Source organism: Streptomyces sp. PA03-3a (genome assembly GCF_033792735.1).
Classification (GTDB): Bacteria; Actinomycetota; Actinomycetes; order Streptomycetales; family Streptomycetaceae; genus Actinacidiphila.
The window spans coordinates 111,952-169,622 of record NZ_JARAVM010000013.1 but is presented as its reverse complement, the minus strand read 5'-3'; the positions used below and the strand labels follow the sequence as shown (position 1 = coordinate 169,622).

General features: G+C 72.1%; 50 protein-coding genes (2 of these 50 only partly in view). 35 read left to right on the top strand and 15 right to left on the bottom strand.

Features of this window, described 5'->3' with window-relative positions; translation table 11 throughout:
• The 5 genes from rpsA to PV342_RS18200 form a co-directional block, all read left to right on the top strand.
• Positions 1-461, top strand: the 3' end of a protein-coding gene (gene rpsA / locus PV342_RS18220; RefSeq protein ID WP_354795880.1) for a 30S ribosomal protein S1. 1,036 nt of this gene lie to the left of the window's left edge; 461 of the gene's 1,497 nt are visible here — the last part of the coding sequence; its start codon lies off the left edge, out of view; it ends in the stop codon at positions 459-461.
• A gap of 147 nt (positions 462-608) precedes the next feature.
• The gene (locus PV342_RS18215) at positions 609-1,544 is read left to right on the top strand and encodes a PAC2 family protein (protein WP_361006153.1); all 936 of its coding nucleotides are present in this window, start codon (positions 609-611) and stop codon (positions 1,542-1,544) included.
• Positions 1,545-1,585: 41 nt separating this feature from the next.
• Positions 1,586-2,188 (top strand): dephospho-CoA kinase, encoded by a 603-nt coding sequence (gene coaE, locus PV342_RS18210; protein WP_400803226.1) that lies wholly within the window; start codon positions 1,586-1,588, stop codon positions 2,186-2,188.
• A 450-nt stretch (positions 2,189-2,638) separates the two neighbouring features.
• Positions 2,639-3,007, top strand: a complete 369-nt coding sequence (locus tag PV342_RS18205) for a tetratricopeptide repeat protein (protein ID WP_018557227.1) — start codon at positions 2,639-2,641, stop codon at positions 3,005-3,007.
• Positions 3,008-3,154: 147 nt separating this feature from the next.
• Positions 3,155-6,259: an alpha-N-acetylglucosaminidase gene (locus tag PV342_RS18200; protein WP_500317897.1), complete on the top strand. Its 3,105-nt coding sequence runs from the start codon at positions 3,155-3,157 to the stop codon at positions 6,257-6,259.
• Positions 6,260-6,278: 19 nt separating this feature from the next.
• Here the strand turns inward: PV342_RS18200 and PV342_RS18195 are convergent, their stop codons facing one another.
• Both PV342_RS18195 and PV342_RS18190 read right to left on the bottom strand, forming a co-directional pair.
• A complete protein-coding gene (locus PV342_RS18195) occupies positions 6,279-7,082 on the bottom strand; it encodes an N-formylglutamate amidohydrolase (protein WP_500317873.1) in 804 nt (267 codons plus the stop codon).
• A 107-nt stretch (positions 7,083-7,189) separates the two neighbouring features.
• Positions 7,190-7,768 carry a methylated-DNA--[protein]-cysteine S-methyltransferase gene (locus PV342_RS18190; RefSeq protein ID WP_400803231.1) on the bottom strand — a complete coding sequence of 193 codons (579 nt, stop codon included), beginning with the start codon at positions 7,766-7,768 and terminating at the stop codon, positions 7,190-7,192.
• A gap of 170 nt (positions 7,769-7,938) precedes the next feature.
• Between PV342_RS18190 and PV342_RS18185 the strand changes: the two genes are divergently transcribed.
• Positions 7,939-8,877: a hypothetical protein gene (locus PV342_RS18185; protein WP_500317870.1), complete on the top strand. Its 939-nt coding sequence runs from the start codon at positions 7,939-7,941 to the stop codon at positions 8,875-8,877.
• 304 nt (positions 8,878-9,181) lie between these two features.
• Positions 9,182-9,421, top strand: coding sequence for an MHYT domain-containing protein (locus tag PV342_RS18180; protein WP_386989490.1), 240 nt, complete (start codon positions 9,182-9,184; stop codon positions 9,419-9,421).
• Here PV342_RS18180 and PV342_RS18175 read toward each other — a convergent pair.
• Both PV342_RS18175 and PV342_RS18170 read right to left on the bottom strand, forming a co-directional pair.
• The gene (locus PV342_RS18175) at positions 9,386-10,423 is read right to left on the bottom strand and encodes a chitinase (protein WP_500317867.1); all 1,038 of its coding nucleotides are present in this window, start codon (positions 10,421-10,423) and stop codon (positions 9,386-9,388) included. The genes PV342_RS18180 and PV342_RS18175 overlap by 36 nt on opposite strands.
• 437 nt (positions 10,424-10,860) lie before the next feature.
• Positions 10,861-11,097: a hypothetical protein gene (locus tag PV342_RS18170; protein ID WP_400803241.1), complete on the bottom strand. Its 237-nt coding sequence runs from the start codon at positions 11,095-11,097 to the stop codon at positions 10,861-10,863.
• Between the two features lie 70 nt (positions 11,098-11,167).
• On the opposite strand from PV342_RS18170, the gene PV342_RS18165 reads away from it, so the two are divergent.
• From PV342_RS18165 to PV342_RS18140, 6 genes are all read left to right on the top strand, one after another.
• Positions 11,168-13,342, top strand: coding sequence for a bifunctional polysaccharide deacetylase/glycosyltransferase family 2 protein (locus PV342_RS18165; RefSeq protein ID WP_386989497.1), 2,175 nt, complete (start codon positions 11,168-11,170; stop codon positions 13,340-13,342).
• Complete coding sequence (locus tag PV342_RS18160) at positions 13,339-14,481, top strand: acyltransferase family protein (protein ID WP_433418738.1); 1,143 nt, start codon at positions 13,339-13,341, stop codon at positions 14,479-14,481. The genes PV342_RS18165 and PV342_RS18160 overlap by 4 nt, the downstream gene beginning before the upstream one ends.
• Before the next feature lie 49 nt (positions 14,482-14,530).
• Positions 14,531-16,627 (top strand): excinuclease ABC subunit UvrB, encoded by a 2,097-nt coding sequence (uvrB, locus tag PV342_RS18155; protein ID WP_361006182.1) that lies wholly within the window; start codon positions 14,531-14,533, stop codon positions 16,625-16,627.
• A 108-nt stretch (positions 16,628-16,735) separates the two neighbouring features.
• Positions 16,736-17,317, top strand: coding sequence for a TerD family protein (locus tag PV342_RS18150; protein ID WP_018557237.1), 582 nt, complete (start codon positions 16,736-16,738; stop codon positions 17,315-17,317).
• Positions 17,318-17,345: 28 nt separating this feature from the next.
• A complete protein-coding gene (locus PV342_RS18145) occupies positions 17,346-19,130 on the top strand; it encodes a TerD family protein (protein WP_500317865.1) in 1,785 nt (594 codons plus the stop codon).
• Between the two features lie 250 nt (positions 19,131-19,380).
• On the top strand, positions 19,381-20,361 hold the full coding sequence (locus tag PV342_RS18140; RefSeq protein ID WP_400803252.1) for a TerC/Alx family metal homeostasis membrane protein: 981 nt from the start codon (positions 19,381-19,383) through the stop codon (positions 20,359-20,361).
• 11 nt (positions 20,362-20,372) lie between these two features.
• On the opposite strand, the gene PV342_RS18135 is transcribed toward PV342_RS18140, so the two are convergent.
• The 3 genes from PV342_RS18135 to PV342_RS18125 all read right to left on the bottom strand — a co-directional run bounded on the left by PV342_RS18135 (position 20,373) and on the right by PV342_RS18125 (position 23,160).
• A complete protein-coding gene (locus PV342_RS18135) occupies positions 20,373-21,686 on the bottom strand; it encodes an MFS transporter (protein WP_500317895.1) in 1,314 nt (437 codons plus the stop codon).
• Between the two features lie 81 nt (positions 21,687-21,767).
• The gene (locus PV342_RS18130; RefSeq protein ID WP_018557241.1) at positions 21,768-22,424 is read right to left on the bottom strand and encodes an MBL fold metallo-hydrolase; all 657 of its coding nucleotides are present in this window, start codon (positions 22,422-22,424) and stop codon (positions 21,768-21,770) included.
• Between the two features lie 4 nt (positions 22,425-22,428).
• Positions 22,429-23,160 carry a maleylpyruvate isomerase family mycothiol-dependent enzyme gene (locus tag PV342_RS18125; protein ID WP_386989509.1) on the bottom strand — a complete coding sequence of 244 codons (732 nt, stop codon included), beginning with the start codon at positions 23,158-23,160 and terminating at the stop codon, positions 22,429-22,431.
• 210 nt (positions 23,161-23,370) lie between these two features.
• Here PV342_RS18125 and uvrA point away from each other — a divergent pair, with 210 nt between their 5' ends.
• The 15 genes from uvrA (at position 23,371) to pgi (ending at position 40,973) form a co-directional block, all read left to right on the top strand.
• Positions 23,371-26,286, top strand: coding sequence for an excinuclease ABC subunit UvrA (uvrA, locus tag PV342_RS18120; protein ID WP_329188516.1), 2,916 nt, complete (start codon positions 23,371-23,373; stop codon positions 26,284-26,286).
• A 76-nt stretch (positions 26,287-26,362) separates the two neighbouring features.
• Complete coding sequence (locus PV342_RS18115) at positions 26,363-26,782, top strand: Rieske (2Fe-2S) protein (protein ID WP_361005748.1); 420 nt, start codon at positions 26,363-26,365, stop codon at positions 26,780-26,782.
• Between the two features lie 39 nt (positions 26,783-26,821).
• Positions 26,822-28,882 (top strand): excinuclease ABC subunit UvrC, encoded by a 2,061-nt coding sequence (gene uvrC / locus PV342_RS18110; RefSeq protein WP_400803257.1) that lies wholly within the window; start codon positions 26,822-26,824, stop codon positions 28,880-28,882.
• A complete protein-coding gene (rapZ, locus tag PV342_RS18105) occupies positions 28,879-29,802 on the top strand; it encodes an RNase adapter RapZ (RefSeq protein ID WP_018557246.1) in 924 nt (307 codons plus the stop codon). The genes uvrC and rapZ overlap by 4 nt, the downstream gene beginning before the upstream one ends.
• Positions 29,799-30,806 carry a gluconeogenesis factor YvcK family protein gene (locus tag PV342_RS18100; protein ID WP_037730950.1) on the top strand — a complete coding sequence of 336 codons (1,008 nt, stop codon included), beginning with the start codon at positions 29,799-29,801 and terminating at the stop codon, positions 30,804-30,806. The genes rapZ and PV342_RS18100 overlap by 4 nt, the downstream gene beginning before the upstream one ends.
• A complete protein-coding gene (gene whiA, locus PV342_RS18095) occupies positions 30,797-31,774 on the top strand; it encodes a DNA-binding protein WhiA (RefSeq protein WP_018557248.1) in 978 nt (325 codons plus the stop codon). Before PV342_RS18100 ends, whiA begins: the two co-directional genes overlap by 10 nt.
• Before the next feature lie 173 nt (positions 31,775-31,947).
• The gene (gap, locus tag PV342_RS18090; RefSeq protein ID WP_018557249.1) at positions 31,948-32,952 is read left to right on the top strand and encodes a type I glyceraldehyde-3-phosphate dehydrogenase; all 1,005 of its coding nucleotides are present in this window, start codon (positions 31,948-31,950) and stop codon (positions 32,950-32,952) included.
• A gap of 130 nt (positions 32,953-33,082) precedes the next feature.
• A complete protein-coding gene (locus tag PV342_RS18085; protein WP_386989521.1) occupies positions 33,083-34,294 on the top strand; it encodes a phosphoglycerate kinase in 1,212 nt (403 codons plus the stop codon).
• 4 nt (positions 34,295-34,298) lie between these two features.
• Positions 34,299-35,075: a triose-phosphate isomerase gene (gene tpiA / locus PV342_RS18080; RefSeq protein ID WP_018557251.1), complete on the top strand. Its 777-nt coding sequence runs from the start codon at positions 34,299-34,301 to the stop codon at positions 35,073-35,075.
• A gap of 117 nt (positions 35,076-35,192) precedes the next feature.
• Positions 35,193-35,429: a preprotein translocase subunit SecG gene (gene secG / locus PV342_RS18075; RefSeq protein ID WP_018557252.1), complete on the top strand. Its 237-nt coding sequence runs from the start codon at positions 35,193-35,195 to the stop codon at positions 35,427-35,429.
• A 161-nt stretch (positions 35,430-35,590) separates the two neighbouring features.
• Positions 35,591-35,926, top strand: coding sequence for an RNA polymerase-binding protein RbpA (locus tag PV342_RS18070; protein WP_078619730.1), 336 nt, complete (start codon positions 35,591-35,593; stop codon positions 35,924-35,926).
• Positions 35,927-36,035: 109 nt separating this feature from the next.
• Positions 36,036-37,016, top strand: coding sequence for an N-acetylglucosamine kinase (locus PV342_RS18065; RefSeq protein ID WP_406263814.1), 981 nt, complete (start codon positions 36,036-36,038; stop codon positions 37,014-37,016).
• A gap of 149 nt (positions 37,017-37,165) precedes the next feature.
• Entirely contained in the window at positions 37,166-37,933 is a 768-nt protein-coding gene (locus PV342_RS18060) for a sugar isomerase domain-containing protein (RefSeq protein ID WP_018557255.1), read from the top strand.
• A 78-nt stretch (positions 37,934-38,011) separates the two neighbouring features.
• Positions 38,012-39,265 carry an MFS transporter gene (locus PV342_RS18055; protein ID WP_500317859.1) on the top strand — a complete coding sequence of 418 codons (1,254 nt, stop codon included), beginning with the start codon at positions 38,012-38,014 and terminating at the stop codon, positions 39,263-39,265.
• A 46-nt stretch (positions 39,266-39,311) separates the two neighbouring features.
• Positions 39,312-40,973, top strand: a complete 1,662-nt coding sequence (gene pgi / locus PV342_RS18050) for a glucose-6-phosphate isomerase (protein ID WP_400803269.1) — start codon at positions 39,312-39,314, stop codon at positions 40,971-40,973.
• A 102-nt stretch (positions 40,974-41,075) separates the two neighbouring features.
• Here the strand turns inward: pgi and pgl are convergent, their stop codons facing one another.
• Genes pgl through tkt form a run of 5 tightly spaced genes read right to left on the bottom strand, consistent with a single transcriptional unit; the run spans position 41,076 to position 47,625 of the window.
• Positions 41,076-41,858: a 6-phosphogluconolactonase gene (gene pgl, locus PV342_RS18045; RefSeq protein ID WP_400803272.1), complete on the bottom strand. Its 783-nt coding sequence runs from the start codon at positions 41,856-41,858 to the stop codon at positions 41,076-41,078.
• Positions 41,855-42,862 carry a glucose-6-phosphate dehydrogenase assembly protein OpcA gene (opcA, locus tag PV342_RS18040; protein ID WP_361005721.1) on the bottom strand — a complete coding sequence of 336 codons (1,008 nt, stop codon included), beginning with the start codon at positions 42,860-42,862 and terminating at the stop codon, positions 41,855-41,857. Before opcA ends, pgl begins: the two co-directional genes overlap by 4 nt.
• Positions 42,859-44,382 (bottom strand): glucose-6-phosphate dehydrogenase, encoded by a 1,524-nt coding sequence (zwf, locus tag PV342_RS18035; RefSeq protein WP_329188529.1) that lies wholly within the window; start codon positions 44,380-44,382, stop codon positions 42,859-42,861. Before zwf ends, opcA begins: the two co-directional genes overlap by 4 nt.
• Before the next feature lie 5 nt (positions 44,383-44,387).
• Complete coding sequence (gene tal / locus PV342_RS18030) at positions 44,388-45,506, bottom strand: transaldolase (RefSeq protein ID WP_400803275.1); 1,119 nt, start codon at positions 45,504-45,506, stop codon at positions 44,388-44,390.
• Between the two features lie 40 nt (positions 45,507-45,546).
• Entirely contained in the window at positions 45,547-47,625 is a 2,079-nt protein-coding gene (gene tkt, locus PV342_RS18025; protein WP_386989542.1) for a transketolase, read from the bottom strand.
• 347 nt (positions 47,626-47,972) lie between these two features.
• Here tkt and PV342_RS18020 point away from each other — a divergent pair, with 347 nt between their 5' ends.
• From PV342_RS18020 to PV342_RS18005, 4 genes are all read left to right on the top strand, one after another.
• The gene (locus PV342_RS18020; protein ID WP_037732195.1) at positions 47,973-48,917 is read left to right on the top strand and encodes a heme o synthase; all 945 of its coding nucleotides are present in this window, start codon (positions 47,973-47,975) and stop codon (positions 48,915-48,917) included.
• 24 nt (positions 48,918-48,941) lie between these two features.
• Entirely contained in the window at positions 48,942-49,304 is a 363-nt protein-coding gene (locus PV342_RS18015; protein WP_018560681.1) for a hypothetical protein, read from the top strand.
• A 65-nt stretch (positions 49,305-49,369) separates the two neighbouring features.
• Positions 49,370-50,722, top strand: a complete 1,353-nt coding sequence (locus PV342_RS18010; protein WP_500317854.1) for a glutamine synthetase family protein — start codon at positions 49,370-49,372, stop codon at positions 50,720-50,722.
• Positions 50,719-51,828: an amidohydrolase family protein gene (locus PV342_RS18005; RefSeq protein ID WP_500317893.1), complete on the top strand. Its 1,110-nt coding sequence runs from the start codon at positions 50,719-50,721 to the stop codon at positions 51,826-51,828. Before PV342_RS18010 ends, PV342_RS18005 begins: the two co-directional genes overlap by 4 nt.
• A gap of 60 nt (positions 51,829-51,888) precedes the next feature.
• On the opposite strand, the gene PV342_RS18000 is transcribed toward PV342_RS18005, so the two are convergent.
• Positions 51,889-52,905, bottom strand: coding sequence for a COX15/CtaA family protein (locus PV342_RS18000; protein WP_400803282.1), 1,017 nt, complete (start codon positions 52,903-52,905; stop codon positions 51,889-51,891).
• A gap of 61 nt (positions 52,906-52,966) precedes the next feature.
• On the opposite strand from PV342_RS18000, the gene PV342_RS17995 reads away from it, so the two are divergent.
• On the top strand, positions 52,967-54,247 hold the full coding sequence (locus tag PV342_RS17995) for a glycosyl hydrolase family 28-related protein (RefSeq protein WP_386989550.1): 1,281 nt from the start codon (positions 52,967-52,969) through the stop codon (positions 54,245-54,247).
• Here PV342_RS17995 and PV342_RS17990 read toward each other — a convergent pair.
• Positions 54,234-54,950 (bottom strand): ABC transporter permease, encoded by a 717-nt coding sequence (locus tag PV342_RS17990; RefSeq protein ID WP_199789231.1) that lies wholly within the window; start codon positions 54,948-54,950, stop codon positions 54,234-54,236. The genes PV342_RS17995 and PV342_RS17990 overlap by 14 nt on opposite strands.
• Before the next feature lie 50 nt (positions 54,951-55,000).
• Complete coding sequence (locus PV342_RS17985) at positions 55,001-55,927, bottom strand: ABC transporter ATP-binding protein (protein ID WP_386989553.1); 927 nt, start codon at positions 55,925-55,927, stop codon at positions 55,001-55,003.
• 215 nt (positions 55,928-56,142) lie between these two features.
• On the opposite strand from PV342_RS17985, the gene PV342_RS17980 reads away from it, so the two are divergent.
• Positions 56,143-56,892, top strand: coding sequence for a helix-turn-helix transcriptional regulator (locus PV342_RS17980; protein WP_386989556.1), 750 nt, complete (start codon positions 56,143-56,145; stop codon positions 56,890-56,892).
• A protein-coding gene (gene sufB, locus PV342_RS17975) for a Fe-S cluster assembly protein SufB (RefSeq protein WP_018560673.1) crosses the window boundary here: on the top strand, positions 56,889-57,671 show its 5' portion. It continues 639 nt past the right edge of the window; the window shows 783 of its 1,422 coding nt (coding positions 1-783); it begins with the start codon at positions 56,889-56,891; its stop codon lies off the right edge, out of view. The genes PV342_RS17980 and sufB overlap by 4 nt, the downstream gene beginning before the upstream one ends.

Here is a 57,671-nt window from a genome sequence, read left to right as displayed (position 1 = left end):
ACGACGAGATCTTCGTCAAGGTCATCGACATCGACCTCGAGCGCCGCCGCATCAGCCTCTCGCTGAAGCAGGCCAACGAGTCCTTCGGTGCCGACCCGGCCTCGGTCGAGTTCGACCCGACCCTGTACGGCATGGCCGCGTCCTACGACGACCAGGGCAACTACATCTACCCCGAGGGCTTCGACCCCGAGGCCAACGACTGGCTCGAGGGCTACGAGACCCAGCGCGAGGCTTGGGAGCACCAGTACGCCGAGGCGCAGACGCGCTTCGAGCAGCACCAGGCCCAGGTCATCAAGTCCCGCGAGGCGGACGCCGAGGCCGCGGCCGCGGCCGGCGAGGCGGCTCCGGCCGGCCCGACCGGCGGCTCGTACTCCTCGGAGTCCGGTGACCAGTCCGGCGCCCTCGCCTCGGACGAGGCGCTGGCGGCGCTCCGCGAGAAGCTGGCCGGCGGCCAGAGCTGATCGCAGGGCCCACGCCCACGCATCACGGAAGGACCCGCTCTCCTTTGGAGGGCGGGTCCTTCCGCGTTCGCCGGGTCCGGGCGGGAATGCGCGGGCTGTACGGCCCGTTGCACTCAGAGTTGACGAAGACCGAGGGAAGGGTGCGCAGTGCTGGATCCGCAGGGGCTGTACGCATACGAGCCGGGCGGGGCAGAGGCGGTCGACGAGGCGTTCGGTGAGACCGGGCCCGTGCTGCTGTACCACTTCGAGGGGTACATCGACGCAGGTGAGACCGGGTCGCAGGTCGTCGAGGAACTGCTGGAACGGCAGGAGCACCGGCTGGTGGCGCGTTTCGACGCGGACCGCCTGGTGGACTACCGGGCGCGCCGTCCGCTGATGACCTTCAAGCGGGACCGCTGGACGGGCTACGAGGCGCCGGAGATCGCGCTGCGGCTGGTCCGTGACAGCACGGGCTCGCCGTTCCTGCTGCTGTCGGGCCACGAGCCGGACATCGAGTGGGAGCGCTTCGCCGCGGCGGTGGTGCAGATCGTCGAGCGCCTGGGCGTGCGGCTGGCGTTGAACTTCCACGGCATCCCCATGGGCGTGCCGCACACGCGGCCGGTGGGGCTGACGCCGCACGGCAACCGGCTGGACCTGGTGCCGGGACACCGCACCTGGTTCGACGAGGCGCAGGTGCCCGGAAGCGCCGAGTCGCTGATCGAGTACCGGCTGGCCGAGGCGGGCCGTGACGTGCTGGGAGTCGCCGCGCACGTACCGCACTACCTGGCGCGTTCGGGGTACCCGGACTCGGCGCTGGCCGTGGTGGAGGCGCTGACGGCCGCCACCGGCCTGGTGCTGCCGCAGGTGGCGCACGCTTTGCGGATGGAGGCGCACACGGTGCGCGCCGAGATCGACCGCCAGGTCGCCGACGGCGATGTGGAACTGGTCGCTGTGGTGCAGGGCCTGGAGAACCAGTACGACGCGATGGCGGGCGGCAGCAGCCGGCAGAACCTGATCGCCGAGCCGGTCGAACTGCCGTCGGCGGACGACCTGGCGGCGGAGTTCGAGCGTTTCCTGGCCGACCGCGAGGACGACGGCGCCTGACCGGGCTCGTGGGTGCGCGGGGGCACCGGTAGTCTCGCGCCATGGTCAAAGTGGGGCTGACGGGCGGGATCGGGGCGGGCAAGAGCGCGGTGTCGCGGCTGCTGGTCTCGTACGGGGCGGTGCTGATCGACTCCGACCGGATCGCGCGCGAAGTGGTGGAGCCCGGCACACCCGGGCTGGCGTCGGTGGCCGCCGAGTTCGGCGCGGAGGTGCTGGCCGCCGACGGGTCCCTGGACCGCCCGAAGCTCGGCGCGATCGTCTTCTCCGACCCCGAGCGGCTGCGGGCGCTGAACGCGATCGTCCACCCGCTGGTCCGGGACCGCTCGGCCGAGCTGGAGCGGGCCGCGGGCCCGGACGCCGTCGTCGTGCACGACGTGCCGCTGCTGGCGGAGAACGGTCTGGCGCCGCTGTACGACGTGGTCGTGGTGGTGGACGCCGCCCCGCAGACCCAGTTGGACCGGCTGGTGCGGCTGCGCGGGATGGCCGAGGAGGACGCCCGGGCCCGGATGGCGGTGCAGGCCACCCGGGAGCAGCGGCTGGCGGTCGCCGACGTCGTGATCGACAACGACGGGCCGCTGGAGGCACTGGAGCCCCAGGTCCGGCAGGTGTGGGAGCAATTGCGTCACAAGATCGTCGAGAGCTGATCCGGAACCCTCTCCGCGGACGTCCACGGGGCAGTGGCGTCGCCGCGCCGTGGACAGGAGGGGGATGGGGGTGGAAGCCGTGTCGGCCGCGATCGGGATCGCCGTCGTGGTGCTGGGGCTGGGCCTGCGCTTCTTCGAGCGCGCGGCCGGGAGCGACCGCGGCCCTCTGCCGGACCGGCCGCCGAACCGCACCCCGCCCCGGCCCCGCCCCCGCCGTCGCGCCGGGCCCGGCCGCGGTCGCGGACCCCGCGCGGCCGGTCGCCGAGGCCGACGGCGCGGCACCGGTGGCCCTGGAGGCGCCGAAGGACCGGCCGGGGCCCGCGGTGCTGCGGAACGGCGTCCGGTGGACGGGGAGGGCCGAGGGCCCGCCGCTGTTCCCTGGGGAATGCATATGCGGATGGTGATGTTGGGTAGTTGTGAGCTGTTGAGTGCCCGGGGAAGGAGGCGGCTGTGCCCGAGCAGAGCCCCGAGAACCACGTCATCGACTTCCGCGCGGCCGAGCATCTGCTGGCGGCCCGCGACGCCCGCGGGGCGGTGAAGCTGCTGGACTCGGTCATCGCCGCCCACCCGGAGAACACGGCCGCGCGGCTGCTGCGCGCCCGGGCCTTCTTCCTGTCGGCGCAGCTGCGCCCGGCCGAGCTGGAGTTCCAGGTCGTCCTGGAGCGCGAGCCGGACAACGCGTACGCGCACTTCGCCCTGGGCCGCACCCTGGAGCGTTCCGGCCGGTCGGCCGAGGCGCTGCGGCACTTCCGGCTGGCGGCGGCGCTCGACCCCAAGCCCGATTACCTGCAGGCGGCCCGCTTCCCCGACCCGGCGTGAGCCAGGCCGGGGAGTTCGCCCGGTTTTACGGCGAACACCCCTCGCGTCACATTGATCCGCATCGTCACTCCCGTTACGGTTCCGGGGCACGCGTTCTGACGCAGCCCCAACTGTCGGGAGCCGGCCGTGACTCGAGTGACCAGGCGGATGCTGCTGGGTTCCGCCGCCGCGACCGCGGCGGGCGCGGTGTTCCCCGCGGGGGCGGCGGGCGCGACCATGGCCGCCTCCTTTGACACCGCGCCCGCGCACGCCGCGCTGGGCCGGCTGCTGCCGCGCCACGCGGGGCAGTTCAGGCTGGTCGCGCTGGGCCAGGGGAACGGCGGCAAGGACGGCGAAGGGGCCGACCGCTTCCGGATCGCGGGCGGGCGGGGCCGCGTCGAGGTGGCCGGGACGTCACCGGCCACACTGCTGTGCGGCGTGCGCTGGTACCTCAAGCATGTGTGCGGCGTGGGCGTCTCCTGGGTGGGCGACAGCCTGGACGCCCTGCCCGCGACGCTTCCCGCCCCGCCCCCGGACGGCATCGCCCGGCGCGCCACCGTGCCGCACCGCTTCGTCCTGAACGACACCAACGACGGCTACACCGCCCCCTACGCCGACTGGTCGCGCTGGGAGCGCTTCATCGACGTCCTGGCACTGCACGGCTGCAACGAGGTGCTGGTGGTGGCCGGCGCCGAGGCCGTGTACCGGCGTGTGCTGCGCGAGTTCGGCTACTCCGACCGCGAGGCCCTGGCGTGGTTGCCGGCCCCGTCCCACCAGCCGTGGTGGCTGCTGCAGAACCTGTCCGGGTACGGCGGCCCGCTGACCCCGGGCATCGTCGACGCCCGCGCCGCGCTGGGCCGCAGGATCACCGCGCGGCTGCGGGAACTGGGCATGGCCCCGGTGCTGCCGGGCTACTTCGGCACCGTCCCGGACGGCTTCGCCGGACGCAACGCGGGGGCGCGCGTCGTCCCGCAGGGCACCTGGCACGGTTTCGCCCGCCCGGGCTGGCTCGACCCGCGCAGCGGCGCCTTCGCCGCCGTGGCCGCATCCTTCTACCGCCACCAGAAGAAGCTGTTCGGCGAGGCCGGGTACTTCAAGATGGACCTGCTCCATGAGGGCGGGACCGCGGGCGACGTGCCCGTGCCCGCGGCCGCCCGGGGCGTCCAGGAGGCGCTGAGCGCGGCGCACCCCCGCGCGACCTGGGTGATCCTCGGCTGGGAGAAGAATCCGCGGGCCGATCTGCTGGGAGCCGTCGACAAGGAGCGGATGCTCGTCGTGGACGGCGTCTCCGACCGCTACGTCTCGGTCACCGACCGCGAGCGGGACTGGGCGGGCACCCCGTACGCCTTCGGCTCCATCCCCAACTTCGGCGGCCGGACGACGATCGGCGCCAAGACCCATGTGTGGGCCGACCGCTTCTTCAGTTGGCGGGACAAGCCCGGCAGCGCCCTGTCCGGCACCTGTTACCTGCCGGAGGCCGCCGAACGCGACCCGGCCGCCTTCGAGCTCTTCTGCGAACTGCCCTGGCACGAGCAGCGGGTGGACCTGCCGACCTGGTTCGACACCTACGCGCGCACCCGTTACGGCACCGAGGACGGCCAGGCCCGCGTCGCCTGGCAGGCACTGCGCCGCACCGCCTACCGGCACGACGCTCTGGAGCGCGCCGACGCCCACGACAGCCTGTTCACGGCCCGCCCCTCGCTGACCGCCGACTCCGCCAGCGTGTACGCGCCGAACACCCTCACCTACGATCCCACCGCCTTCGACACGGCGTTCGCCGCACTGCTGGCCGTGTCCGCCGGGGCACGCCGAAGCGACGCCTACCGCTACGACCTGATCGACGTCGCCCGGCAGGCCGTCGCCAACCGCAGCCGGCAGCTCCTGCCGCAACTGCGCGCCGCGTTCGAGCGCGGCGACGCGGCGGTCTTCCGCCAGCTGTCCGAGGTGTGGCTGCGGCTGATGCGGCTGGCCGACGAGGTGGCGGGCGGTCACCGGGCGTTCCTGCTCGGCCCCTGGCTCGCGGAGGCCCGGGCCTGGGGAGGGGCGGACGCGCAGCGCGCCGAACTCGAGCGCACCGCGCGGGTGCTGATCACCACCTGGGGCGGGCGCGCGACCTCGGTGTCACTGCACGAGTACGCCAACCGGGACTGGAACGGCCTGGTCGCGGACTTCTACCTGCCGCGCTGGCGGACCTTCCTGGACGACTGCGCGGCTTCCCTCGGCACCCGCCGTGCACCGAGGGAAGCCGACTGGTACCGCACCGAGGAGCGCTGGACGAAGCGCGCCGGGAGCTACCCCACCCGGCCCACCGGCGACGCGCACACGCTCGCCCGGCGGGCCTACGAGACCCTTGCCGCGACCCCCTACCAGGGCACGCTGGCCGTGACCGCGCAGCCTGCGACGCTGGTACCGGGCGGCCGCGCCCTGGTGACGGCCGAGTTCACCAACACCAACGGGCTCGCCCCCACGGGCACGGTCGGCTTCTCCCTGACCACCAACGGCGTGCGGGCCGCACCCCGAGGGGCGCTGTCGCTGCCGCGCGTGGCGGCCGGCGGCACCGGCCGTGCCAGCTGGCACGTCACCGCGCCCGAGGCGCGTCCCGAGCGGCCGCTGTCGCCGCTGCGGTACGAGGCGCGGGCCGCGTACGAGCCGGTGCCGGGCGGCGCGCGGGTGCCCGCGGTCGCCGCGGGGGACCTGTACGTCGCGGGCCCGCTGGACGGCGAGTACCACACCGTCAACGGCACCGGCGCCGTCTTCGGTCAGCTCGGCGACCGCTTCGCCATCGACGGCGCCGGGCGCGACCTGTGGAAGGGCACCGCCGAGTTCGCGGCGCTGCTGCGGCGCGGCGCGCTGAGCGACGGAGGGACGGTCACCACCCGGGTGGACAGCCAGGCGAACACCGCCGCATGGGCGCGGGCGGGCATCGTCGTCCGCGACGACCTCGACGATCCGGCCGCCCCGGGCTTCCTGAACCTGGCGGTGAGCCCCGGGCACGGGGTGACGCTGTCGTACGACTCCGACGGCGGCGGCCTGCTCAACCGCTACCGGCGGCTCGCCGGAGTGCGGGCCCCGGTGCTGCTGAGGCTGCGCCGCCGGGGTCGCGCGTACACGGGGGAGTGCAGCACCGACGACGGGACGACATGGCGGAAGGTCGCGACCGTGACGGTCCCGGCCGCGGCCCGGACGCAGGACGTGGGGCTCTTCATGACCGCGGGCAACGGCGGCACGGGCGACCGCGGCCTGGTGGAGTTCACCGGCTTCCGCATCGGCTGAACCCGGCGGCCCCTCGCCCTCAGCCGGTGCCGTCACCCGTGCCGACGGCGGCGACGAGGGCCGCCAGGGCGTCACCGAGCCGGTCCACTCCCTCGCCGGGGGCACCGCCGGGCTCCGTCATGTATCCGTCCCGGCGGATCTCGATCATCAGCGCCGACACCTCGCGCACCTCGCCATAGTGCTTCAACGGCACATAGGTGCCGGCGAACGGCGAGTCGAGGCCGATCTCGCCGCACGGCGCGAAGGCCTCGCGGGCCGCGTCCAGCAGCCAGGCCGGGGTGTGGAAGGCGTCGGTGCCCAGGCAGACCGCGGGGCGGGGCCCGCCGCCGTGCAGTTCGTAGGGGAGCGGCGCGGCGGGGTAGGAGTGCACGTCGATGACGACCGCCCGTCCGGTGGCCGCGAGTCGTTCCTGGACGGCGGCCGTCATGGCGGCCGCGTACGGCTCGAAGTACGCGTCCAGCAGATCCCGTTCGTGGCGGGGGTCGTCCTCGCGCAGGGGGGCGCCGTGCGAGGTGCGGGTGTAGACGGCGCCCATGCCGACGGCGCGCATCTCCTCCCGCTCGTCCGGGAACCGCTCGGGGTCGACCACCAGCCGCGACAGGAGGTTGGTGAACCGCCAGGCGCCGGTCCGCGCGGCGGCGCGCACGGCGATCAGGTCGGTGTAGGAGTCCGTCATGTGGTCGAGTTCGGCGCCCAGCGCGTCGTCGTCCAGGAGGATGCGCTCGCGGACGTGCCCGGGCACGGTGCGGGCACTGTGCGGGACATGGAGGAGCACCGGTGAGTCCGGTGCGCCCTCGGTGACACGGAACGTCGATTCATCCATTTCTCCACCCCTCTCCGCTCCTCCCCGCCTCCCATCGGCGCCGCCGGAGTCACCCGCGGGCACCCGCCCTTGTGACGGATGCCGTCCACGGCGGTGTGGGCGGCAGGTCAGAACAGCGGCTCCGGCAGCACACCTTCCAAGGCCAGCAGCGAGCGCTTGATGTCGAGCATGCGCAGGCCTCCGCCGAAGCCGCCGATGCCGCCGTCGCTCTCCAGGACCCGGTGGCACGGGACGACGACGGGCAGCGGGTTGGAGCCCATGGCCGTCCCCACGGCCCGGGCCGCGCCCGGCTCGCCGACCCGGTTCGCCAGATCCTGGTAGCCGACCACGCTGCCGAACGGGACACCGGCCGACAGCTCGCGCAGCACGCGGCGGTTGAAGCCGGTCGTCAGCGACCAGTCGAAGTCGAGGTCGAAGGTGTGCCGCGTCCCGGCGAAGTACGCCTCCACCTGCGGTATCGCCTCGTCCAGCCGGGCTCCCGCGGCGCTCGCGGACCCGGGCCTGCGCGCTGCCGCGGCGCCCAGCCGGGAGCAGATCCGCTCCAGCACGGCGGGGGCCTCCTCCTCCCCGGTCCGGAAGGCCACGTGGACAAGGCCCTGCCCGGTCGCGGCGAGCAGCAGCGGCCCGATCGGTGTATCCAGCACCGTCCAGGCGACCTCGGTGGCAGGGGTCTGGGGTTGCGTCACGGTTCCCACCCTAGGGCGGGGCACCGACAGCCGGTGCCGGCCCGGTGCCGGTCGCCGTCCCCGTACGGTGCCGGCAACCGGCCGCACGCCCTGCCACCCGGGAGAGTGGCCGTTCTCGACAGGTCTGTCACAAGCGGTAGTTGATCGGTCACGAGGGGGATGGGGCGCGCATGACGCAAAACGACTTCACCCATGCCGTCCGCCGGCTCGCCCGGGAACAGGACCGGGTCGCCACCGTCGCCCAACTCGCCGCGGTGGGCGTACCGCAGAGCAGGCTGCGCGAATGGTGCCGCCCCGGCGGCCGGTGGCAGCGGCCGCTGCCCAGGGTGGTCGTTCTCCACTCCGGTCCGCTCACCGCCGCACAGCGGTCCAGGGCGGCACTGGCCTTCGCCGGGCATCCGCAGGTCCCGGCCATGATCACCGGTGTGGCGGGGCTCGCCCTGCACGGCGTCGCCGTCGCCGCGCCGCCGTGCGGGCTCCCGGTGGTGGACGTTCTCGTGCCGAGCGAGCGCCGCATCCGCACCCACACCTGGGTGCGGGTCCACCACGGCCGCGGGCTCCCCGTGCCCGACACCGTGGACGGAGTGCCCGTGGCCCCGGTCGTCCGGGCGGCGGCCGACGGCGTACGGGAGTCCATCGACCCCGAGTGGGCCCTGGAGGTGGTCCGCGAACTCGTCGCGGCGCTCGGCGTGCCCGCGGCCGCGCTCGCCGCGGAACTGGGCGGTGCGGTGCTCGCCCGGCGCCCCGCCGTGGCCGCCCTGCTGGACGCCGTGGACTCCGGCCCGCGCGCGGCCCCCGCGGAGCCGATGGCCCGAGCCCTGGTGGCCCGGTCGGGGCTGCGGCAACCCCTGTGGCGTCCCACGCTCGAGTTCGACGGCGCCTTCCTGGGCTCGCCGGACGCCTACTGGGTGCGCGACGGCCTCGTCCTGGACCTCGGCCCGGGCACGGGGCGCGGCCGGCTGGAGTCGCTGGGACTGCGTGTGCTGCGGATCGCGCCCGCCGCGCTCACCCGCAGCCCCGCCGAGGTCGTCGCCGCCCTGCGCAACGCCCTGGCGGAAGGGCCGTACGGGCCGCTGGAGCGGATCACGGCACTGCCCGGAACGAGATGACGCACGGGTGTCCGCGCGATTGAAGCCGTCGTGAGGATGCCGCGCCGGGCGGCCCGCGACCCTGGCGTGCGGCAGCGCGGCGGACGAAAACGGCGGAGGGTGCCGTGAGCGGCACATAGGGAACGGTCAACGGACTCGGCCACCGATGGGGCGACCCCTCTCGCGGGGTTGATGGCGGCCTGCTCGGGCGCCGCCCTCGGGCCGCGCTGCACGACCAGGGCGCTTGGCAAGCGCCCTTCGCGACGGGCCGGCCGGCTCGCGCCGCGTTCCGCGGCAATCGGCTCCGGCATCCGGCATCCGGACGGTGCACTTCATCGCCGTGACGGGCTTCGCCACGGGTGGGTTGCGGATCCCCTACGACATGCCCGTCACCTTCGCGAGCCTGGTGGTCGCCATCGTGGTCGTCGAACTCGGGGTGTTCTCGTCGGCTTCACGGTTCGCACGCCGCCCGCCGTTCTGGCCGCGATCGTCGCCCTGTGGGCGTCGGTCTCCGTCCGCCGCCGGCGCCTCACGCTTCCGCGAGGGCCCGCGCGAACGCCAGTGACGGCTGGCCCACCCCGCTGCATTGGGTCGGTGCCGTGCTCCCGGGGTCGTCCTCACAGGCCCTGTCCCGGTCGGCGGACCACATCGACAGACCGCCCAGCCCCTTGTCGCGGGCGAAGGCGGCCAGTTGCGCAGCGTCCCCCAGGGTGAAGACCTCGCCCTTGATGTCGTTCACCCCGATCATCGGCGTCACCGTGAGGGTCCGCCAGGCCGCCGCGTCCGGCAGGCCCAGCAGCGCCTTGAGCTGCCGGTGCGTTGAGGTGGCCGCCTGGATCGCGTACCGGCCCATGTCCCCGGTGTACGACTCCCCGTAGTCCATCGCCATGATGTTGACGCTGTCGACGCGGACCCCTTGGCGCCGGGCGTCCGCGAGCAGCGCCGAGGCCTCGGCGGTCAGCCCCGAGGGCATCGCCGGCAGCGTGAAGGAGACCGACAGCGTCCGACCCTCGCGTTCCGCCTCCCTCTGGAGGCGGGCGACGGCGCGCGCCCGGCGGGTGCTGGCCGCCGTGTCCGCCAGGTCGTCGCCCTCGACGTCGAAGTCGACCCCGGTCAGCCGGTAACGGCCGATCACCTCGGCGTAGGCCGAGCCGAGTCCGTCCACGTCGGGGCAGGCCCCCGCCAGCTCCGTGCCGTCGGCGCCGCCGAACGAGACCCGCACGTCGCGGCCGGTGGCGCGCAACGCGGCGATGCGGTCCGCCAGGTCGCCGTGGGCGATGCCCTCGCGCCCGTCCCAGGTCGGGGCGCAGCCGCCGCGCGCGGTGACGAACCCGAGGGTGAAACCGTCGGCCCCGGTGCTGCGGGCCGCGCCCGCCATGTCGTACGCGGTGGAGCGCGAGGCGTCCACGTACGGGGTGAAGGGCACCTCGGCCACCGGTTCCCTCCCCTGGGGCGCGCGGGCCGCCGGGGCGCCGGCGGGCTCCCGGCCGGTGAGGAGGGAGGCGGTCGTGGCGCCGACGGCGACCGCCACGAGCCCGGTGATCAGCTGTGCCGCGCGGCTCTTCATGACGGAGAGACTATCCGCCCCGGGAATTCCGGATCCCACTTCCCGGAAATTACCGAAAAGGGGGTGCGGCCCATTCGTGGGATTAATTCCGGAGTGAATCCAGGGAATTCGCGGAGGGGAATTGCTGCTAGCATTCCGCCTATGCATTCCCTCTCCCGGCGGGCCTGTCCCCGTGGGCGGTCCACGGAGGAAGGGCCCGTGTTCGTCGACGCGTCGGGCCGCCGGGCGCGCGTTATCCGGCGCGCCGGACTGGCGGTCGGGGTCGCCTGCGCGGGATATGCCGTGCTGCTGGGGGTGGCTTTGGCGGGAGGAACCCCTTTCGCGCCCCAGACCCTGATTCCGGGTGCCGACGTCCCCGGGGGCGCTTCGGCGCAGGCCGGGGCGGGTGGACGGACCGGGGGCGGCCGCGAACGCGCCGCGGGCGCCCCGGACGCCATTCACGCCCCCGTGCCGGCGGCCCGCCCCGCCGCCGCACCCACCGCCGTCGCGGCCACCGAGGTGAGCCCCTCCGCCACCGGGGGCCGTGAGACGGCCTCCGCGACCGCCACCGCCGCTCCCGGCAGGACCGGTACCACCCCGGCGGCGAGCGTCACCCCGAGGCCCACCCCGCCGCGCACCCCGGCGGCCTCCGCCTCGCCGTCCGCCTCCGTCCCGGCGACACCCGGACCCGACACCCCCGCGTTCCCTCCGGTCGACGCAGGCGGCGATCCCGCGCCGGGCGACGGCTGGGACGACTGAGCGGCCATGGCACGGACGGCCCGGCACGCGGCACCCGGTGCGATCACCAAGGTGGCGTCGGCCGGCAGGCAGGCCGTGCCCAGACCACGCGTCGTCATGGCCGTGCTGGGACTGTTCGCGCTGGTGTGCGTGATGCTGCTGGACGGCTACCTGCACTCGGAGATCGGCAACGACAGCCGTGTCCACGAGTCCGGGAGTTCGGACCGGGTGCCCGCCTCCGTCCTCGAGGGCGGGCCGGTGCTCACCTTCGACGCCGACGGCGAGCCCGTCAGCCACACTCTGCCGCCCCGGACGATCGCGCTCACCTTCGACGACGGCCCCGATCCCCGGTGGACCGCGAAGGTGCTGGCCGTACTGCGCGAACACGACGTGCCGGGCACCTTCTTCGTCGTGGGCCAGATGGCCGCCCGGTACCCCGGGCTCATCCGCGACATCGTCGACTCCGGCGGCGAGATCGGGGTCCACACCTTCTCCCACGTCGACCTGGCGTACCAGAGCAGGGCCAGGATCGACCGCGAACTGGCTCAGACACAGCTGGCGCTCGCCGGCGCCGCGGGCATCACGACCTCGCTCTTCCGCGCCCCGTACTCCTCCGAGCCCGACGCCGTCGACGACACCATGTGGCCCGTCTACCGCTACCTCGGCACCAAGGGTTACATCAGCGCCTTCGTCGACACCGACAGCGAGGACTGGCGGCGCCCCGGCGTCGCACACATCGTCCGCGACGCCGCCCCGGGGCACGGGAAGGGCGCCTCCGTGCTCTTCCACGACGCCGGGGGCGACCGCTCCCAGACCGTGGAGGCGCTCGGCACGTACATCGACACCATGAAGGCGAAGGGCTACACCTTCACCACGCTGACCGCGAGCCTGGGCGCCACGACCGCCAACCACCGGGCGAGCGGAGCCGAGTTGTGGCAGGGGCGCGCCCTCATCGGCGTCGTGACCCTGGCCGAGTTCACCATGCCCGTCCTGTTCTGGCTGCTCGTCGTGGTCGGCGTCGCCGTCCTGGCCCGCTTCGCCCTGATGCTCGTCCTCGCCCGCCGGCACGCCAGGATCCGCGGCCGCCGCCGCTTCAACTGGGGGCCGGCGGTGACCGAACCCGTCAGCGTCATCGTGCCCGCCTACAACGAGAAGGAGTGCATCGCCAGCACGGTCGGTTCACTCGCGGCGAGCACCCACCCGGTGGAGATCATCGTCGTGGACGACGGCTCGACCGACGGCACCGCGGGCATCGTCGAGGCGATGCGCCTGCCGCGGGTGCGCGTCGTGCGCCAGGAGAACGCGGGCAAGGCCGCCGCGCTCAACCGCGGCCTGGAGCACGCCCGTCACGCACTCGTCGTGATGATGGACGGCGACACCGTCTTCGAGCCCGGCACCGTGCACCGGCTCGTCCAGCCCTTCGCCGACCCGAGGGTCGGCGCCGTCGCGGGCAACGCCAAGGTCGGCAACCGCGCCACGGTGATCGGCGCCTGGCAGCACATCGAGTACGTGATGGGCTTCAACCTCGACCGCCGCATGTACGACCTGCTCGGCTGCATGCCCACCGTGCCGGGTGCCGTCGGCGGCTTCCGCCGCGCCGCGCTCATCGACGCCGGGGGCATGAGCGGCGACACCCTCGCCGAGGACACCGACGTCACCATCGCGCTGCACCGTGCGGGCTGGCGTGTGGTGTACGCCGAGCACGCGCGCGCCTGGACCGAGGCACCGGGCACCATCGGCCAGCTGTGGCGGCAGCGGTACCGCTGGAGCTACGGCACCATGCAGGCGCTGTGGAAGCACCGGCGCTCCCTGGTGGACCGCGGCCCCTCGGGACGCTTCGGCCGCGTCGGCATGCCGCTGGTCGTGCTTTTCCAGATCGTCACACCCCTCTTCGCGCCGCTGATCGACCTCCTGACCGTCTACGGCGCCGTCTTCGTCGACCCCGCCCGGTCACTCCTCGCCTGGGCCGCGCTGATGTCCGTCCAACTCCTCTGCGCGGCGTACGCCTTCCGCCTGGACCGCGAGCGGTACCGCCATCTGCTGATGCTGCCGCTGCAGCAGATCGTCTACCGGCAGTTGATGTACCTCGTCCTGATCCACTCCTGCGTCACGGCCATGACCGGAGGCCGGCTGCGCTGGCAGAAGCTCGAACGCACCGGCGAGGTGGGCTCCCCGCAGGCGTCCGCGGGAGCCGCCCGATGACCGCGCCCGACACCTCCTCCCCGCCGCTGCCCCGACCCAGGACCTCCGGCCGGCACGCCGCCCGCCGGGCCGCGCCGGGCGCCCCCGCCGCCCCGGGCGGCGGCCGCGACCGCTACCTGGACCTCCTGCGCGCCCTGGCGCTCGTCCGCGTCGTGACGTACCACACGTTCGGCTGGGCCTGGCTGAGCCTGGCGTTCCCCTCTCTCGGGGTGATGTTCGCCCTCGCGGGATCGTTCATGGCGCGATCCCTGGAGGGGCCCGCGCCGTCGGTCGTGCGGCGGCGGCTGCGCAGGCTCCTGCCGCCGCTGTGGTGCCTCGGCGCCGTCCTGGTGCCGGCGATGCTGCTCCACGGCTGGGCGCCCGGCGAGCACCACGCGGGCCGCTGGTGGGCGCGGCTGCTCCTGTGGGCGGTGCCGGTGGCCGACCCGCCGGGCAGCGCCTGGGCCGAGCAGGTCACGGGGGTCCTGTGGTACGTGCGTGCCTACCTGTGGTTCGTCCTGCTCTCGCCGCTGCTGCTGCGGGTGTTCCGGCGGTCGCCCTCCGCCGCGCTCGTCGCCTCCCTCGCCCCCGTCGTGCTCCTGCAGACGGTCTGGATCCCGCCGGAGGGCGCGGCCGGGACCGCCGTCACCGACCTGGCGACCTTCCTGACCTGCTGGCTGCTCGGCTTCGCCCACCGCGACGGGCTGCTCGACCGGGCACCGGCCGGACGGGTGGCGGTCCTGGCGGCGGCCGCCATGGCGGCGGGCGGCTGGTGGACCTCGTCCCACCGCGTGGACGGCTCCTACGACCTCAACGAGATCCCCCTCGCCCAGGCGCTGTGGTCGGCCGGCTTCGTCCTGCTCCTGCTGCGCTTCCGGCCGTGCGCCGGCCCGGCCGGGCGGATCCCGCCGTTGGACCGGCTGGTGCGGATCGTCAGCGCGCGCGCCGTGACCGTCTACCTGTGGCACGAGGTCGCGCTCGTGCTCAGCGTCCCGCTGATCGACCTGATGTGGCGGGTCAGGGCCTTCGAACTGTCGCTGCCCCTGGACAGCACCTGGTTCCAGTTCGCGGTCGTCTGGGTGCTGATCGCGGTGGCGGTGCTGCTCCCGGGCCTGGTGGAGGACCTCGCGGCGGGGCGCCGGCCCCGCCTCCTGCCCTGATCCGGGCAGGTCGGAGCCGGTTGTCGGTGGGGGGTCGTACCGTTGACCCATGCGGCCCGTATCAGACATCGAACGCAGTGTGGCGCCCTTCGAGGTCGTCAGCCCCTACCAGCCCAGCGGCGACCAGCCGACCGCCATCGACGACCTCGAGCGGCGCATCCGCGCGGGCGAGAACGATGTCGTCCTGCTCGGCGCGACGGGTACCGGAAAGTCGGCGACCACCGCCTGGATGATCGAACGGCTGCAGCGCCCGACCCTGGTCATGGCGCCCAACAAGACCCTGGCCGCCCAGCTGGCGAACGAGTTCCGGGAGCTGCTGCCCAACAACGCGGTCGAGTACTTCGTGTCGTACTACGACTACTACCAGCCGGAGGCGTACGTCCCGCAGACGGACACCTACATCGAGAAGGACTCCTCGATCAACGAGGAGGTCGAGCGGCTGCGCCACTCCACCACCAACTCGCTGCTGACCCGCCGCGACGTGGTCGTGGTCGCCTCGGTGTCCTGCATCTACGGCCTCGGCACGCCCCAGGAGTACGTCGACCGCATGGTCCGGCTCAGGGTGGGCGAGGAGATCGACCGGGACGCCCTGCTGCGCAAGTTCGTCGACATCCAGTACGCGCGCAACGACGTGGCGTTCACCCGGGGCACCTTCCGGGTGCGCGGCGACACCATCGAGATCTTCCCGGTCTACGAGGAGCTCGCCGTCCGCATCGAGATGTTCGGCGACGAGATCGAGGCTCTGTACACCCTGCACCCGCTCACCGGCGAGATCATCACCGACGACCAGCAGCTCTACGTCTTCCCCGCCACCCACTACGTGGCCGGACCGGAGCGCATGGAGCGGGCCATCGCCGGCATCGAGAAGGAGCTCGCCGAGCAGCTCGCGGTCATGGAGAAGCAGGGCAAGCTGCTGGAGGCGCAGCGGCTGCGGATGCGCACCACGTACGACATCGAGATGATGCGGCAGATCGGCACCTGCTCCGGCATCGAGAACTACTCGCGGCACATCGACGGCCGCGAGGCGGGCTCCGCCCCGTCCACCCTCATCGACTACTTCCCCGAGGACTTCGTCCTCGTCATCGACGAGTCGCACGTCACCGTGCCCCAGATCGGCGCCATGTACGAGGGCGACGCCTCTCGCAAGCGCACCCTGGTCGACCACGGCTTCCGGCTGCCCTCCGCCCTCGACAACCGGCCGCTGAAGTGGGAGGAGTTCCTGGAACGGGTCGGTCAGACGGTCTACCTGTCGGCCACCCCCGGCAAGTACGAGCTCTCCCGGGGCGACGGTGTCGTCGAGCAGATCATCCGCCCCACCGGCCTGGTCGACCCCGAGGTGATCGTCAAGCCCACCAAGGGGCAGATCGACGACCTCGTCCACGAGATCCGGCTGCGCGCCGAGCGCGACGAGCGCGTCCTGGTCACCACGCTCACCAAGAAGATGTCCGAGGACCTCACCGACTACATGCTGGAACTCGGCATCCAGGTGCGGTACCTGCACAGCGACATCGACACCCTGCGCCGCGTGGAGCTGCTGCGCGAGCTGCGGGCCGGCGAGTTCGACGTGCTGGTCGGCATCAACCTGCTCCGCGAGGGCCTGGACCTGCCCGAGGTCTCGCTGGTGGCCATCCTCGACGCCGACAAGGAGGGCTTCCTGCGCTCCGGCACCTCCCTGATCCAGACCATCGGCCGCGCGGCGCGCAACGTCTCCGGCCAGGTCCACATGTACGCCGACAAGATCACCCCGGCGATGGAGAAGGCCATCGAGGAGACCAACCGGCGCCGGGCCAAGCAGATCGCCTACAACGAGGAGCGGGGCATCGACCCGCAGCCGCTGCGGAAGAAGATCGCCGGCATCCTGGACTCCTTCGCCCGCGAGGACGCCGACACCGAGGAGCTGCTGGGCTCGGGCCGCCAGCGCTCGCGCGGCAAGGCACCGGTGCCGGGCCTGTCGGCGAAGGCGGGGGAGAAGCGGGCCGCCAAGAGCCTGCCCGCCGCCGAACTGGCCGAGCTCATCGGCGAACTGACCGACCAGATGCACACCGCCGCCGCGGATCTGCAGTTCGAGGTCGCCGCCCGGCTGCGGGACGAGGTGGGCGAGTTGAAGAAGGAGCTGCGGCAGATGAGGGAGGCGGGCGTGGCCTGACCGTTGCCGCTGTCGAATCTCTTGCCGAACCACGGTGCCCTACCCGGGCGTCTACCCATAGGGTGCGAGCAACCGCACGTCGGCAAAACGGTTGAGAGGGGACAGCGCGTGACGGTCAACATGACCAAGGGTCAGAAGATCAGCCTGCAGAAGTCGGACGGGGGGACGCTTACGTCGGTCCGCATGGGGCTCGGCTGGCAGGCCGCCCCGCGTCGTGGGCTGTTCGGCAGCCGCACACGGGAGATCGACCTCGACGCCTCCGCGGTCCTCTTCGCCGACAAGCAGCCCGTGGACGTGGTGTTCTTCCGGCACCTCGTCAGCGATGACGGCTCGGTGCGGCACACCGGCGACAACCTGGTCGGCGGTGCCGGACAGGGCGGGGACGACGAGGCGATCCTGGTCGACCTGCAGCGCGTGCCGGTGCACATCGACCAGATCGTCTTCACGGTCAACTCCTTCACCGGGCAGTCCTTCCAGGAGGTGCAGAACGCGTTCTGCCGCCTGGTCGACGAGACCAACGGCCAGGAGCTGGCCCGCTACACCCTGACCGGCGGTGGCGCCTACACCGCGCAGATCATGGCGAAGGTGCAGCGCGGTGGCGATGCCGGCTGGTCGATGACCGCGATCGGCACCCCGGCCAACGGCCGCACCTTCCAGGACCTCATGCCGGCGATCCTGCCGGCGCTCTGATCGGGATCGGGCACAGGGGGGCGCGGGCATGACCACCGAGCTGGTCCACGGGCAGAACCATCCGCTACCCGGCACCTCGCTGGAGGTCCGGGTGTCGGCCGGCACGCTGGTGGTGGCCGCCGTCTCCCTGGGCGACGGGCAGGGGCGCGTGAGCGGCCCCGGGGCCGTCGCCCACCTGGCGGCGCCGCGGCTGCCCGGCATCGAGGTGCCCGTGCGTCTCGCCGCCGAGCAGCGCGTCACCGCCGACCTGGCGGCCGTCCCGGCGGACGTGGACCGCGTCCACGTCCTGCTGGCGCTGCCGCCGGTCGCCGGGGCGCCGAGCCGCTTCGGGGCCTGCCCCGCGCCCCACCTGACCGTCTCCGGATCCGACGGGGTGCCGGTCGCGAGCTTCACCGTGACGGGGCTGAGCAGCGAGGCGGCGATCGTCGCCCTGGAGCTCTACCGCCGCCAGGGCGCCTGGAAGGTACGCGCGCTCGGCCAGGGGTACGCGGGCGGGCTGGCCGAGCTGCTGCGCGACCAGGGGCTGGGCCGCCCCGAGGCGGACGCCGTGGCCGCCCGCGTGGCGGAGGCGGTGCGCCCCGCGCCCGCCGTGCCCTCCACCGCACCGCCTCCGGTCGCCGCGCCGCCACCGCCCTCCGTCCCTCCCGCCGGGTCCCCTCCCACCGCCTCCCCTCCCGCCGCGCCAGCCGCCGACACGGTGCCCCCGACCCCGGCGCCCGTCGCGGGCGACGCCTCCGGCTGGAGCATGGAGGAACGGCTCCACAACCAGGTCTGGGGCATGTTCGAGGACCTGGCCCGCACCATCGCGGCGTACCGCAGCGCCGTCGACTTCGCCGAGTCCCGGCTCGATCAGGAGCTGGACACGATCCTCGCCGACCCGCGCACCCGCGTCGGCCCCGCCGCCGAGGCCGCCCGCGACCAGGCCAGGGCGCGCCAGACGGAGCTGGTGGACCGGGCCCGTGCCGTGCTCGACCGCGACCTGGCCCAGCTGACCGCCGAGGCCGAGGTCGTCGAGCCCGCCCTGCCGCCGCCCTACGCGGGCTGGGAGAGCCCGGTCTGGCACGGCTACCGCGTCCCCGCCGAGCCTTCGATGGCGGTCCGGCTCGGCGACCTCCACCTGCCCGAACGTCCGGAGCTGCGCATCCCCCTGCTGGTACGGCTGCCGCTGGAACGCGGGCTGTGGGTGGACGGCGCCCAGGACCGCCGTCGCGCCGTGGACGTGGCCGTGGCGCTCGCCGCCCGTCTGCTCGCCTCCCACCCGGCGGGGGAGTGCGCCGTCCACGTCATCGACCCCGCGGGCTCCGCCGCGACGGCGCTGGCCCCGTTCACGGACTCCGGCGCGCTGCGCGAGCCGCCCGCCACGGGCGCCGCCGGGGTGGCGGCGCTGCTCGCCCGGCTCACCGAGCGGGTCGACCTGGTGCAGATGGCGCTGCGCGCGGACGTGCCCTTCGACGTGCCCCCGGGCGTCGACCCGGCCCGCCAGGTGCTGGTCGTCAACGACTTCCCGTACGGCTTCGACGACCGGACGATCAACCAGCTGCGCTACCTCGCGGACGAGGGCCCGCAGGTCGGCGTCCACCTCATCCTTGTCGCCGCCCGTGAGGACGCCCGCGAGTACGGTCCGCTCCTCGACCCGTTGTGGCGCTCGATGACGCGTCTGACCCCACAGCCCGACGACCACCTCGCCGACCCCTGGGTCGGCCACGCCTGGACGTACGAACCGCTGCTCGCCCCGCCCGGCAGCGCCGTCCTGTCCCAGGTGCTGCGCCAGGTGGCCGCCGCCCGACGCACCTACGACCCGGGCCGCCACTGACCTGTCCGGCCGGTCCGGCGGGGGCTCCGGCCGCCGTCCTGATTGACCATCACTTTACTCTCTTTACCTTTCCTTGGGATTTCATGTACTCTTCTTTACGCGGAGGGGAGTACTCCCTACTTGCGGTGCATCCCGTCATCACGGGCCTGAACGGCCCCGGGACACCGGCCCCGGCCCACGGGCCCGGGTGGAAGAGACCTCCGGCAGCGACAACGCTGACAATTGCCAGCCCATCTGCCGGAGGCATCGCGTGGATGTATCCCTGACCCTCTGGGTGCTGACCATCGCCGGTCTGTGCGCCCTGATCGCCGCCGACTTCTTCATCGGGCGAAAACCCCATGACGTGTCGGTCAAGGAAGCCGGCGCCTGGACGATCGTCTGGATCGTCCTGGCCGCCCTCTTCGGGCTCGGCCTGCTGTTCTTCGCCGGCGGGCAGCCCGCCGGCGAGTTCTTTGCGGGCTACATCACCGAGAAGTCGCTCAGCGTGGACAACCTCTTCGTCTTCGTGCTGATCATGGCGAAGTTCGCGGTGCCGTCCCAGTACCAGCAGCGCGTCCTGCTCTTCGGCGTGCTCATCGCACTGGTCCTGCGCGCGATCTTCATCGCCGCCGGCGCCGCCATCATCGCCAGCTTCTCGTGGGTCTTCTTCATCTTCGGCGCCTTCCTCATCTGGACCGCGTGGAAGCTGGTCCAGGAGGCCCGGGCCGAGGAGCACGACGAGGAGTTCGAGGAGAACCGGCTGCTGAAGGCCGCCGAGCGCCGCTTCGGCGTCGCCGACCGCTACCACGGCACCAAGCTCTTCATCCAGCAGAACGGCAAGCGGATCATGACCCCGATGCTGGTGGTCATGCTGGCGATCGGCACCACCGACGTCCTGTTCGCACTGGACTCCATCCCGGCGATCTTCGGCCTCACCCAGGACCCGTACATCGTCTTCACCGCCAACGCCTTCGCGCTGATGGGCCTGCGGCAGCTGTACTTCCTCATCGGCGGTCTGCTGAAGAAGCTGGTCCACCTCTCGTACGGGCTGTCGATCATCCTCGGCTTCATCGGGGTGAAGCTCGTGCTCCATGCCCTGCACGAGGCGGGGGTCCACGTCCCCGAGATCAGCATCCCGTTCTCCCTCGGCTTCATCGTCGTGGTCCTGGCCGTCACCACGGTCACCAGCCTGATGGCGTCGAAGAAGCAGACGGCCGCGGAGAAGCGCGACGAGGAGCACGTCGACGTCTGACCCGCGGCTCCTCAGCCCGGGCGGGGTGCGCGGCGGTCCGCCGCGCACCCCGCCGTCGCGTCCGTCGCCTCCGCCGCGGCCGCACCCCGCGTCTCCGGCAGCGCCGCGAAGCACCCGAGGCTGAGCAGCGCCACGGCCGCGACGTACACCGCCACCGGCCAGGGAGTGCCGGTGCCCGCCACCAGCCGGGTCGCCACGAGCGGGGTCAGGGCGCCGCCCAGGACGCCGCCGAGGTTGTAGCCCAGGGCGGCGCCGGTGCAGCGCACCCGGGGCGCGTACAGCTCCGGGAGGTACGCGCCCACCACGGCGAAGACCGTGATGAAGGCGATCAGCTCCGCGGCGGACCCCACGGCGATCGCCACCGGCTCGCCGCTCGCGAGCAGTCCGGCGTACGGGAAGACCACCACCCCCATCGCGGCGGTACCCGCCAGCGCCATCCGCCGCCGCCCGAAGCGGTCGCCCAGCAGGCCCGCCAGCGGTGTGAGCGCCCCCTTGAGCAGGACGGCCACCAGCACGCAGCCCAGTACGACCGTGCGGTCCATGCCGAGGTGCTCGGTGGTGTACGCCAGCGACCAGGTGGTCACCGTGTAGAAGACGGCGTAGCCGCACGCCATGGCGCCCGCCGTGAGCAGCACCAGGCGCCCGTGCTCACGCAGCAGCTCCGAGACGGGCACCCGGGCCAGGTCACCGCGCCCCGCGGCCGCCGAGAACGCGGGGGTCTCCGGCAGCGCGGCCCGCAGCGCCAGTCCGGCCAGCGCCAGCGCGCCCGCCACCCAGAACGGCACCCGCCAGCCCCAGGAGCGGAAGGCGGCGTCGCTCAGGCCCGCGGACAGGGCCAGCACGATCCCGTTCGCCAGCAGGAAGCCCACCGCGGGACCGGTCTGTGGCAGGCTCGTCCACAGCCCGCGGCGCCGCCCCGGCGCGTGCTCCGCGACGAGCAGCACCGCCCCGCCCCACTCGCCGCCCAGCCCCAGCCCCTGGAGGAAGCGCAGGGCCACCAGCAGCACGGGCGCTGCCGGGCCGATCGCGGCGTATCCGGGGACGCAGCCGACGGCGGTGGTCGCCAGCCCGGTCAGCAGCAGGGAGCCGACCAGTACGGGGCGGCGTCCGACGCGGTCGCCGATGTGGCCGAAGAGGACCGAGCCGAGCGGGCGGGCGACGAAGCCCACCGCGAAGGTTCCGAACGCGGCCAGGGTGCCGGCGAGCGCCGAGGCGTCGGGGAAGAACAGCGGTCCGAGGACGAGGGCGGCCGCGGTGCCGTAGGCGAAGAAGTCGTAGAACTCGATCGCGGTCCCGGCCGCCGACGCGGCGGCGATCCGGGCCATGGAGGGGGAGGTGCGCACGTGGGTCCAACGACCCACGTGCGCGGGGGTGGCGGTGCCGCGGTGGGCGCCGCCGCGGGGCCGCTACCAGCCCCGTTCGCGCCATTCGTCGAGGTGCGGGCGCTCGTCGCCGAGCGTGGTGTCGTTGCCGTGGCCGGGGTAGACCCAGGTCTCGTCCGGGAGGCGGTCGAAGAGCTTGGCCTTGACCCCCTCGAAGAGGCTCGTGAAGTGGTCCGGGTTGCTGTGGGTGTTGCCCACGCCGCCCGGGAAGAGGCAGTCCCCGGTGAAGATGTGCGGGTGTCCGTGGGGGTCGTCGTAGATCAGGACGATGCTGCCCGGTGTGTGACCGACCAGGTGCCGCGCGGTGAGCTCGACCCGGCCGACCTGGATCCGGTCGCCGTCCTCGACGGGCACGTCGGTGGGGACGGGGATCCCCTCGGCGTCGTGGCGGCCCGCGTAGGTGCGTGCGCCGGTCCCGTCGACCACGGCCTGCAGCGCCTGCCAGTGGTCGGCGTGCCGGTGCGTGGTGACGACGGACGCGAGACCGTCGTTGCCGGCGACCTCCAGGAGCGTGTGCGCGTCGTTGGCCGCGTCGACGAGCAACTGTTCGTCGGTGGCGCGGCAGCGCAGCACATACGCGTTGTTGTTCATGGGGCCGACCGCGACCTTGGTGATGATGAGGTCCTTGAGTTCGTGCACGTCGGGCGCGCCCCCGACCGTGACCTCGCCGCTGTACGTCATGACGTCAGCCTAGTGGCGGCAGCACCGGCAGCGGCACGTCCGGGTGGGCGGTCAGGTCCTCGCCGCCGGAGCGGCCGCTGACCCAGGCGAGCAGCGCGTGCCGGGGCCCGCCGACGGTGAGTTCGGGCTCGTCGGCCGCGCCGATCACCCACTTCTCGCCGCTGCCGGTGTCGTGGATGCGGACGGCGGCGACGCCCTCGTGGCCCGACAGGTCGTCGATGATGGCGCCGAGCTCCCGGGTCGCGAAGTCCTCGGGGAGGTGCGCGCAGGTGTACTCCAGGCCGAGGTCGACGTGGTGGAAGTAGATCTCCATGAGCCGCAGGTACGGGATCTCCGCCGCCGCGATCACCCGGCCGGAGCGCATGGCGACCTGCGCGGCCCAGTTCCGCGGCGGGAGCTCCTCGATGGCCAGGGCCAGCCGGTCCGCGGAGACGCGCAGGTCGTCGAGGTGCTCGGCGAGGGGGCGGCCCGCGCCCTCCTCGATGTCCTTGTCCCGGCGGTCGCCGCTCTCGTACTGCGGGGTCTCCTCGCCCGTGCGGGCCCAGACCATCAGGTTGACCAGGGAGTCGGCGTTGCGCGCCAGATGGGCCAGCACGTGGCCGCGGGACCAGCCCGGCAGCCGCGACGGCTCGGCGACGGACGAGGGGGACATGGCGGCGACGGTCTCGATCAGTCGTTCGGTGGCTTCGCGGAGTTCGGCCGCATCGTGGTCGGGGTCGGGTCGTTGGACAGACACGGGGCCTCCTGGGCGGACCTGATCGACGTCTCCGGAGAGACGCTAGCGCGGGACACTCGTTCGGGTGAAGCTGCCGCACCGATGCCGGAAATCGAATGTGCGTGCTATAGGCTCGCTCTCGTCATAACCGGAAGAAAACTCGTCGGCGCCCCGTTTAGGCTGTCTGGGGGTGCTGTCCCCTTGTCTGTCTTTTGAAAGGTGCGCACTGGCGTGGCCGATCGTCTCACCGTCCGTGGCGCTCGCGAGCACAATCTGAAGAACGTCTCGCTCGACCTGCCACGGGACTCGCTCATCGTGTTCACCGGCCTCTCGGGGTCGGGCAAGTCCTCCCTCGCGTTCGACACGATCTTCGCCGAGGGCCAGCGACGCTACGTGGAGTCGCTCTCCTCGTACGCACGGCAGTTCCTGGGCCAGATGGACAAGCCGGACGTCGACTTCATCGAGGGCCTGTCGCCCGCGGTCTCGATCGACCAGAAGTCCACTTCGCGCAACCCGCGCTCGACGGTCGGCACGATCACCGAGGTCTACGACTACCTCCGCCTGCTCTTCGCCCGCATCGGCAAGCCGCACTGCCCCGAGTGCGGCCGGCCCATCTCCCGGCAGTCGCCCCAGGCGATCGTGGACCGGGTGCTGGAGCTGGAGGAGGGCTCTCGCTTCCAGGTGCTCTCGCCGCTGGTGCGCGAGCGCAAGGGCGAGTTCGTCGACCTCTTCTCCGACCTGCAGACCAAGGGCTACAGCCGGGCCCGGGTGGACGGCGCGACCGTCCAGCTGACCGATCCGCCGAAGCTGAAGAAGCAGGAGAAGCACACCATCGAGGTGGTCGTCGACCGCCTCACCGTCAAGGGGAGCGCCAAGCGCCGGCTGACGGACTCGATCGAGACCGCCCTGGGCCTCTCCGGCGGCATGGTGATCCTGGACTTCGTCGACCTCCCCGAGGACGACCCGCAGCGCGAGCGGATGTTCTCCGAGCACCTCTACTGCCCGTACGACGATCTGTCCTTCGAGGAGCTGGAGCCCCGTTCCTTCTCCTTCAACTCGCCCTTCGGCGCCTGCCCGGAGTGCACCGGCATCGGCACCCGCATGGAGGTCGACCCGGAGCTGATCATCCCCGACGAGGACAAGTCCCTCGACGAGGGCGCCATCGCCCCGTGGTCGCTCGGTCACACCCGGGACTACTTCCAGCGCCTGATCGGCGCGCTCGCCGACGAACTGGGCTTCCGCACCGACATCCCCTGGGCGGGGCTGCCGCAGCGCGCGAAGAAGGCCCTGCTCAACGGCCACAAGACGCAGATCGCGGTGCGCTACCGCAACCGCTACGGGCGCGAGCGCTCGTACACCACCTCCTTCGAGGGCGCGATCCCCTTCGTCCGGCGCCGGCACGCGGAGTCCGAGAGCGACTCCAGCCGCGAGCGCTTCGAGGGGTACATGCGCGAGGTGCCCTGCCCCACCTGTGAGGGCACCCGCCTCAAGCCGATCGTGCTGGCGGTCACCGTCCAGGGGAAGTCCATCGCCGAGGTCGCCGCGATGTCCATCAGCGACTGCGCGGAGTTCCTGCGCGGCATGAAGCTGAGCGCACGCGAGAAGACCATCGCCGAGCGGGTGCTCAAGGAGGTCAACGAGCGGCTGCGCTTCCTGGTGGACGTCGGTCTGGACTATCTGTCGCTCAACCGCGCGGCCGGCACGCTCTCCGGCGGCGAGGCCCAGCGCATCCGGCTGGCCACGCAGATCGGCTCGGGCCTGGTGGGCGTGCTCTACGTGCTGGACGAGCCGTCGATCGGTCTCCACCAGCGGGACAACCACCGGCTCATCGAGACCCTGGTGCGGCTGCGCGACCTCGGCAACACCCTGATCGTGGTGGAGCACGACGAGGACACCATCAAGACCTCCGACTGGGTGGTGGACATCGGCCCGGGCGCGGGCGAGCACGGCGGCAAGGTGGTGCACAGCGGTTCGCTCAAGGAACTGCTGCGCAACAAGGAGTCGCTGACCGGCCAGTATCTCGCGGGCAAGCGGCAGATCCCGATCCCGGAGACGCGCCGCCCGGTCGACGGGGAGCGCCGGCTGACCGTGCACGGCGCCCGGGAGAACAACCTGCGGGACATCGACGTGTCCTTCCCGCTGGGCGTCTTCTCGGCGGTCACCGGGGTCTCCGGCTCCGGAAAGTCCACCCTGGTCAACGACATCCTCTACACGCACCTGGCCCGTGAGCTGAACGGCGCCCGGGGCGTCCCCGGCCGGCACACCCGGGTCGACGGGGACGATCAGGTCGACAAGGTGGTGCACGTCGACCAGTCGCCGATCGGCCGCACCCCGCGGTCCAACCCGGCCACGTACACGGGTGTCTTCGACCACGTCCGCAGGCTCTTCGCGGAGACCATGGAGGCGAAGGTGCGCGGCTATCTGCCGGGCCGCTTCTCCTTCAACGTCAAGGGCGGCCGCTGCGAGAACTGCTCCGGCGACGGCACCATCAAGATCGAGATGAACTTCCTGCCGGACGTCTATGTGCCGTGCGAGGTCTGCCACGGCGCCCGGTACAACCGGGAGACCCTGGAGGTCCACTACAAGGGCAAGTCCATCGCCGAGGTCCTGGACATGCCGATCTCCGAGGCACTGGACTTCTTCGAGGCCGTTCCGACGATCGCCCGGCACCTACGCACCCTCACCGAGGTCGGGCTGGGCTACGTGCGGCTGGGCCAGTCCGCCACGACCCTGTCCGGTGGTGAGGCGCAGCGTGTGAAGCTCGCCTCCGAGCTGCAGAAGCGGTCCACCGGCCGCACGGTGTACGTGCTGGACGAGCCCACCACGGGTCTGCACTTCGAGGACATCAGCAAGCTGATCAAGGTGCTCTCCGGGCTGGTCGAGAAGGGCAACACCGTGATCGTCATCGAGCACAACCTCGATGTGATCAAGACGGCCGACTGGGTCATCGACATGGGTCCCGAGGGCGGCAGCGGCGGCGGTCTGGTGATCGCCGAGGGCACCCCCGAGCAGGTCGCGGGGGTGGGCGCCAGCCACACCGGCAAGTTCCTCAGGGACATCCTGGGTGCCGAGAGGATCTCCGACGCCCCGCCGGCCCCGGCCAAGAAGCGGGCCGCCCCGCGGAAGCGGGCCGCGGCGAAGGCCTGACAGCAGGCTCAGAGTTTCGGCACGTAAGGTGCAGCTTTCAAGCTCTTTCTCCTTACGTGCCGAAGCGGAGTCCCCGATGGCTGACACCACCGCCCTGCCCCCCTGCCGCCGTACCGTCCTGAAGGGGGCGGCCCTCGCCGGAGTCGCCGGGGTCGGCCTCACCGCCTGCGGGGGTCCCGGCACGGCGGTCTCCGACGGCCCGATCGAGCTCGGTGCGGCCAGCGAGGTCCCGGTCGGCGGCGCCAAGCTCTACCGCGAGGCCCGGATCGTCGTCGCGCAGCCCACGCAGGGCACCTACCAGGCCTTCAGCGCCGTGTGCACCCACCAGGGCTGCACCTGCGACAAGGTGGAGGGCACCGCGCTGTCCTGCCCCTGCCACGGAAGTGTCTTCGACGCCGCCACCGGCGCCGTCCGCACCGGCCCCGCGACCAAGCCGCTGACCAAGGTCGACGTCCAGGTCCAGGGCGGAAAGCTCGTCGCCGTGACCGGTGCCTGAGACGACGGGAATGTCACCGTCAATCAGTAGGGTGGGGGCATGGCCGATCCCTCCAGCTACCGCCCCAAGCCGGGACAGATTCCGGACTCTCCCGGGGTGTACAAGTTCCGGGACCAGCACGGCCGGGTGATCTACGTCGGGAAGGCGAAGAGCCTGCGCCAGCGGCTCTCCTCGTACTTCCAGGACCTCGCGAACCTGCACCAGCGCACCCGCACGATGGTCACCACCGCCGCCTCCGTGGAATGGACGGTGGTGACCACCGAGGTCGAGGCGCTGCAGCTGGAGTACTCCTGGATCAAGGAGTTCGACCCGCGCTTCAACGTGAAGTACCGGGACGACAAGAGCTACCCCTCGCTCGCCGTCACCATGAACGAGGAGTTCCCCCGCGTCCAGGTGATGCGCGGCCCCAAGCGCAAGGGCGTGCGCTACTTCGGCCCCTACGCGCACGCCTGGGCGATCCGCGAGACCGTCGACCTGCTGCTGCGGGTCTTCCCCGTGCGCACCTGTTCCGCCGGGGTGTTCAAGCGCTCCGCGCAGATCGGCCGGCCCTGCCTGCTGGGCTACATCGGCAAGTGCTCGGCACCCTGCGTCGGCCGGGTCAGCGCCGAGGAGCACCGCGAACTGGCCGAGGAGTTCTGCGACTTCATGGCCGGCCGCACCGGTACCTACCTGCGCCGCCTGGAGCAGCAGATGAGGGACGCGGCCGCGGCGATGGAGTACGAGAAGGCCGCCCGGCTGCGCGACGACATCGAGGCGCTCAAGCGCGCCATGGAGAAGAACGCGGTCGTCCTCGCGGATGCCACCGATGCCGATCTGATCGCCGTCGCCGAGGACGAGTTGGAGGCCGCCGTCCAGATCTTCCACGTCCGCGACGGCCGGGTGCGCGGTCAGCGCGGCTGGGTCACCGACCGGGTCGAGGAGGTCGGCACCGCCGAGCTCGTCGAGCACGCCCTGCAGCAGCTCTACGGCGAGGAGCGCGGCGAGGGGGTGCCCAAGGAGGTGCTGGTGCCCGCGCTGCCCGACCCGTGCGAGCCGGTGCAGCAGTGGCTCACCGAGCGCCGCGGCTCCCAGGTGAGCCTGCGGATACCGCAGCGCGGCGACAAGAAGGACCTCATGGCCACCGTGCAGCGCAACGCCCAGCAGGCGCTGGTGCTGCACAAGACCCGGCGCGCCTCCGACCTCACCACGCGCTCCCGCGCGCTGGAGGAGATCGCCGAGGCGCTGGACCTGGACTCGGCACCGCTGCGCATCGAGTGCTTCGACATCTCCCACCTCCAGGGCGACGATGTCGTCGCCTCGATGGTGGTCTTCGAGGACGGGCTGGCGCGCAAGAGCGAGTACCGCCGCTTCCAGATCAAGAGCTTCGCCGGCCAGGACGACGTCCGGTCGATGCACGAGGTGGTCTCCCGGCGCTTCCGCCGCTATCTGCTGGAGAAGCAGAAGACCGGCGAATGGGTTGACGGCGAGGGCGACGGCGAGGGCGTGGGCGTCGGCCCGGGGAGCGGCGGCGAGGTCGCCGGCGGACCCATCGACCCGGACACGGGCAGGCCGCGCAGGTTCGCCTACCCGCCGCAGTTGGTCGTCGTCGACGGCGGGCAGCCGCAGGTCGCCGCCGCCCAGCGGGCCCTGCAGGAGCTCGGCGTGGAGGACGTGGCCGTGTGCGGCCTGGCCAAGCGCCTGGAGGAGGTCTGGCTTCCCGGCGAGGACGACCCGGTCATCCTGCCGCGCACCAGCGAGGGCCTGTACCTGCTGCAGCGGGTGCGTGACGAGGCCCACCGCTTCGCCATCGCCTACCAGCGCAACAAGCGTTCCAAGTCGATGCGGGCCGGCGCCCTGGACTCGGTGCCGGGCCTCGGCGAGAGCCGCCGCCAGGCGCTGCTGAAGCACTTCGGCTCGCTCAAGCGGCTGCGGGCGGCCACGGTCGAGCAGATCTGCGAGGTCCCCGGCGTCGGCCGGCGCACGGCCGAGTCCGTGCTCGCCGCGCTGGCCGGCGCCGCCCCTGCCGGACCGGCGGTGAACACCGCCACAGGAGAGATCATTGAGGACGAGGGGACGACCGGTCCGGTGACCGTCCCCACGGAACGGGGAAACAGCTCATGAACGCGAACGACGGAGGCGGAGCACAGGTGACGACCGGAGGAGCGGGCGAGGCTGCCGAGGCCATCCCCGAACTCGTGATCATCTCGGGCATGTCGGGTGCCGGCCGCAGCCATGCGGCCAAATGCCTGGAGGACCTCGGCTGGTTCGTCGTGGACAACCTGCCGCCGGCCCTCATCCCCACCATGGTCGACCTCGGCGCCCGCTCCCAGGGCAACGTGGCACGGATCGCGGTGGTCGTGGACGTCCGCGGCCGGCGCTTCTTCGACAACCTCCGCGAGTCCCTGGCGGACCTGGACTCCAAGGGGGTCAAGCGCCGGGTGCTCTTCCTCGAGGCGTCCGACGAGACGCTGGTGCGCCGCTTCGAGTCGGTGCGCCGCCCGCACCCGCTGCAGGGCGACGGCCGGATCGTCGACGGCATCGCCAAGGAGCGGGAGCTGCTGAGCGAGCTGCGCGGCGACGCCGACCTGGTGATCGACACCTCCAGCCTCAACGTCCACGAGCTGCGGGCCAAGATGGACGCCCAGTTCGCCGGCGAGGAGGAGCCGGAGCTGCGGGCCACCGTCATGTCCTTCGGCTTCAAGTACGGCCTCCCCGTCGACGCCGACCTGGTCGCGGACTGCCGCTTCCTGCCCAACCCGCACTGGGTGCCGGAGCTGCGGCCGTACACCGGTCTCAACGACGAGGTCGCCACCTATGTGTTCAACCAGCCCGGCGCCAAGGAGTTCCTCGACCGCTACGCCGAGCTGCTGCACATCGTCAACGCCGGCTACCGCCGCGAGGGCAAGCGCTACGTGACCATCGCGGTCGGCTGCACCGGTGGCAAGCACCGGAGCGTCGCCATGTCCGAACGCCTGGCCGCGCGGCTGTCCGCCGACGGAGTGGAGACGGTGGTCGTCCACCGGGACATGGGGCGCGAGTGATCAGGACGACTCGGCGCTTGCGCCGGTCGGCAGGGCGCAGTGGGGTCACCCCCAAAGTCGTGGCACTGGGAGGCGGGCACGGACTGTCCGCCTCCCTCTCCGCCCTGCGCCGCATCACCCAGGATCTGACGGCCGTGGTCACGGTCGCCGACGACGGCGGCTCCAGCGGCCGTCTGCGGCAGGAGATGGGGGTGCTGCCGCCCGGCGACCTGCGCAAGGCGCTGGCCGCGCTGTGCGGCGACGACGAGTGGGGCCGCACCTGGTCGCAGGTCGTCCAGCACCGCTTCGTCAGCGAGGGTGAACTGCACGGCCACGCCGTGGGGAACCTGCTGATCGTCGCGCTGTGGGAACAACTCGGCGACCCCGTGGCCGCCCTGGAGTGGGTGGGCCGGCTGCTCGGCGCCCACGGCAGGGTGCTGCCCATGTCGGCGGTGCCGCTTGAGCTCACCGCCACGGTCCGCGGCCACGACCCGGAGGTGCCGGACGAGGTCACGACCGTGCACGGCCAGGCCACCGTCGCCCTCACCCCCGGTGAGGTGCAGGAGGTGCAACTGGTGCCGCACGACCCGCCGGCCGTCCCCGAGGCGGTGCAGTCCGTGCTCGACGCGGACTGGGTGGTGCTCGGCCCCGGTTCCTGGTTCTCCTCCGTGATGCCCCACCTGCTGGTGCCCGATCTGGTGTCCGCGCTCATGGAGACCAGGGCCCGCAAGGTGCTCGCGCTCAACCTCGCGCCGCAACCGGGTGAGACCGAGGGCTTTTCTCCGCAGCGTCACTTGGAGGTTTTGGCCCGACACGCCCCTAAACTCACCATCGACGTAGTGCTGGCCGACGAGGCCGCCGTACTCGACCGCGACAGCCTCATACAGGCAGCCGAGCGTTTGTCGGGCACGGTGGAACTGGCCCGGGTCGCCGCCCCCGACGGGCCGCGGCACGATCCGGAACTGCTGGCCGCCGCGTTCGACCGGATTTTTCGTATGCATGGAAGGATCGGCCCATGGCGATGACGGCAGCGGTGAAGGACGAGATCTCCCGGCTCCCCGTCACCCGGACCTGCTGCCGCAAGGCGGAGGTCTCGGCGATCCTGAGGTTCGCGGGCGGACTGCACCTGGTCAGCGGACGCATCGTGATCGAGGCGGAGCTGGACACCGGAATCGCCGCGCGCAGACTGCGCAAGGACATCCTGGAGATCTTCGGGCACTCCTCCGACCTGGTGGTCATGGCGCCCGGCGGGCTGCGCCGCGGCAGCCGGTACGTCGTGCGGGTGGTCGCCGGCGGTGACCAGCTGGCCCGGCAGACGGGTCTGGTGGACGGCAGGGGCCGCCCCATCCGCGGCCTGCCCCCGCAGGTCGTGTCCGGGGCCACCTGCGACGCCGAGGCCGCCTGGCGCGGTGCGTTCCTGGCCCACGGCTCGCTGACCGAACCGGGCCGTTCCTCGTCCCTGGAGGTCACCTGCCCCGGCCCCGAGGCGGCCCTCGCCCTGGTCGGTGCCGCCCGCCGGCTGCAGATCGCGGCCAAGGCGCGCGAGGTGCGCAACGTCGACCGCGTGGTCGTCCGTGACGGTGATGCCATCGGCGCGCTGTTGACGCGGCTCGGCGCGCACGAGTCGGTGCTGGCGTGGGAGGAGCGGCGGATGCGGCGCGAGGTGCGCGCCACCGCCAACCGGCTCGCCAACTTCGACGACGCCAACCTGCGCCGCTCGGCCCGCGCCGCGGTCGCGGCGGGCGCGCGTGTGCAGCGGGCGCTGGAGATCCTCGGCGACGACGTGCCCGAGCACCTCGCGGCGGCCGGCCGGCTGCGCATGGACCACAAGCAGGCCTCGCTGGAGGAGCTGGGCTCGCTCGCCGAACCGCCGCTCACCAAGGACGCGGTGGCGGGCCGGATCCGCCGTCTGCTGGCGATGGCCGACAAGCGCGCCTCAGACCTCGGCGTCCCGGGCACCGAGTCCAACCTGACCGAGGAGATGGTGGGCTGAGTCCGGCGCGGCCCGCCCGCCCCGTCCGGTTACCGGTCCGTACGGCGGGCACCCGTGGCGCCGATGTCACCGCCAGGTGCCCGGGGAGGTAGGGTCGTCCTTGGTCGGGGACATCCCAATACGTCGCAGCCGGAGCGAAATGGCCTCCGGCACACCAGCGAGGAGATCGGTTCGTGACGATCCGCGTAGGCATCAACGGCTTTGGTCGCATCGGTCGAAACTTCTTCCGTGCCGCTCTGGAGCAGGGTGCGGACATCGAGATCGTGGCTGTCAACGACCTGGGTGACACGGCCACCACCGCGCACCTGCTCAAGTACGACACGATCCTCGGCCGCCTCAAGGCCGAGGTGTCCCACACGGCGGACTCCATCACCGTCGACGGCCACACCATCAAGGTGCTGTCCGAGCGCAACCCCGCCGACATCCCGTGGGGCGAGCTCGGCGTCGACATCGTGATCGAGTCCACCGGCATCTTCACCAAGGCCGCCGACGCCAAGAAGCACCTCGAGGGCGGCGCCAAGAAGGTCATCATCTCGGCGCCGGCCTCCGACGAGGACATCACCATCGTGATGGGCGTCAACAACGAGAAGTACGACCCGGCGAAGCACAACATCATCTCCAACGCGTCCTGCACGACCAACTGTGTGGCGCCGATGGCCAAGGTCCTCGACGAGAACTTCGGCATCGTCAAGGGTCTGATGACGACCGTGCACGCGTACACCAACGACCAGCGCATCCTTGACTTCCCGCACAAGGACCTGCGTCGCGCCCGCGCCGCCGCCGAGAACATCATCCCTACCTCGACGGGCGCCGCGAAGGCCACCGCCCTGGTCCTGCCGCAGCTCAAGGGCAAGCTCGACGGCATCGCGATGCGCGTCCCGGTCCCGACCGGCTCCGTGACCGACCTGGTCATCGAGCTGGAGCGCGAGGTCACCAAGGACGAGGTCAACGCCGCCTTCCAGAAGGCCGCCGAGGGCCAGCTCAAGGGCATCCTGGAGTACACCGAGGACCCGATCGTCTCCTCGGACATCGTCAACTGGCCGGCCTCCTGCACCTTCGACTCCTCGCTGACCATGGCGCAGGGCAAGCAGGTCAAGGTCATCGGCTGGTACGACAACGAGTGGGGCTACTCGAACCGTCTCGTCGACCTGACCGTGTTCGTCGGCGAGCAGCTCTGACACCCGCTCGACCTCCCGTCATGCGATGAGGACAGGGTCCGAACGACGTGCCGTCGTCCGGACCCTGTCCCATGAGGTGGCGGTCCGAGCGATTCGACCCAGTCAGGACCAAGGCAGGGGAGCCTTCACCATGAAGACGATCGACGAACTCGTCGACGAGGGGGTCGGCGGCAAACGCGTGTTCGTGCGCGCCGACCTCAACGTGCCGCTGTCCGGCACCACCATCACCGACGACGGCCGCATCCGCGCCGTCGTGCCGACCATCGCCAAGCTGGCCGAGGCCGGCGCCAAGGTGATCGTCGCCTCCCACCTGGGCCGTCCCAAGGGCGCGCCCGACCCGCAGTTCTCGCTCGCCCCCGTCGCGGCGCGCCTGGGCGAACTCCTCGGCACGCAGGTGGCCTTCGCGACCGACACGGTCGGCGAGAGCGCCCGCGCGACGGTGGACTCCCTCACCGACGGCTCGGTGGCGCTGCTGGAGAACCTGCGCTTCAACCCGGGCGAGACCAGCAAGGACGACGCCGAGCGCGGCGCCTTCGCCGGGCAGCTGGCCGGGCTGGCGGAGCTGTACGTCGGCGACGGCTTCGGCGCGGTGCACCGCAAGCACGCCTCCGTCTACGACCTCCCGGCCCGGCTGCCGCACGCCGCGGGCCTGTTGATCGCCACCGAGGTCGCGGTGCTGAGGAAGCTCACCGACGAGGTGTCCCGTCCGTACGCGGTGGTGCTGGGCGGCGCCAAGGTCTCCGACAAGCTGGGGGTCATCGACCACCTGCTGGAGCGCGCCGACCGGATCCTGATCGGCGGCGGCATGGTCTACACCTTCCTCAAGGCCCAGGGCCACGAGGTGGGCAACAGCCTGCTGCAGGAGGACCAGGTCCCCGCTGTCACCGAGTACCTGGAGCGCGCGAAGGCCAAGGGCGTGGAGTTCGTGCTGCCCGTGGACGTCGTCGCGGCCCCGTCCTTCCCGGACCTGAAGAACCCGGTCGACACCAACCCGGCGGTCGTCGGCGTCGACGCCATCCCCGCCGACCTGCAGGGCCTGGACATCGGTCCGGAGTCCCGCAAACTCTTCGCCTCGAAGCTCGCCGACGCGGCCACCGTCTTCTGGAACGGCCCGATGGGCGTCTTCGAGCACCCCGACTACGCCGAGGGCACCCGCGCCATCGCCCAGGCGCTGATCGACAGCCCGGCGTTCACCGTGGTCGGAGGCGGCGACTCTGCCGCGGCCGTCCGCATCCTGGGCTTCGACGAGAACGCATTCGGCCACATCTCGACCGGTGGCGGCGCCAGCCTCGAATACCTCGAGGGCAAGACGCTCCCCGGCCTCGCCGCACTGGAGGACTGACCCGATGACCACGCGCACGCCGATCATGGCGGGCAACTGGAAGATGAACCTCAACCACCTCGAGGCCATCGCCCACGTCCAGAAGCTCGCCTTCGCGCTCAACGACAAGGACTTCGACGCCGTCGAGGCCGTCGTGGTGCCGCCCTTCACCGACCTCCGGGGTGTGCAGACCCTGATCGAGGCCGACAAGCTGAAGATCAAGTACGGCGCCCAGGACCTGTCGGCGCACGACTCCGGTGCCTACACCGGCGAGATCTCCGGCTCGATGCTGGCCAAGCTGAAGTGCTCTTACGTGGTCATCGGCCACTCCGAGCGCCGCCAGTACCACCACGAGACCGACGAGCAGGTGAACGCCAAGGTCAAGGCGGCGTTCCGGCACGACCTGACGCCGATCGTCTGCGTCGGCGAGGGCCTGGACGTCCGCAAGGCCGGCGAGCAGGTGGCCTTCACCCTCGCCCAGGTCGACGGCGCCCTCAAGGACATTCCGGCCGAGCAGGCCGAGACGCTGGTCGTCGCCTATGAGCCGGTGTGGGCCATCGGCACCGGCGAGGTCGCCACCCCCGAGGACGCCCAGGAGGTCTGCGGGGCGATCCGCGGCCGGCTGGCCGAGCTGTACGGCCAGGAGGTGGCCGACGCGATCCGCATCCAGTACGGCGGCTCGGTCAAGGCCGGCAACATCGCGGCGATCATGGCGCAGCCCGATGTGGACGGCGCCCTGGTCGGCGGTGCCGCGCTGGACTCCGAGGAGTTCGTCAAGATCATCCGCTTCCGCGACCAGTAAGTCTGCGGCAGTAGGCTGTCGGGCCCTGCCCGAAGTACTCTGTCGGGGGTCGGAGCGCTGCGCGGCAGCGGCCCGGCCCCCGCGTCGTCCTAGGTCACCGAGAGAGTTGGTCCAGCTGTGGTCATCGGGTTCTCCATCGCCCTCATCATCTTCAGCCTGCTGCTGTTGCTGCTCGTGCTGATGCACAAGGGCAAGGGCGGCGGCCTGTCCGACATGTTCGGTGGCGGCATGCAGTCGTCCGTCGGCGGTTCCTCGGTGGCCGAGCGCAACCTCGACCGGATCACGGTTGTCATCGGTCTGCTGTGGTTTGCCTGCATTGTCGCTCTCGGGCTTCTGCTGAAGTTCCAGAAGTGACCGAGTCCCCGGCTTCCGGGGAGAACTGACGCCTCGTCGTTGGCGCGACTTATCATGGGAGGGCCCCATGGGATACGGTGCCCTTTCCCCGCAGGCGCGGGGTGAACCGGTCTCCGCAAACTGGGCGACCTCGCAGCACCATCACGCAGGGAGTTACGACCGTGGCAAGTGGCAACGCGATCCGTGGTAGTCGGGTCGGGGCGGGGCCGATGGGAGAGGCCGAGCGGGGCGAGTCCGCGCCGCGTCTCCGCATCTCCTTCTGGTGCTCCAACGGGCACGAGACCCGGCCGAGTTTCGCGAGCGACGCGCAGATCCCCGAACACTGGGACTGCCCGCGCTGCGGCTTCCCGGCGGGACAGGACGAGGAGAACCCGCCTGCGCCGCCGCGCACCGAGCCGTACAAGACGCACCTGGCGTACGTGCGGGAGCGGCGCAGCGCGGCCGACGGCGAGGCGATCCTCGCCGAGGCGCTGGCCAAGCTGCGCGGCGAGATCTGAGCCGTACCGGCTGATGCTCCACGGGCCCGACCCGCAAGGAAGACCCTTCTTTCGCGGACCGGGCCCGTCGCGTCCCTTCACTGCGTAACCGGAACGTATACTCCGTGTCGTGTCTCTGGTGATCGGCATCGATGCGGGCGGAACCCGGACGCGCGCCTACCTGGCCGAGGCGGCGCCCGACGGCGTGGTGCTCGGCGAGGGTGAGGGCGGTCCCGGCAACGCGATGACCGTCGAACGCGTGGCGCTGACGCAGCACCTCGCGGACGCCATCCGCGGCGCGGTCCCGGAGGACCGCAGGGGCGAGGTCGCGACCGTCGTGGGCGGCTTCGCCGGCGCGGCGCTCGGCACCGGCCCCGAGACGGGGCACGAACTGGCCACCTCCTGTCTGCGGGCGGCGCTCGACAGCCATGGCGTCGGCGCGCCCGAGGTGACGGTCTGCGGCGACATCGAGGTCGCCTTCGCCTCCGCGCCGGGCACGCCCGCGGACGGACTGGCGCTGGTCGCCGGTACCGGAGCCGTGGCAGCGCGGATCGAGAAGCGCAACCAGACCCTCGTCGCGGACGGCAACGGCTGGCTGGTCGGTGACGAGGGCAGCGGCTTCTGGCTGGGCCGCGAGGTCATGCGGGCCGCTCTGCGCGCGCTGGACGGGCGCGGACCGTGGACGATCCTGGTCGAGGCCGTGCTCTCCCACTACATGGGCTCCCCCGGGGGTCCGTACCTCGCGCAGGAACGGCCCGGCGGCCATGAGTGCCACGTGCTGCGCAACCGTCTGGTGCCGCTGGTGTACGCCGAACCCCCGGTCAGGCTGGCCAGGTTGAGTCCGCTCGCCGTCGCCGCCGACCGGGACGGCGACGAGGTCGCCGGAGCCCTCCTGGACGACGCCGCCGACGAACTGGCAGCCACTGTCGCCGCGTTGGACCCACGACCGGGTGAACCCCTGGTCGTCACGGGCGGGCTGCTGGGGCCGACGGGACCGCTGCTCGGCCGGATCGTGGCCCGTGCCGAGGAGATGGACCTGGACGTGCTGCCGGTGCGCGACGGCGGCGCGGGCGCGCTGGCGCTGGCCCGGCTGCGGGTGAACGGGGACTGAGCGGGAGCGAACCGGATGGTTCGGACGGTTCGGATGGTTCGGACGGTCCCGACAGGACACCCCCGCTTGGGGATTGACGTGGACTAGACCTCTCGTCCATCGTTTCGGAGGAGCACCCACCGGATCACTGGACTCAGGGGGAATCGGCCATGGCCGACGACGTGACGACCACCGCTGCACGGTTCGCCGACGAGGCGAGGACGGTCATCGACCGCGTGGTCGCCGCCAACAAGGACTCCGTGGCCGCCGCCGCCCGGCTGCTCGCCGACTGCGTCGCCGCGGACGGGATCGTCCAGGCCTTCGGGACGGGCCACTCGCAGGCCACGGCGCTGGAGATCGCCGGACGTGCCGGCGGGCTGATCCCCACCAACCGTATCGGGCTTTCGGACCTGGTGGCCCGTGGCGGCGAGGACCTCTCGGTGCTCTCCGACCCGCTGCTGGAGCGGTCGCCGGGGCTCGGCAAGCGGCTGTACGAGCTGGCCGCCCCGCACCCGCGGGACGTCTTCGTCGTGATCTCCAACTCCGGCGTCAACAACTCGATCGTCGACTTCGCCCTGCACGTGAAGGAGGCGGGGCACCCGCTGATCGCCCTCACCTCGCTGCAGCACACCCGTTCCGTCCCGGCGCTGCACGCCAGCGGCAAGCACCTGGCCGACGTCGCCGACGTCGTGCTGGACAACGGGGCGCCGACGGGTGACGCGCTGCTCCCGCTGCCCGACGGCGGGTCGCTGTGCGGGATCTCCACGATCACCTCGGCCATGCTCGTCCAGATGACCGTCGCCGAGGCCGTCGGCCTGATGACCGCCGAGGGCCACCAGGCACCGGTGTACGTCTCGGCCAACGTCCCCGGCGGCTTCGAGCGCAACCTCGTCCTGGAGCGCCACTACGGGGAGCGGCTGCACCGCGGAGGCTTCTGACCTGGGTGTACGCGGTGTTGTCAGTGGCCCCCGCTACGGTCTGTGACGAAAGTCGAGGACCGGTGAGCGGGGGTTTCCATGAGCGTGGGCATCGCGTACGGCACCGAGCACGCGCCCGCGTGGCGGGGCGGGTTCGGGCGGCTGTGGACGGCGGCCGCGGTCTCGCGGTTCGGTGACGGGCTGCGGGCGGCGGCGCTGCCGCTGCTGGCCGTGGGGCTGACCGACTCCCCGCTGCTCGTCTCGCTCGTCACCGCCGCCGGCTACGTGCCCTGGCTCCTCTTCGGGCTGCTCGGCGGCGCGGTGGCCGACCGGGTCGACCAGCGGCGCGCCATGTGGGCCGTGGACGCCGTACGGGGCGCGCTCACCGCCGCCTTCGCGCTCGCGGTGTGGCTGGACCGGGCGGGCATCGCGCTGCTGCTGGTGCTGGCGTTCGCCCTCACCACGCTGCAGACCCTCTTCGACAACGCCGCGACCTCCCTGCTGCCGGCCGTCGTGCCCTCCCGTGCCCTGGGCCGTGCCAACGCCCGGTTGATGACGGCTCAGACCACGGCCGCGACCTTCCTCGCCGCGCCGCTGGTGCCGGCGCTGTTCGGTCTCACGGCCGCGCTGCCGTTCGGGGTGGACGCCCTCAGCTACGCGGCCGCGGCCCTGCTGGTGGCCTCGCTGCGGCTGCCCGCGCCCGAGCGGGACGCACGGGCCGCCGGCCACACCCTGCGGCGGGACATCGCCGAGGGGATACGCGTGCTGTGGCGGGACCGGGTGCTGCGGGCGCTGTGCACGGCCAACACCGTGGTCAACATGGGGATCGGCGCCCTGGTGGCGACCCTCGTCCTCCAGGTCACCGGCTGGCTCCACGCCGGGCACACGGGATACGCCGTCGTCCTGGTCGCCTACGGAGCGGGCAGCGTGGCCGGGGGAGCGGCCGCCGGGCGGCTCTCGGCGCTGCTGGGCGGCCGCGTCAGGAGCCTCGCGCCGGGCCTCGCCCTCCAGGCCGGGTGCCTGGTCCTGGCCGGCACCGTGCGGTCCCTGGCGGTGACCGCGGCCGCCCTGGCCGTCTTCGGCGCCCTCGGCATGGTGTGGAACGTCAACGAGACCACCCTGATGCAGCAGCGCACGCCCGAGAAGTTGCTGGGCCGGGTGAGCGCGGCCATGCGCACCCTGGGAGTCGCGGGGGCGCCGCTGGGAGCCCTGCTGGGCGGCGCCACGGCGCAGATCCTCGGCCCGAACACCCCGCTGCTGCTCGCGGCCGGTCTGGTGGGCTGCGCGTTGCCGGCTCTTCGTCCGATCGTCACCACGCCCGACGGCGGACGTGAAAGAACGGCGTGCAGGTAATCAACTAGTTTGGACCTGCAGCAGGAGGACGAGGAGAAGTGGACTGATGTCCGATACCAACACGCAGGGCCGAACCCGTCTCGACCAGCGGCCCGAGTGGCACGCGCTCGCCGAGCACCGCGAGGAGCTGGGCGCGACCCACCTGCGGGAGCTGTTCGACACCGACCCGGACCGCGCCCGGCGCTACACCGTGCGGGTCGGCGATCTCCATCTGGACTACTCCAAGCACCTGGTGACCGACGAGACGCTGCGTCTGCTGCGCCACCTCGCGGCGGCCACCGGTGTCGCCGAGCTGCGGGACGCCATGTTCCGCGGCGAGAAGATCAACGTCACCGAGGACCGCGCCGTGCTGCACACGGCGCTCCGCGCCCCCTTGTCGACCGAGATCACGGTCGACGGCGTCAACGTGGTGCCCGGGGTCCACCATGTGCTCACCAGGATGGGGAGCTTCGCCAACTCCGTCCGCACGGGCAAGTGGGTCGGCTCGACCGGACGCCGCATCAAGAACGTGGTGAACATCGGGATCGGCGGTTCCGACCTGGGACCGGCGATGGCCTACGAGGTGCTGCGGCCGTACACCGACCGCGAGCTCACCTTCCGCTTCGTCTCCAACGTGGACGGCTCCGACCTCCACGAGGCGTTGCACGGCCTGGACCCCGCCGAGACGCTGTTCATCGTCGCGTCCAAGACGTTCACCACCATCGAGACCATCACCAACGCCACCTCGGCGCGCCAATGGCTGCTCGACGGGCTCGGCGGCGACGAGAACGCGGTGCGCTTCCACTTCGTGGCGGTGTCCACGAACGCGGCGGAGGTCTCCAAGTTCGGCATCGACACCGACAACATGTTCGAGTTCTGGGACTGGGTGGGCGGCCGCTACTCGTACCCGTCCGCGATCGGGCTCTCGCTGATGATCGCCCTGGGCGAGGAGCAGTTCCGGGAGATGCTGGCCGGTTTCCACCTGGTCGACGAGCACTTCCGCACCGCCCCCGCGGAGGCCAACGCGCCGCTGCTGATGGGTCTGCTGGGCGTCTGGTACGGCCAGTTCTTCGACGCCCAGGCGCACGCGGTCCTGCCGTACAGCCACTACCTGTCGAGGTTCACGGCCTACCTTCAGCAGCTCGACATGGAGTCCAACGGCAAGTACGTGGACCGCGAGGGACGGCCCGTCGACTGGCAGACCGGCCCGGTCGTGTGGGGCACGCCCGGCACCAACGGACAGCACGCCTACTACCAGCTGCTGCACCAGGGCACGAAGTTCATCCCCGCGGACTTCATCGGCTTCGCCAACCCGGTCGGCGAGCTCGAGCCGGCCTTCGCCGCCCAGCACGACCTGCTGATGGCCAACTTCTTCGCCCAGACGCAGGCACTGGCCTTCGGCAAGACCAGCGAGGAGGTCCGTGCGGAGGGCGTCCCGGAGGAGCAGGTCCCGCACCGCACCTTCCGCGGCAACCATCCGACCACGACCATCCTCGCCAAGGAGCTGACCCCGTCCGTGCTGGGCCAGCTGGTGGCGCTGTACGAGCACAAGGTCTTCGTCCAGGGCGCGGTCTGGAACATCGACTCCTTCGACCAGTGGGGCGTCGAGCTGGGCAAGGTCCTCGCCAAGCGCGTGGAGCCCGCGCTGACCGAGGGCGCCGAGGTGGCCGGCCTGGACGCCTCCTCGAAGGCCCTCGTGGCCACCTACCGCTCGCTGCGCGGCCGCTGAGGCGGACGGCGCACACGCGAGAAGCGCGAAAAGACGCCGGGCGGGCTCCGAGGAGCCCGCCCGGCGTCTTTTCGCGTGTGGCGTCCCGCGCCGGTCACCGCCTCACGGGGAGGACGGCGGGTACAGCTGCGGGGGCAGCTTCGCGGCGGCCGTACGGTCCAGCAGCCACAGTGTGCGGGCCCGCCCGTGGGCACCCGCCGCCGGGGCCTGGATCTCACCGGGCCCGGACAGGGCGATGGCCACGGCTCCCGCCTTGTCCTCGCCCGCCGCCAGCAGCCAGACCTCGCGGGCGGCACGGATGGCGGGCAGGGTGAGCGAGATGCGGGTCGGCGGCGGCTTGGGGGAGCCGTGCACGCCCACGACGGTGCGCTCGGTCTCGCGAACCCCCGGGTGCCCGGGGAACAGCGAGGCCACGTGGGTGTCAGGACCCACACCGAGCATCAGTACGTCGAAGGAGGGCACCGGCCCGTGGTCCTCGGGACCGGCCGCCTCCGCCAGTGCCTGCGCGTAGGCCTCCGCGGCGGCGTCCGCGTCGTTGCCGAGCGGCCCGTCCGAGGGCGGCATCGCGTGTACCCGCGCCGGGTCGACCGGAACCGCGTCGAGCAGCGCCTCACGGGCCTGGGTCTCGTTGCGCTCCGGGTCGCCCGAGGGCAGGAACCGCTCGTCTCCCCACCACAGATCCAGCCGCGCCCAGTCCACCGCGTCCCGGGCCGGCGAGGCGGCCAGGGCGGCGAGCAGGGCGTTGCCGTTGCGTCCGCCGGTCAGCACCACCGAGGCGGAGCCGCGGGCGGCCTGGGCGTCCACGATCTTCGTGATCAACCGGGCCGCCGCGGCCTGCGCCATCAGCTCCTTGTCCCGGTGGACCACCACCTGGGGTGCGGTCACTGGGCGGCCGCCTTCTTGCCGGAGCCGCCGTCCTGGCCCGTCCCCGCCGCGGCGGCGGCCGGCTCGGCCGTCTCCTCGGCGTGCGCGAGCCGGTCGACGCCGAACTTGACCGCGGCCGCGTACGCCTCGTCGGGGTCGAGCCGGCGCAGCTCCTCGGCGATCAGGTCCGAGGTCGCCCGCCGCTGCAGCGCCACGTGCCGGTCCGGCTGGCCCGGGATGGCGAGCTCGGCCAGCGAGCCGGTCGGCCGGTCCAGGCAGATCTCGCCGTCCGCGGTCGCCAGCCGTACGGCGGTGATGCCGGGGCCGTCGGAGACCTTCCGCCTGACGGGCACGCCGAGTCGCCGGGCGAGCCACAGCCCGAGCAGCTCCGTGCTCGGGTTGTACGCCTCGCCCTCGACGACGGCGCCCTTGACCGCGGCCTGCTTCTGGTCCAGGGCCGCGGCCAGCACGCTGCGCCACGGGGTGATCCGGGTCCAGGCGAGGTCGGTGTCGCCGGGGGCGTACGTCGCGGCGCGCAGACCCAGTGCGGCGACCGGGTCCTCGGTGGCCGCCGCGTCGGTGATCCGGCGCGCCGCGAGCTGGCCCAGCAGGTCCTCGGCGGGGTTCGCCGGGGCGTCCTCGGGCCACCAGACCACCACGGGGGCGTCGGGCAGCAGCAGCGGCAGCACGACGCTCTCGGCGTGGTCGGCGAGTTCACCGTGCAGGCGGAGCAGGACGATCTCGCCGGTGCCGGACTCGCCGCCGACGCGCACCTCGGCGTCGAGGCGGGCGCTGCGCCGGTCCCGGGGGGAGCGGCCGGGCCGCTTGATGACGACCAGGATGCGCGAGGGGTGCTCGCGCGAGGCGTCGGAGGCGGCCTTGAGGGCGTCGTAGTGGTTGCCCTCGTCGGTGACGATGACGAGGGTGAGCACCATGCCGACCGCCGGGCTGCCGATGGCCCTGCGGGCCTTGATCAGCGCCGAGTTGATCTTGCTTGAGGTGGTCTCGGTCAGATCGATGTTCATGGCCGGCGCCAGCTCCTGCCGTCTCGTGCGAGCATCTCGTCCGCCGCCTTCGGACCCCAGGTGCCCGCGGTGTACTGCTCGGGCTTGCCGTGCCGGTCCCAGTACTCCTCGATCGGGTCCAGGATCCGCCAGGACTCCTCGACCTCCTGGTGCCGGGGGAAGAGGTTGGCGTCGCCGAGCAGGACGTCCAGGATCAGCCGCTCGTAGGCCTCCGGGCTGGACTCGGTGAAGGACTCGCCATAGGCGAAGTCCATCGTCACGTCCCGGATCTCCATCGAGGTGCCCGGCACCTTGGAACCGAACCTGATGGTGATGCCCTCGTCCGGCTGGACCCGGATGACCAGGGCGTTCTGCCCCAGCTCCTCGGTCGCGGTGTTGTCGAACGGGGAGTGCGGGGCGCGCTGGAAGACGACCGCGATCTCGGTGACGCGACGGCCCAGGCGCTTGCCGGCGCGCAGGTAGAACGGGACGCCCGCCCAGCGGCGGTTGTCGATGCCCAGCTTGATCGCGGCGTAGGTGTCGGTCTTGGACTTGGGGTCGATGCCCTCCTCCTCCAGGTAGCCGAGCACCTCCTCCCCGCCCTGCCAGCCGTGCGCGTACTGGCCGCGCACGGTGTGCCGGCCGAGGTCGGCCGGCAGCTTGACCGCCTGCAGCACCTTCAGCTTCTCCTGCACCAGCGACTTGGCCTCGAAGGAGGCGGGCTCCTCCATGGCGGTCAGGGCGAGGAGCTGCAGCAGGTGGTTCTGGATGACGTCGCGTGCGGCGCCGATGCCGTCGTAGTAGCCCGCGCGGCCGCCGATGCCGATGTCCTCGGCCATCGTGATCTGCACGTGGTCCACGTAGGAGCGGTTCCACAGCGGCTCGAACATCGTGTTGGCGAAACGCAGCGCCAGGATGTTCTGGACCGTCTCCTTGCCCAGGTAGTGGTCGATCCGGAAGACGTCCTGGGAGCGGAAGACCTGGTGGACGACCTGGTTGAGCTCCTGGGCACTGGCCAGGTCGTGGCCGAAGGGCTTCTCGATGACGGCCCGGCGCCAGGAGCCCTCGGGCGGGTCGGACAGCCCGTGCTTCTTCAGCTGCTGGACCACGCTCGGGAAGAACTTGGGCGGCACGGAGAGGTAGAAGGCGAAGTTGCCGCCCGTACCGCGGGCCTTGTCCAGTTCGTCGACCGTGGCGCGCAGCTTCTCGAAGGCCTGGTCGTCGCCGAAGTCGCCGGGGACGAACCGCATCCCCTCGGAGAGCTGCTGCCAGACCTCCTCGCGGAAGGGGGTGCGCGCGTGCTCCTTGACGGAGTCGTGGACGACCTGCGCGAAGTCCTCGTCCGCCCAGTCGCGGCGGGCGAAGCCCACGAGGGAGAAGCCCGGCGGCAGCAGCCCGCGGTTGGCGAGGTCGTACACGGCGGGCATCAGCTTTTTACGTGACAAATCGCCCGTGACGCCGAAGATCACCAGGCCCGACGGCCCCGCGATGCGCGGGAGCCGTCGGTCCGATGCGTCACGCAGCGGGTTGGCGCTGCTCAACGTGCTTACGCCTCCTTCGGCGCCAGGCGCTTGAGCTCGGCCTCGGTCGAGCCCAGCAGCTCGTTCCAGGACACCGCGAACTTCTCGACGCCCTCGTCCTCCAGCAGCTGGACGACGTCGTCGTACGAGATGCCGAGCGCGCCGATCGCGTCGAGCTCGCCCTGGGACTGCTCGTAGGTGCCGCGGATGGTGTCCCCGGTGACCTCACCGTGGTCGGCGACCGCGTCCAGCGTGGCCTCGGGCATGGTGTTGACGATGCCCGGGGCGACCAGCTCGGTCACGTACAGGGTGTCCGGGTAGGCAGGGTCCTTCACACCGGTGGAGGCCCACAGCGGACGCTGCTTGTGCGCGCCCTCACGCTCCAGCGCCTGCCAGCGGTCGGAGGAGAAGACCTCCTCGTACGCCTGGTAGGCCAGCCGGGCGTTGGCGACGGCGGCCTTGCCCTTGAGGGCCTTGGCCTCGTCGCTGCCCAGCTTCTCCAGGCGCTTGTCGATCTCGGTGTCCACGCGCGACACGAAGAAGGAGGCCACCGAGCGGACCAGGGAGAGGTCCAGGCCCGCGGCCCGGGCCTTCTCCAGGCCCGCCAGGTAGGCGTCCATGACCTCGCGGTAGCGCTCCAGCGAGAAGATCAGCGTGACGTTGACGCTGATGCCCCGGCCGATCACCTCGGTGATGGCCGGCAGGCCCGCCTTGGTCGCCGGGATCTTGATCAGGGTGTTGGGCCGGTCCACCAGCCAGGCCAGCTGCTTGGCCTCGGCGATGGTGGCGGCGGTGTCGTGGGCCAGACGCGGGTCGACCTCGATCGACACGCGGCCGTCCTGGCCGCCGCTGGCGTCGTACAGCGGGCGCAGCACGTCGGCGGCGTCGCGTACGTCCGCGGTCGTGATCATCCGCAGTGCCTCGTCCACCGTCACCTTGCGCGCGGCGAGGTCGGTGAGCTGCTGCTCGTAGCCGTCACCGCCGGCGATCGCCTTCTGGAAGATCGACGGGTTGGTGGTGACGCCGACCACGTGGCTCTGGTCCATGAGCTCGGCCAGGTTGCCGGAGGTGATCCGCTTACGGGACAGGTCGTCGAGCCAGATCGCCACGCCCTCGTCGGAGAGGCGCTTGAGTGCGTCTGTCATGGGTTCTGCATCTCCTCGGTACGTCGTATGGGTCTGTGCGTCAGCGTGCGGCGGCGGCGACGGAATCGCGTGCGGCGGCGGCCACGGCCTCTGCGGTCAGACCGAACTCGCGGTAGAGGACCTTGTAGTCGGCGCTTGCCCCGAAGTGCTCCAGGGACACAATCCGGCCCGCGTCGCCGACGAAGCGGTGCCAGGTCAGCCCGATTCCGGCCTCGACGGCGACCCTCGCGCGCACGTTCGGCGGGATGACGCTGTCGCGGTACGCCTGGTCCTGCTCCTCGAACCACTCCACGGACGGCATGGAGACCACGCGCGTCGGGATGCCGTCGGCCTGAAGCTGCTCGCGGGCCTCGACGGCCAGCTGCACCTCGGAGCCGGTGCCGATCAGGACGACCTGCGGCTGACCGCCCTCGGCGTCGAACAGCACGTAGCCGCCCTTGGCCGTGTTCTCGTTCGCCGGGTAGGTCGGCACGTTCTGCCGGGTCAGCGCCACGCCGTGCGGGGCGGGCTTGGCGGTGTGGCGGCGCAGGATCTCCGCCCAGGCGATCGCCGTCTCGTTGGCGTCGGCCGGCCGGACGATGTTGAGGCCGGGGATGGCGCGCAGCGCGGCCAGGTGCTCGATCGGCTGGTGGGTCGGGCCGTCCTCGCCGAGGCCGATGGAGTCGTGCGTCCACACGTAGGACACGGGCAGCTTCATCAGCGCGGCGAGGCGCACGGCCGGGCGCATGTAGTCGGAGAACACCAGGAAGGTGCCGCCGTAGATGCGGGTGTTGCCGTGCAGCGCGATGCCGTTCATCGTCGAGCCCATGGCGTGCTCGCGGATGCCGAAGTGCACGGTGCGGCCGTACGGGCTCGCCTCCGGCAGCGGGTTGTCCGCCGGGAGGAACGAGGACGAGGCGTCGATGGTGGTGAGGTTCGAGCCCGCCAGGTCGGCGGAGCCGCCCCACAGCTCGGGGATCACGCCGCCCAGCGCCTTGAGCACCTCACCGGAGGCCTTGCGGGTGGCGACGTCCTTGCCCGCGGGGAACTCCGGGACGACGTCCTCCCAGCCGGCCGGGAGCTCGCCGGCGTGGATGCGGTCGAAGGTACGGGCCCGCTCCGGGTTGGCGGAGCGCCACTCCTCGAACCGCTTGGTCCACTCAGCGTGGGCCTCGCGGCCGCGGTCGGCGACCTTGCGCGCGTGCGCCAGCACCTCGGCGGCGACCTCGAAGCTCTGCTCGGGGTCGAAGCCCAGCACCTTCTTGGTGGCCGCGACCTCCGCGTCGCCCAGCGCCGAGCCGTGGGCGGCCTCGGTGTTCTGGGCGTTCGGCGCCGGCCAGGCGATGATCGTGCGGGCCGCGATGATCGAGGGGCGGTCGGTGACGGCCCGGGCCTTGTCGAAGGCGGCGTACAGGGCGTGCACGTCGAAGTCGCCCGAAGGGTCCTGCTCGATGCGCTGCACGTGCCAGCCGTAGGCCTCGTAGCGCTTCAGCACGTCCTCGGAGAAGGCGGTCGCGGTGTCGCCCTCGATCGAGATGTGGTTGTCGTCGTACAGGGCGATCAGGTTGCCCAGCTTCTGGTGCCCGGCCAGCGAGGACGCCTCGGCGGAGATGCCCTCCTCCAGGTCGCCGTCGGAGACGATCGCCCAGATGGTGTGGTCGAAGACCGACTCGCCCGGTGCCGCGTCCGGGTCGAACAGGCCGCGCTCGTAGCGGGCGGCCATCGCCATGCCCACCGCGTTGGCGACGCCCTGGCCCAGCGGGCCGGTGGTGGTCTCCACACCCGTCGTGTGACCGTGCTCCGGGTGGCCGGGGGTGCGCGAGCCCCAGGTGCGGAAGGCCTTGAGGTCCTCCAGCTCCAGCCCGTAACCCGAAAGGAAGAGCTGCGTGTACAGCGTCAGCGACGTGTGTCCCGGCGACAGGACGAAGCGGTCGCGACCGGTCCACGCGGCGTCGGAGGGGTCGTGCCGCATCAGCTTCTGGAACAGCAGGTAGGCCGCGGGGGCGAGGCTCATCGCCGTGCCCGGATGGCCGTTGCCGACCTTCTGTACGGCGTCCATCGCCAGAACCCGGGCGGTGTCAACCGCACGCCTGTCCAGCTCGCTCCACTCCAGCTCGGAGGTGGTCGGCTCGGTGCTCACCTGAGAGGGCTCCTCTCCACATGTATTACGCCGGTGACGATGTGCACACCGGGCGTTGCCGAGCCTACCCCTGCACGTGCGTGCACCTTTTCGAGTGTGGGCTCGACGGCTGCGGCAACCGATCCCCGGGCAGCGGCATTCCCTCCCCGGCACCGGTGGTGTCACCAGCGTGCCCCGGTCAGCGTTTCTTCGCCTGTTGAACGCAGAACACCTTCAGGTTGCACTTCTCTTGCGCTATGGAGGCCAACACGTGGCACCCCCGAGCGCGGGCGGAGTATCCGCTACGTCTAAAGTGGCGTGGTACGCGCAAGCGGAGCCGCTTGCTGGACTTTTCCTCAGGGGTGTTCGTGACGGCCGTCGAATCCCGGCCCGCCGGAGCCATCGGGTCGAGCCACGGCCACCGGCCGTTCGGTGCCCGTGTGATGGCGTTCGTGGCGCTGACCAAGCCGCGCATCATCGAGCTGTTGCTCATCACGACGGTTCCGGTGATGTTCCTTGCGGCAGGCGGTGTCCCCGACCTCTGGCTGGTCGCGGCGACCATGGTCGGCGGCTACATGTCGGCGGGCGGCGCCAACGCCCTCAACATGTACATCGACCGCGACATCGACGCGCTCATGCACCGTACGGAGCAGCGCCCGCTGGTCACCGGCATGGTCGCGCCGTGGGAGTGCCTGGTCTTCGGCATCACGCTTTCGGTGGTCTCCACCGCGTGGTTCTGGGTGCTCGTCAACCCCCTGTCGGCGGCGCTGTCCCTCGCGGCGATCCTCTACTACGTCTTCGTCTACACCCTCGGCCTCAAGCGCCGCACGGCCCAGAACATCGTCTGGGGCGGCATCGCCGGCTGCATGCAGGTGCTCATCGGCTGGTCGGCGGTGCGGAACGAGCTGGCCTGGGCGCCGTTCGTCCTCTTCCTCGTCCTCTTCTTCTGGACGCCCCCGCACTACTGGCCGCTGTCGATGAAGGTGAAGGACGACTACGAGCGCGTGGGCGTGCCCATGCTGCCGGTCGTGGCGGGCAACGTCGTGGTGGGGCGGCAGATCGTCATCTACAGCTGGGTGATGGTGCTGGTCTCGCTCACGCTGTGGTGGCCGCTCGGTGCGGCGAGCTGGTTCTACGCGGCCGCGGCCGTGCTGCTGGGCGCCTTCTGGCTGGTCGAGGCGCACGCCCTGTACGGGCGGGCGAAAGCCGGTGTGGTCGGCGCCAAGCTCAAGGAGATGCGGCTGTTCCACTGGTCCATCACCTACGCGACGCTGCTGTTCGTCGCCGTCGCCGTGGACCCCTTCCTGCGCTGATTACCGACGGGTAGCATTCCTTTCATGGCAGAGACCGAGGAAGCAGTCACCCAGGCCGCGGACCGCCGGGCCGCGGCCCGTGCCGAGCGCCGCGCCGCCCGCCTGGCGAAGCAGATCACCGCGTTCGCCAGGAGCCACGGCGGCGGTGCCGAGGGCCAGATCGCGTACATCGGCGAGGTCGGCACCCGCATCGTGCTCGTCGGGGAGAACGGCGAGTGGGGCGACCTGGTGGCCCCCACGTACGACATCGCCCGCAGCGCCGTGGAGCGCTCCGGGATCACCGTGCACGAGTCCTTCGACGGAGACCTCGCCGCCAAGGTGCGCACCGGCCGCTACGAGTGGTCGCGGATGGCCGGGATCCAGATCGGCGGCCCCGCCAACACCTGACGCCGGCCCCGCCCGTTAGGACCATGGGAGTGGTCCGGTCGACGGGTGGCAACGAGGAGGCGCCGGTGGATACCGAGGAACGCGACGAGCGGCGGCTGACGGCCCGCCGGGAAGCGGCGCGGCTGTCCGCGGAGGGCGTGCGCGCCGTCGCCGTCAGCTGGGTCGACAACGCGGGCATCAGCAGGGCCAAGACCGTGCCGACCGCCCGGCTCCCGCACGCCGCGCACCGCGGGGTGGGCATGTCGCCGGTCTTCGACGTCTTCACCTCCGACGACGCCGTCACCTCCTCCCCGCTCATCGGCGGCCCCGACGGCGACCTGCGGCTCTTCCCCGACCTGGACCGGCTGACCGTGCTGGCTGCCCGGCCCGGCTGGGCCTGGGCCCCGGCCGACCGCTACGACCAGGACGGCCGCCCGCACCCCGCCTGCCAGCGGCTGTTCGCCCGGCGTATGACGGAGCGCGCCGCCGAGCGCGGTCTGGAACTGCGGATGGGCTTCGAGACCGAATGGGTCGTGGCCAAGGACGACGGCAGCGGCGACTGGGCCTCCCGCGGCCCGGCCTACGGCCTGACGCGGGTGACCGAACTCTCGGACTACCTGCTCGACCTCCACGACGCCCTCGCCGCCCAGCGCATCGAGGTCCTGCAGGTGCACCCCGAGTACGCGCCCGGCCAGTTCGAGGTGTCCACCGCGCCCGCCGACCCGGTCCGCGCCGCCGACGAGGCCGTCCTCGTCCGCGAGACCGTGCGGGCGGTCAGCGCCGCCCACGGGCTGCGCGCATCCTTCGCCCCGGCCGTCGTCGCCGGGCAGGTCGGCAACGGTTGCCACCTGCACCTGAGCCTGCGCGAGCACGGGCACAACCTGCACCGCGACCCCACCGCCCCGTACGGCCTGGCACCCGCCGCGAACACCTTCCTGGCGGGCGTGCTCGACGCCCTGCCCGCCCTGTGCGCCATCGGCGCCCCGTCCCCGGCCAGCTACCTGCGGCTCGTCCCCTCCCACTGGGCCGGCGTGTACCGCTGCTGGGGCGTGGAGAACCGCGAGGCGGCGCTGCGCCTGGTGCCGGGCGAGGCCGACGACCCCGACGGCGGCCACGCCGAGCTCAAGCCCTTCGACGCCGCCGCCAACCCCTATCTGCTGGTCGGCTCCGTCATCGCGGCGGGCCTGGCCGGTCTGCGCGACGGAGGGCGGACGCTGCCGCCGCCGGTCAGCGGCGACCCGGTCGGGCACGGCGACCGGAAGCGGCTGCCCACCTCGCTCGGCGAGGCCGTCTCGCACCTGGTGCGCAACGAGGTACTGAAGGAGGCTCTGGGCGAGGCGCTGTTCGGCGCGGTGGTCGCGGTGCGGCGCGCCGAGTCCGAGGCGCTGGCCGAGTACGGTCCCGACGAGCTCGCGGAGGCCACCCGGTGGCGGTGGTGATCGAGCTGCCGTCTCTGGTCGACCACCACTGCCACGGCGTCGTCCGCGGCGAGCTCGGCATCACGGCCTTCGAGACGTATCTCACCGAGTCCGACGCGCCCGCGGCGCCCGGCACCACCTTCTTCGACACCCAGACCGGCTTCGCCGTCCGCCGCTGGTGCCCGCCGCTGCTCGGACTGGAGCCGCACTGCCCGCCGGCGGGCTACCTCGCGCGGCGCCGCGAACTCGGGGTGTACGAGACCACGCGCCGGCTGATGCGGGGCAGCGGCATCGGCACGTACCTCGTCGACACCGGGCTGCCCGGGGACCTGACGACGCCCGCGGAGCTCGCCGCCGCCGGCGGGGGAGCGGAGCGGGAGATCGTCCGGCTGGAGCGGCTCGCCGAGGACGTCGCCGGGACCTGCGACTCGGCGGGGCCCCTGGTCGAGGGCATCGCCGCCGCCGTCCACGCCTCCGCGCGCACCGCCGCCGGCTTCAAGTCGATCGCCGCCTACCGCCATGGCCTGGGCCTCGCCCCGCAGCCGCCTGCGCCCGGCGAGGTCCGGCACGCCGCCGGGGCGTGGCTGGAGGCGCGCAGCGCCGGACGTCCCCGGCTCGATGACCCCGTACTGCTGCGGCACCTGCTGTGGACGGCCGTCGCGACCGGGCTGCCGCTGCAGCTGCACACCGGCTTCGGTGACCCGGACCTGCGGCTCGACCGGGCGGACCCGGCGCTGCTGACGGACTTCGCCCGGGCGACCGCCGGGACGGGGACCGACCTGGTGCTGCTGCACTGCTACCCGTACCACCGTCAGGCGGCGTACCTGGCGAACGTCTTCCCGCACGTGCACGCGGACGTCGGCCTCGCCCTCACCCATGTGGGGGCGCGGGCGGGCGCGGTCCTCGCGGAGTTCCTTGAGCTGGCGCCGTTCGGGAAGCTGCTGTTCTCGACGGACGCCTACGGGCTGCCCGAGCTGTACGTGACCGGCGCGGAGGCCTTCCGCGGCGCGGTGCGCGAGGTGCTGGGCGGCTGGGTCGCGGACGGCGCCTGGTCGGCGGCCGACGCCCGGCGCGTCGCGGCCCTGGTGGCCGCGGACAACGCGCGGCGGCTGTACCGGCTCCCCTGAGCGGGGGCGGTCGGATCTCTCGCCGTCTCGCGCCCGCAGGGCGTGCCGCGGCCGCGGTCCCTACGCGGCGGGAGCGGGCTCCGGGGCGGACGTGACGGCCGTGGGCACCGGCTCCTCGCCGCGCTCGTTCTCCGGACGCTCGCGCATCGAGAGCAACACGCGCAGCACCCCGATCCACACCAGCGTCGAGCCGAGCATGTGGAGGGCCACCAGGACCTCGGGCAGCTTCGTGAAGTACTGGACGTAGCCGATGACGCCCTGCGAGAGCAGCACGATCAGCAGATCCCGCACCCGGGCCCGCGGCCCCGCCGGGGCGTCGACGGCGCGCAGCACGAACCACAGCGCGATCGTCAGCCCGCACACCACCCACGCCAGGTCGGCGTGGAGTTGCGAGATGGTCTCCCACTTCACCGGGACGCGCGGAACGTCGCTGCTGTCGCCCGCGTGCGGTCCGGCCCCCGTGACGAGCGTGCCGACCGCGATCAGCGCGCCCGAGGCGGCGATCAGCACCCAGGTCAGCTGCCTGACCGGCTTGCCGACCAGGGGACGCGCTTCGGCGTCGCCCTCTCCGGCCCGCTGCCACATCACCAGCGCGACCGCGATCAGCGCGCTGGAGAGCAGGAAGTGCGCGGCGACCGTGTACGGGTTGAGACCGGTCAGCACGGTGAAGCCGCCGAGCACGGCGTTGCCCATGACGACCCAGAACTGGGCCCAGCCGAGCCGGGTCAGCCCGCGCCGCCACGGCTTCACGGCCCGCGCGGCGATGATCGCCCAGCCGACGGCGGCGCACAGCACGTACGTCAGCATGCGGTTGCCGAACTCGATCACCCCGTGCACGCCCATCGCCCGGGTCGCGGTGAGGCTGTCGCCGGTGCACTTGGGCCAGGTCGGGCAGCCGAGGCCCGAGCCGGTCAGCCGGACGGCGCCGCCGGTCACCACGATGACCACACTCATGACGAGCGCGGCCAGCGCGGCCCGCCGGACCGTCTCGGGGGACGGGGTCCAGCGCTGGGCGATGAAGGCCAGGGGGTTTCGCGCGGCTTGGCCTGCTTGGCTGAGATTGGGCACGGCCACCATCGTAGGCGCCTCCTTGTGCAATCCTTCACGAGGGGGACGCCCAGGGGAGGGGATGGGGGACATGAGCGACGTGGACCGGCGGAAACTGCTCTACGGAGGCGCCGCGGCGGCGCTCACGGGGATAGGCGCGGCCGCGTACACCGCCGCGGACACCCCTGCCGCCGAGGCCGTGCGGCAGCCCAGGAGCACCACGCACCCCGGTGTGGTCGACGTCGTCGCCGACTTCGGCGCCAAGGGCGACGGCACCACCGACGACAGCAAGGCCTTCGCGGACGCCTACCGCTACGCCGAGTCCCGCCTGGACGACCACACCGGCCGCACCGTGATCGACGTCCCGCCCGGCAAGTACCTGATCACCGAGCCCGGCGCGCTGCTGGACGGCGACGACCCGTCCAACGCCGCCAACGGCCTGCGCTTCCGGGGCGCGGGCCTGCGCATCAGTGAGATCGTCTTCGCGCCGCGGGACCCGGCCGGCGCCTTCCTGTGCCGCAACGACGACATGTGGCAGAACATCGCCTTCGAGGGCCTGCGCTTCACCTCCGGCACCCCGGGCGCCTCCTTCTTCTCCTCGTACTCCACCGGCGGCGCGGCGAACTACCGTTTCACCGACTGCGAGTGGATGGGCGAGTGGGAGTACGGCATCGCCCTCGACGGCACCAACACCAACTCCGAGATGCGCTGGGAGGCCTGCCGGGTGGGCGGCGCCTACCGCAGGGCGTTCCTCTACTCGGGCCTGTCCAAGCGCTCGGAGAACCCGGAGCAGCAGGACCAGTTCCTCAACTACTGGTTCACCGACATGAACGTCACCTACGAGTGGGGCAACTTCCTGGAGTTCCCCTACGGCGGCTCGGTCACCTGCCGCGCCGGGAGCTACATCGTCACCGGGCGGCGCCCCGCGCCCCACCCCGACTACGGCTACGAGAGCGCGTTCTTCCGGTTCCCCCGCAAGCAGCACTTCAGTTCGGTGCAGCGCTTCCACGCCGAGGACATCCGCTTCGAGCTGCGCAACGCCGACACGGTCGTGATCGACTGCGAGTGGGGCGGCGGCACCGTCCACTTCAACGACTGCGACGACACCGCCAACGCCTTCAAGTCCTTCGCCCCGCAACTGCGGGCCCACCGCTACACACTGGGCCCGCGCGGCCCGCTGGTGCGCTACGACTCCTGCCAGCTCACCGGAGCCCACCGCTACCGCGCCGACGGCTCCGCGGAACTGCCCACGACCGTGCGCTACGACATGTGCCTGCTGGCCAGCCACGCCCCGGAGAGCGGCTTCCTCGCCCTCGACGAGGGCCAGGGCACCGGCTTCGCCCGCTTCGTGGACTGCGTCACTCCCACCTGAACCAGCGCGCCGCCGCGCCGAGGCCCAGCACCGCCCAGACGGCGAGGATCCCGAGGTCGCCCCACGGCATGCCCGCGCCGTGCTGGAGGACGTCGCGCAGGCCGTCCGACAGGGCCGAGATCGGCAGCAGTTCCAGGACGGAACGGGCCGCGCCGGGGAACCTGTCCAGCGGAACGATCACCCCGCCGCCGACGAGCAGCAGCAGGAAGACCAGGTTCGCGGCGGCGAGCGTGGCCTCGGCGCGCAGCGTTCCGGCCATCAGCAGACCGAGGCCGGAGAAGGCCGCCGTGCCCAGGGCGAGCAGCAGGAGCACCGCGAGCGGGTTTCCGCTCGGCGACCAGCCCAGCGCGAACGCGATCACGGTGAGCAGGGCGATCTGCAGGACCTCGGTGACCAGCACGGAGCCGGTCTTGGCGGTCATCAGCGCCCAGCGCGGCAGCGGGGACGCGCCGAGCCGCTTCAGCACGCCGTAGCGCCGCTCGAAGCCGGTGGCGATGGCCTGGCCGGTGAATGCGGTCGACATCACGGCCAGCGCGAGGACGCCCGGGGTGAGGAAGTCGACGGCCTTGCCGGCGCCGGTGTCGACGATGTCGACGGCGCTGAAGAGGACCAGCAGCAACGTGGGGATGACGACGGTCAGCAGCAGCTGCTCGCCGTTGCGCAGCAGCATCCGGGTCTCCAGCGCGGTCTGCGCGCCGATCATCCGGGGCAGCGAGGCCGCTCCGGGGGCCGGGGTGAAGGTGCCGGTGGCGGTCACGAACGCAGCTCCTTGCCGGTGAGCTCCAGAAAGACGTCCTCCAGGGTGCGCCGCTCGACCGCGAGGCGGTCGGGCATCACGCCGTGCTGGGCGCACCAGGAGGTGACGGTGGCCAGCATCTGCGGATCGACCTTGCCCTCGATCCGGTAGCTGCCCGGGGTGAGCTCCACCGCCGCGGAGTCGGCGGGCAGCGCCTTGAGCAGGGAGGCCAGGTCCAGGCCCGGGCGGCCGGAGAAGCGCAGGGTGTTCTCGGCGCCGCCGCGGCACAGCTCCTCGGGGGTGCCGCTCGCTATCACGCGCCCCTTGTCGATGATCGCGACGTCGTCGGCGAGCTGCTCGGCCTCGTCCATGAAGTGCGTGGTCAGGACGACGGTTACGCCGTCGGCGCGCAGTTCGCGGATCAGCTCCCAGGTGCTGCGGCGGGCCTGCGGGTCCAGTCCGGCCGTCGGCTCGTCCAGGAAGACCAGCTCCGGGCGGCCCACGACGGCCATCGCGAGCGCAAGGCGCTGCTGCTGGCCGCCGGAGAGCCGGCGGTACGGGGTGCGGCCGCAGGACTCCAGGCCGAGCCGTTCGATCAGCAGGGCGGGGTCGACGGGGTCGGCGTGCAGCTTCGCGGTGTGCCGCAGCATCTCCTCGGCGCGGGCACCGGGGTACACGCCGCCGGACTGCAGCATCACGCCGATCCGGGGCCGCAGCGCGGCGGCCTCCCGTACGGGGTCGAGCCCCAGCACCCGTACCCGGCCGCCGTCGGGACGGCGGTAGCCCTCGCAGGTCTCGACGGTCGTGGTCTTCCCTGCTCCGTTGGGTCCGAGCACGGCGGTCACGGTGCCCCGGGCGACGCTCAGGTCGAGCCCGTCCACCGCGGTCTTGGCGCCGTATCGCTTGACCAGTCCCGTCATCTCGACCGCGGGGTCCATTCGCATGAACGGAAGTCTACGAACCCGCGAGGGGCGCTCCGCCGCGAGGGCGGTGCCGCGCGCCGTCACCGCCGGTCGCGCGGGGTGCGCGGCGGCCGGATCCCGGCGGCGGGGAAGATCGTTTCCCCAGGTCAGGTTAGGTTTCCCTAAGTGACGCAGCAGACATCCACCCCGGGAGCCGCCGCTTGCCTCTGCGAGATGAATTACGCAACACTGGGCTTGTGAAAAACGTGTCCGAGGCTCAGGAGGAGCAGACGACCGGGGAGCGGAGCACCCGCAACCGCGTCGCCAGGTCCGTCCTGGTCCACGGGCCGTCGACCGCCGCCGACCTGGCGGAACGGCTCGGGCTCACGCAGGCGGCCGTACGCCGCCACCTGGACGCGCTCGTCGCCGAGGACATCGTCGAGCCCCGCGAGAAGCGGGTCTACGGGAACCGCGGCCGCGGCCGCCCCGCCAAGGTGTTCGCGCTGACCGACTGCGGCCGCGACGCCTTCGACCAGGCCTACGACCAGCTCGCCGCCGACGCGCTGCGCTGGATCGCCGAGTCCGCCGGCGGCGGGGAGCAGGGGGACGCCGCGGTGTCCGCCTTCGCCCGCGCCCGGGTCGCCGCGCAGGCCGAACGCTACCGGGCGGTCGTCGAGGCGGCCGGCCCCGAGGAGCGCACGCAGGCGCTGGCCGAGGCGCTCAGCCAGGACGGGTACGCTGCCACGACGCGCAACGCGCCCGCCTCCGCCGGCGAGCAGCTCTGCCAGCACCACTGCCCGGTGGCCCACATCGCCGAGCAGTTCCCGCAGCTGTGCGAGGCGGAGGCCGAGGTCTTCTCCCGCCTGCTCGGCACCCATGTACAACGGCTGGCGACCATCGCCCACGGAGACGGTGTCTGCACCACCTTCGTGCCGAAGGCCGCGTCGCCGTCCGGAACCACCGCACCGACAAACACCGCAAGCAACGCCGGGAGGAACCCCGCATGACTGCCCCCCTGGAGACGGCTCACCCTGAACTCGAGGGTCTGGGCAACTACGAGTACGGCTGGGCCGACTCGGACGTGGCCGGTGCCGCCGCCCGTCGTGGCCTGAACGAGGACGTCGTCCGCGACATCTCCTCGAAGAAGAACGAGCCCGAGTGGATGCTCAAGCTGCGCCTCAAGGGCCTCAAGCTCTTCGGGAAGAAGCCCATGCCCACCTGGGGCTCGGACCTGTCCGGCATCGACTTCGACAACATCAAGTACTTCGTGCGGTCCACGGAGAAGCAGGCGGAGTCCTGGGAGGACCTGCCCGAGGACATCAAGAACACCTACGACAAGCTGGGCATCCCCGAGGCGGAGAAGCAGCGGCTGGTCGCGGGCGTGGCCGCGCAGTACGAGTCGGAGGTCGTCTACCACCAGATCCGCGAGGACCTGGAGGAGCAGGGCGTCATCTTCCTGGACACCGACACGGCGCTGAAGGAGCACCCGGAGCTGTTCCAGGAGTACTTCGGCACGGTCATCCCCGCGGGTGACAACAAGTTCGCCTCCCTGAACACCGCGGTGTGGTCCGGCGGCTCCTTCATCTACGTGCCGAAGGGCGTGCACGTCGAGATCCCGCTGCAGGCCTACTTCCGGATCAACACCGAGAACATGGGTCAGTTCGAGCGGACGCTGATCATCGTCGACGAGGACGCCTACGTCCACTACGTCGAGGGCTGCACCGCGCCGATCTACAAGTCGGACTCGCTGCACAGCGCCGTGGTCGAGATCATCGTGAAGAAGGGC

What these genes read in the sequence shown, in the direction of transcription:
- coaE (WP_400803226.1), top strand. Translation starts at nt 1,586, where the DNA reads ATGGTCAAAGTGGGGCTGACGGGCGGGATCGGGGCGGGCAAGAGCGCG.
- PV342_RS18200 (WP_500317897.1), top strand. Translation starts at nt 3,155, where the DNA reads ATGCTGCTGGGTTCCGCCGCCGCGACCGCGGCGGGCGCGGTGTTCCCC.
- PV342_RS18195 (WP_500317873.1), bottom strand. Translation starts at nt 7,082, where the DNA reads ATGGATGAATCGACGTTCCGTGTCACCGAGGGCGCACCGGACTCACCG.
- PV342_RS18185 (WP_500317870.1), top strand. Translation starts at nt 7,939, where the DNA reads ATGACGCAAAACGACTTCACCCATGCCGTCCGCCGGCTCGCCCGGGAA.
- PV342_RS18175 (WP_500317867.1), bottom strand. Translation starts at nt 10,423, where the DNA reads ATGAAGAGCCGCGCGGCACAGCTGATCACCGGGCTCGTGGCGGTCGCC.
- PV342_RS18165 (WP_386989497.1), top strand. Translation starts at nt 11,168, where the DNA reads ATGGCACGGACGGCCCGGCACGCGGCACCCGGTGCGATCACCAAGGTG.
- PV342_RS18160 (WP_433418738.1), top strand. Translation starts at nt 13,339, where the DNA reads ATGACCGCGCCCGACACCTCCTCCCCGCCGCTGCCCCGACCCAGGACC.
- uvrB (WP_361006182.1), top strand. Translation starts at nt 14,531, where the DNA reads ATGCGGCCCGTATCAGACATCGAACGCAGTGTGGCGCCCTTCGAGGTC.
- PV342_RS18145 (WP_500317865.1), top strand. Translation starts at nt 17,346, where the DNA reads ATGACCACCGAGCTGGTCCACGGGCAGAACCATCCGCTACCCGGCACC.
- PV342_RS18135 (WP_500317895.1), bottom strand. Translation starts at nt 21,686, where the DNA reads ATGGCCCGGATCGCCGCCGCGTCGGCGGCCGGGACCGCGATCGAGTTC.
- PV342_RS18130 (WP_018557241.1), bottom strand. Translation starts at nt 22,424, where the DNA reads ATGACGTACAGCGGCGAGGTCACGGTCGGGGGCGCGCCCGACGTGCAC.
- PV342_RS18115 (WP_361005748.1), top strand. Translation starts at nt 26,363, where the DNA reads ATGGCTGACACCACCGCCCTGCCCCCCTGCCGCCGTACCGTCCTGAAG.
- uvrC (WP_400803257.1), top strand. Translation starts at nt 26,822, where the DNA reads ATGGCCGATCCCTCCAGCTACCGCCCCAAGCCGGGACAGATTCCGGAC.
- rapZ (WP_018557246.1), top strand. Translation starts at nt 28,879, where the DNA reads ATGAACGCGAACGACGGAGGCGGAGCACAGGTGACGACCGGAGGAGCG.
- whiA (WP_018557248.1), top strand. Translation starts at nt 30,797, where the DNA reads ATGGCGATGACGGCAGCGGTGAAGGACGAGATCTCCCGGCTCCCCGTC.
- PV342_RS18085 (WP_386989521.1), top strand. Translation starts at nt 33,083, where the DNA reads ATGAAGACGATCGACGAACTCGTCGACGAGGGGGTCGGCGGCAAACGC.
- tpiA (WP_018557251.1), top strand. Translation starts at nt 34,299, where the DNA reads ATGACCACGCGCACGCCGATCATGGCGGGCAACTGGAAGATGAACCTC.
- PV342_RS18060 (WP_018557255.1), top strand. Translation starts at nt 37,166, where the DNA reads ATGGCCGACGACGTGACGACCACCGCTGCACGGTTCGCCGACGAGGCG.
- PV342_RS18055 (WP_500317859.1), top strand. Translation starts at nt 38,012, where the DNA reads ATGAGCGTGGGCATCGCGTACGGCACCGAGCACGCGCCCGCGTGGCGG.
- pgi (WP_400803269.1), top strand. Translation starts at nt 39,312, where the DNA reads ATGTCCGATACCAACACGCAGGGCCGAACCCGTCTCGACCAGCGGCCC.
- opcA (WP_361005721.1), bottom strand. Translation starts at nt 42,862, where the DNA reads ATGAACATCGATCTGACCGAGACCACCTCAAGCAAGATCAACTCGGCG.
- tal (WP_400803275.1), bottom strand. Translation starts at nt 45,506, where the DNA reads ATGACAGACGCACTCAAGCGCCTCTCCGACGAGGGCGTGGCGATCTGG.
- PV342_RS18015 (WP_018560681.1), top strand. Translation starts at nt 48,942, where the DNA reads ATGGCAGAGACCGAGGAAGCAGTCACCCAGGCCGCGGACCGCCGGGCC.
- PV342_RS18000 (WP_400803282.1), bottom strand. Translation starts at nt 52,905, where the DNA reads ATGGTGGCCGTGCCCAATCTCAGCCAAGCAGGCCAAGCCGCGCGAAAC.
- PV342_RS17995 (WP_386989550.1), top strand. Translation starts at nt 52,967, where the DNA reads ATGAGCGACGTGGACCGGCGGAAACTGCTCTACGGAGGCGCCGCGGCG.
- PV342_RS17990 (WP_199789231.1), bottom strand. Translation starts at nt 54,950, where the DNA reads ATGATCGGCGCGCAGACCGCGCTGGAGACCCGGATGCTGCTGCGCAAC.
- PV342_RS17985 (WP_386989553.1), bottom strand. Translation starts at nt 55,927, where the DNA reads ATGCGAATGGACCCCGCGGTCGAGATGACGGGACTGGTCAAGCGATAC.